The sequence below is a fragment of the Bifidobacterium sp. LH_426 genome (genome assembly GCF_056356875.1).
Genome location: NZ_JBKEVB010000004.1, coordinates 115344 through 173014, shown reverse-complemented (window position 1 = coordinate 173014; position 57671 = coordinate 115344). Strand labels below are relative to the sequence as shown.

Sequence of the window (57671 nt, the reverse complement as noted above, 5' to 3'; positions counted from 1 at the left end):
GCGTGGACGCTCATCGAAGGCGAGAACGAATGGCTGGGCGAAGGGCGCTGGCACGCCACCGCCACCCGCGACCTGTTCCCGCGCCTCAACCAGCAGATGACCGGTCATAATCCGCGCGGCGAGCACGCCGTCGTCAGCACCGGCACTTGGTCCACCGGCAAGCACACGCCGCTCGCCCTGCTTGACTCGCGTGAGCTGGGTCTCACCTGGCTGTTCCAGATCGAACACGACGCGGCATGGCGCTGGGAAGTCGCGCGCGACACCGAGGACGGCACCATCGCCCTCTCCGGACCGACGGACGTCGACCACGACTGGGTGAAACGCCTCGAACCCGGTGAATCGTTCACCACCGTGCCCGCATCCGTCACGCTCGCCCCCGACTTCGACGGCGCGACCGCCAACGTGACCGCCTACCGCCGCGCGATGCGCATCGAAAAGGCGGACAACGCCCGCCCGCGCGTCATCTTCAACGACTACATGAACACGATCAACGGCGACCCGACGACCGCCAAACTGCTGCCGCTCGTCAAAGGCGCGGCCGAGGTCGGCGCCGAGATCTTTTGCATCGACGCCGGCTGGTACGACGACACCGGCGACTGGTGGCCGTCCGTCGGCGAATGGTTGCCGTCGAGGAAGCGCTTCCCGAACGGCATCACCGAAGTCGTCGACGCGATCCGCGACGCGGGCATGATCGCCGGACTCTGGCTTGAGCCCGAGGTGATCGGCGTCAAATCGCCGATGGCCGTGACGCTGCCCGAATCCGCATTCTTCCACCGCCACGGCCGCCGCGTGGTCGAACAGGAACGCTATCTGCTCGACTTGCGCGATCCGGACGCGCGTCGGCACCTCGACGACACGGTCGACCGTCTCGTGAATGACTATGGCGTCGGCTACTTCAAGTTCGACTACAACGTCTCGCCCGATGCGGGCACCGATTACGACGCCGACAGCGCCGGCGACGGCCTGCTGGGGCACAATCGCGCGTACTGCGCGTGGGTGGAGGGCCTGCACGCGCGCCACCCTGAGCTCATCATCGAGAACTGCTCGTCCGGCGGCATGCGCATGGACTTCGCGCAGACCTCCCGCTTCCAGGTGCAGTCCACCTCCGACCAGCAGGATTTCCGCCTCTACCCGACGATCGCCGCCGCCGCGCCGATGCTCATGACCCCCGAACAGGCCGGCAACTGGGCGTACCCGAACGCGAAGGACGATCCGGAGACGTTCGCGTTCAACCTCAACACGACGTTCCTCGGCCGCTTCTTCCTCTCCGGCTACGTCAACCGGATGAGCGACGGCCAGCGCACGCTGATCGCGCGGGCCGTGGACGCGTACAAGCGCGAGATCCAGCCGGTCATCGGCACGTCGGTGCCGTTCTGGCCGCTCGGCCTGCCGAAGTGGGACGACACGGTCGTCGCGCTGGGGCTGAAGACGCCGGAACGCACGTTCGTGACCGTCTGGTCGCGCGACGGCGAGGGCGGCGACGTGGCGCTCGCCCTGCCGCACCTGACCGGACGCGCCGACGTGGGCGTGCGCGCGTTGCTGCCGGTCGGCGACGGGTTCGCCGAGTGGCCGGTCGCGTGGGACGGCGCACGCGGCGAGGCCGTCGTGACCGTGCCGGCGGGCGGCGGGTACATCTCGCGCACGTTCGCGTTCGACGCGGCGTGAGTCTCGGTTTTCGCTGAAAACGGGCGGGGCCCGCATTCCATGTGAACCGGAATGCGGGCCCTGTTGCGTGTGATGGGTGGTCTACCCTTCAGCGGCGGATGAGCTCGATGAGGAGGGCGTGTTCGGGGGCGAGCTGCGGCAGGCGGATGCCCCACTGGGCGAGCGTCGCGCCGTCGACGACGATGCCGTCGTCGCTCCACCAGTCGAGCGTGGTGCGGCAGTTCGGGCTCGTCTCGCTTTCGTACAATGCGACGCCACCGAGCGGGCGCACCTGGTAGACGGCCGACTCGTCCAATCCGGGGAAGCGCGTGAGCCCATACGGGTATTCGCGCGACGTGGCGATGGCGGTGAACCGGTAGACCGCGTGCGAACGGTCGGGGGCGACGAGGCCGTCGACGCGCACGGCCGGGTCGGTCGTGTCCGCGTGCACGAGCACGCCCTGCGGGATCGCCGCGCGACGCGCCTTGTACAGGTCGATCCAGCGCCTGAGGCTCGCGAGACCCGCGTCGTCCAGCTTCATGATGTTCCATTCGATGCCGAGATGACCGAAGAACGCCATCGCCGCACGCATAGTGAGCGACGTGGCGCGACGGGTCGCATGGTTCGGGGATTCGGAGATGTGCTCGCCGATCATCTCCGGCGGCACGATGAGCGACGTGCCTCGCTGTATGTCCGCGCGTTCCACCGGGTCCGTGCAGTCGGACGCCCACACGCGCGAGCAGCGTTCCAGCACGCCCGCGTCGATGCGTCCGCCGCCCGACGAGCAGGATTCGATCTCGAGGCCGGGGTGACGGGCGCGCAGATGGTCGACGATCGCATAGAACGCCTCGGTCTGCTCATGCACGGCCGGACGGCCGGATGCAGGGGAGAGGGGTTCGGTGAGGAAGCGGTTGTGGTCCCACTTGATGTAGTCGATGTGATAGGCGGAGACGAGCGTGTCGATCGCCGATTCCACATACCGCGCGGCCTCGGGATTCGTCAGGTCGATGACCTGCTGGCTGCGCGCCTCGACCGGCAACCGTTCGGCGTTCGGTGCGAGCATCCAATCGGGGTGTTCGCGCGCGACGTTGGAATCGGGGCTGATCATCTCCGGTTCGAACCACAATCCGAACTCCATGCCGAGCGCGTGCACGCGGTCCGCGACGGCGGTGAGGCCCCGCGGCCACAGATCCTTATCCACCTGCCAGTCTCCGAGTCCCTTCGTATCGTCGCGACGGCCGGTGAACCAGCCGTCGTCGATGACGAACCGTTCGATGCCCACCTGCGCCGCACGTTCGGCGAGGGCGATGACCTTCTCCTCGCTTTGTGCGAAATACATCGCCTCCCACGTGTTGAGCGTGACCGGGCGCGGCCGGGCGGGGTCGGCGAGTTCCGGGTGGAAGCCGCGCAGGTAGGCGTGGAAGCGCGAGGTGACCTCGTTGAGGCCATCGCCTGCGCCGACGAGCAGCCGGGGCGCGCGGTAGGTCCCACCCGGCGCGAGCGTGATCTCGCCGGCGTAGGGGAGTTCGCCACCGCCGATCACGCCGTGCGTGTACGGCGTGCGTTCGGCGAAGACGGTGCTGTTCCCGCTGAACGCGACATGCGCCGAGAAGACGAGTCCGTGCTCGAAGCCGAAGCCGGGCACACCGGCGCTCAGCAGGGTGGCCGCGTTGAAGTCGGGGCGGCCCATGCGCGCGTTCTTCGCGAACAGTCCCTCGGTGAACGGCTGACGTTGGAACGCGCGTTCGCGCAGATGATGGCCGGTGCAGGTCTCGACCTCGCCGACCTGCGGCGGCAGGGGAATCACGGGCGTGAGCCGCGAGACGACGAGCGGCGTGCGCCCGGTGTTCGTGAGCGACGCGTCGACGCGGATGAGGCCTTCGTCGCCGATCGCGACGGTCGCGGCGAGGGCGAGGCCCGCCGCGCCGTCCGTCGCGGTGAAGCCGATCGAATGGTCGTCATGGTGCGTTTCGTCGACGGTCAGGCGCGGGAAGACCTCCACGCCGTCGCGGGATACCTGGATGGCGGGCGTTCCGGTCCATCCTTCCGCCTGCGTGGGCAGCAGGGTGGGGGACTCGCCGATGGACAGGCCAGCGTCGAGTGTCTGTGGGAACTGCGGATCGACATCCGGGAACGCGGGTTCCGCGGTGTGGCGGTCGTCCGCGGTGTGGGCCGCGTGGGTGCCGTGGTGTGCGTGCGTGGCGTGCGATGCATCCGTGCGGGTGATGGCGACGACGTGGGGGAGCCTGCCGTCGGCGAACCCCATGGTGAGACGGACGATGCGGCCGTCCGCTGCGGAAGGCGTTCCGGAAGGCCGTTCGGAAAGCTGTCCGGAAGGTTCCGGTTGGGTGATGGTCACGGCGTTCATGTGCATGGCATACCTCGATGTATCTGAGTGAAGCAGTGGTTCGACTGTGGCTCGACCGTGTGCGCGAGGGGCGGGCCGGATGCGGTCCGGACGCGCCGCGCCTGCGTGGGAATCGATACCAACGAGGATACAACGTGGAATCGGTACCACAAAATCGAAGTTGCGGAGTTCGCTGGATTTTGTAGGTGTGACGTATGGTGTGAAGCGTTGATAAATCAATATGTGCAACGTTTTACGTTATCGGTTTCAGGCAAACGTTATCATTCTGCGACACTCCATGAGTGGTTGACATGGAATCGATTCCACCTACAATTGCAGCTATCGGAACTTCCGAGGTCGCGGCATCGCAGTGATGGGTGCCGGATCCCGCCAACCAACCGATGGATTCGTCCCGTTGGAGGGCGGGTCGAGGATTCACATCAGGCATAAGGAAAGGCTCAATGATGAGGAACTGGAAGAAAGCGACCGCCATCATCGCGGGCGTCGCTGCCATGGGCATGATGTTCGCGGGCTGCGGCAACCCCGCCGCCGCAGGTGGCGACGACAACGTCGACACCTCCTCCGCCGACTACTGGCCGGCCGAAGACACCAAGCTCGACGGCGTCAAGCTCACGTTCTGGGCCGCCCAGAACTCGAACAAGATCCCGGTCAAGGTCATCAAGGACTTCGAATCCAAGACCGGCGCCACCATCGATCTGCAGACCATCCCGGACAACTACGAGTCCAACGTGCAGACCAAGATCACCACCGGCGACTCCCCGGATCTCATGTTCTGGCAGGCCGTGCCGTCCACGCTGGCCGGCTTCGTCGCCCAGGACAAGCTGCAGAAGCTCGACAACGCCCCGTGGCTGAAGAACTACGCGGACGGCATCGCCGACGCCGGCGGCAAGTACCAAGGCACCTACTACGGCGCCCTCGTCTCCGCCCCGGACACCGAAGGCGTGTGGTACAACAAGCAGGTCTTCGAGAAGGCCGGCATCACCGAGACCCCGAAGAATTGGGACGAGTTCATCGCCGCCGCCAACAAGATCAAGAGCTCCGGCGCCGCCGACTCCGCGCTCTTCGAGATGGCCGGCTCCCAGTGGGGCACCCAGTGGGCCGTGCAGGTCCAGCTCGCCGAAGCCGCCAAGGACGGCCTGTGGGACAAGGTCAACTCCAACAAGGACAGCTTCCAGGGCAAGGACATCCTCGGCGCCATCAAGGAGTACAAGCAGATGCTCGACGACGGCCTGTACAACAAGGACGCCGGCTCCGCGAAGGACACCGACCAGGCCCAGGCCCTGCTCGACGGCAAGACCGGCATGATCATTCAGACCAACTCGATGTTCAACGCCATCTCCGCCCTCGCCGACAACGACAAGACCAAGCTGGACGACACCATCGGCTTCTTCCCGATCTCCAAGGAAGGCAACATCGGCACGTCCATCCCGCAGCAGGGCAACTCGGTCGTCGCGTTCAAGACCGGCGACTCCCAGCGTGAGGCCGCGACCCGCCAGTTCATCCGCTTCTGGCTCGGCTCCGAGTACGAGACCTTCATCAAGGACCAGAACCTCGTCTCCATCCTCAAGGACGTCAAGACCCCGGACACCGTGCCGCAGGCCCAGCTCGACGCCTTCGCCGCCCTCAAGGATTCCGTCGGCTCCATGCAGTCCCAGGCCGTCGCCAACCCGGATCTCTACCTGAACCTCGCCAACATGGTCAACGGCACCCAGACCCCGGAGCAGGTCGCGAAGACCACCCAGGACCAGTTCGCCCAGATCGCCAAGGCCCAGGGCGTCAAGGGATTCTGATTCTGACCGGAACCCGATAGGTTCCATCTTCCACAGGCATCCGGCCGGGGCCTTCCGGAGCGCGGCCCACGCCGCCTCCGGGCTCCGGCCCCGGCCGGAATGCCGCAACACACATATATAAGGAAACGAATCTGATGACGACGACACACGTCTCGAAGTCCGCCCCGGTCAAGGGCACGCGGACTCTGGAGCGCAAGAACTACCCGTTGCGCTACATCGTTCCCGCGGGCGTCATGCTGCTGGTGTTCTTCTTCCTGCCCACGGTAATGAACTTCATCTACGCGTTCACCGACTGGTCCGCGTTCAAGAAGACCATCGACTTCAACGGTCTCGACAACCTCAAGCAGCTCTTCGAGAGCGGCACCCTGATGGCCGACATCAAGGTCACCCTCATCTACGCGGTCCTCGTGGCCTTCTTCCAGAACGTCTTCGGCCTGGCGCTCGCCGTGCTCCTCGAAAAGGACACGCGCCTCAACCGCTTCGCCCGTACCATGTTCTTCATCCCCGTGATCATGTCCGCCCTCGGCGCCGGCTACATCTGGCAGGCCGTGCTCAAGACCGACGGCGTCGTCAACCAGATCCTGAGCTTCTTCGCCGGCCACACCGTCGCCATCCAATGGCTCGGCTCGACCACGTGGACCATCGTGATCGTCACCATCATCCACGCATGGAAGTGGATGGGCTTCGCGATGCTCACCTACCTCGCCGGTCTCAAGACCATCGACTCCGAAGTGCTCGAAGCGGCCTCCATCGACGGCGCCAACGCGTGGCAGACCTTCTGGCAGGTCAAGTTCCCGCTGGTCGCCCCGGCCGTCACCTTCAACGTCGCGACCGCGTTGCTCGGCTCCATGAACTCCTTCGACATCGTCCAGGCCACCACCAACGGCGGCCCCGGCGGCTCCACCGAGATCCTGAACCTGTTCATCTGGCGTACGTTCGGCAAGGGCCTGTACTCCCAGTCGACCACGATGAGCCTCGTGCTCTTCATCATGGTGATGGTCATCGCCATCCCGCTCGTCATCTACCTGCGTAAGCGTGAGGAGAAGATCCTATGAGTAGCGCATCCTACAGCGAATCCGGTGTCAAGACCAACAGCCTCACCGTCGTGCGCAAGAAGTCGAAGGCCGGCGGCATCATCCACGCCGCCATCGTCATCCTGCTCATGCTCGTGTTCCTCGCCGTGCCGTTCTGGATCCTCATCGTCACCGCCGGCAAGACCCAGGCCGAGGCCGTCGTGCCCAGCATGGCATTGCCGAGCAAGTGGCACCTCATCGAGAACATCCAGACCGTCATCGTGCAGGGCAAGGTGTTCCCCGCGCTCATCGGCTCCCTGCTCGTCACCGTGCCCAGCGTGTGCATCTGCCTCCTCTTCGGCTCGATGGCCGCATGGATCTTCGGCCGCCGTACCTCCAAGGGCGTGGCCATGCTCTACGCGCTGTTCATCTCCGGCGTCATCCTGCCGCCGTCCGTCGTGACCATCATGATGCTGCTCAAGATGATCGGCCTGTCCGGCACCGCCATCGGCATGAACTGCGTGTACATCGGCATCTACCTGTCCGTCGTGATCTTCTTCATCACCGGCTTCATCCGCACGATCCCGCCGTCCCTCGAAGAGGCGGCTCGTATCGACGGTGCCAGCCCGATGAGGATCTTCTTCACGATCATCTTCCCGCTGCTCGCCCCGACGCTCGCTTCCTCGACGATCCTCGTGGTGCTGTACATCTGGAACGACATCTTCTACTCGCTGTTCATCCTGTCCGGCAAGATGAGCACCCTGCCGCTCAACCTCTACAACGTGGCGAGCGCGGGCCTGTACCTCAACAACTGGCACCTCATCTTCGCCTACATCATCCTGATGACCCTCCCGCTCCTGATCGTCTTCATCATCGGCCAGCGCAAGATCATCTCGGGTATCACTGGCGGCGCCGTGAAGTAAACAGCGCGGTGCGCTGTCTACAGGCGCCGCCGAGCGGCGACAGCCGCGAGGCAACGATGAGCCTCGCCTCAGGCGAGTCCGTAATTGCTGACCGGCGCCGTGAAGTGAACAGCCTCACCCCTTGGCTCCCCTTGCCAGGGGAGCTGGCGCCGAAGGCGACTGAGGGGTAGTTTCCGCCAGCCACCCACGATTCTCTCCTCCTCCATTCCCGAACGCCCCGACCCCGCATGGTCCTCCTCCTTCGCCTGCCGGGGGCGGGGCGTTCATTCTCTTTCCAACGACCTCCATCCCGCCCGATTCGCGTGATTCATGCGCGCCGTCGCGCATCGCCTATACTGGGCGCGATGGAAGATAGACAGGTTCACATGCCAAGACCCAAGGAAAAGCGCGCGCCGGTGATCAAGGACGTCGCCGCGCTCGCCAATGTGTCGGTGTCCACGGTGTCCCGGTATCTCAACGATTCTCCCCGCATCAGCGCCGAAAGCCGGGAGCGTATCGCACACGCCATCAAACTGCTCGATTACCATCCGAGCCGCGTCGCCCGCGGACTCGTCAACTCGGCGATGAAGTCGATCGTCGTGCTCACCAGCGATACCACGCTGTACGGTTCGGCGATGACGATTCAGGGCATCGAGGACGAAGCCCGCACGCACAACTATCCGGTGAGCATTTCGAAGCTCGCCGACGAATCGACCGAGGCGCTGCGCACCGCGGTCACGATGGTCACGGACCAGAATCCGAGCGGCGTGATCGTGCTCAAATACGACGCGCTCGCCGCACAGGCGCTGCAACTGCTGCCGGACACGGTGACGAAGGTGGTCATCGCCGGTGACCGCGAACCCGACCTCGACCAGATCGACCTGTGCGAGAACCGGTCCGGACGCGAGATCACGCGATACCTGCTGTCGCTCGGCCATCGCAACGTCTTCCACGTGACGATTCCGGGCGGTGGCGGCGGCTACAGCCGCACCGCCGGCTGGGAGGCCGAACTGCGCGCCAACGACAAGCCGATTCCGGACATGATGCACTGCTCGTGGAATCCGGCCGACGCGCGCGAGCTCGGCCACCGCGTGGCGCATATCGACGGGCTCACCGCCGTGTTCGCCGGCAATGACGAGATTGCGATGGGCCTGATCCGCGGGCTCGAGGACGAAGGCAAGTCGGTGCCCGGCGACATCAGCGTCGTCGGCTTCGACGACCATCCGCTCTCCTGCGTGTGGACGCCTCCGGTGACCACATACCGCCAGGATTTCCCCGCGGCCGGCCGTAAGGCCGTGCAGCTGCTGCTCTCGCGCATCGAAGCGCGCGAGAACGGCGAGGAGCTCCCCGCCCGATTCGTCGAACTCCAAGGCGAACTCGTCATCCGCGACTCCGCCGCCGCCCCGCGCGCGTAGGCGCGAAGCGGAAGCGGGTACTTGCATCCTTGGTTTTACGGCATGTTGAGCTGTCGAAAAACTCATAGGACTGCTTGAGCCTGTTCGTTGACAATGCTCATAAGGGTTTGCGGCATTTGATTGTTGTGTTGCGGTGTGAATGACACCGCAACACAACAATCAAATGCCGCTCAATTAAGCGAATTGCGATATTCATCAATTATCGGATCGACGGATTGTTGATCCTGTTGTTGCTTATAATCTGTTGTAGAATCAGACCAGGTTTCATCATAATCATCAAGGTATTCGTCTAAATAGTCAGTGGGAATTGGAGGTTCCAGCTCAGATATGTATTTATCTACTATATCATGTGCGCTTGAGCTATTAGGGCATTCATCCGCAAAGGAATAGATAGAATTAATATAGTCATTATATGCATCGCCAGCAATCTTCTCTTCATCTAAGAAACCATCATATTCATAGTAGCTGTCGACATTCATATCGGAAAAAACAGAATCCCAGTCAGGATCTTGGAGCAGATCGCGGATTCGGCTCTCTGAATACTCTTCAAGTGTAGATTGCATGTCTAAATCTTTATAGCTAATCAGTGAATTCATAATTTTCGCACATGGTTCAATGGTAAAATAATCAAGAAAAGCTTTCATGATATTTTCATCTTTAATCCACTTTGATATATGGTAATAGTTGAATAAGTCTTGGTTGCATATAAAGTCAACAACATTGCTCTCTAGAAGATAAGAATGAGGGTCTCTTAAATGAGGTGTTGTAATATATTCAAACGATTTGTCGACAGCCGCTTGACGATTGCTATCTAGTACGTGATATTTATATATATACCGGAGGTTGATATAAAGGTTTCTTTTATCATTAATCGAAATGATAACAGGATTGCGATCGATGAAAGATTTCAACCCTTTAGGGTCTAATCTTTCGACTTGCTCTATATAAACTGCATGTTTTGCTATTAAGATACGGGTTTCATTGGAGTTGTTGATGAAGTTGCGCAAGTAATCGACCACTGACTGGTTTATCGCTGCAATGAAGTACCCATCAGGTCTGCTTTGACGTATGAGCATTGAGTCGGTCAGTCGCTTTATGCTGTCCTGGTAGTTGTTTTTTGTGTGATCGGCGTTGGTATTTGATATAACTTCATCGTAGGCAGCTCGTAGTTGCTCTTCGTGAATGGCGTCGTCGCTAAGAGAGTATAGGCATAACATGAGAGTCCTATCTTCTTCTTGAAGATTGTTATTGAATTCATTGCTCCATACTAAATCTTGATTCATAAGAGAGTTGAAAACGAATCGTCCGTATTCGTCGACTGTTTGGTAATTGCGGTAACGACTTGGGTTGGTGATGAATTCAAGTAGACGAGGATTGAAACCGCTGCTGAAGAGAATCTTTCGATAGTTTTCCGGTGTGATCAACCAACTGCGAATGTTTTCGTCTTTAACTTGTTTTTTGATTGACGAAATGTAAAGTCTCGCTTTATCTCTTGCGGACATATTGTCCATATTAATTGTATAGAGCTGAATGTTTGCTTCCGAGTTAAGATAATCCGAGAAAGAGATATTTTTTTCGGATATGTCGCGGAAAATGGTAATGCGAGAGTTCATGATTATTTTCTTGTTTCTATTGTATTTGCAATAACGAAGCAAAGATTCAATTTCATTTGCTCTTGAATCGCTTATTTTGTAATAAGCATGACCAAAGCAGTCGTCTAGTATTATTGCTTCCTTCTTGTTTTTGTCTTGCGACATTGCTTTTTTTATTTCTGATATATCATCTTGAGATGAAACTCGAACTGTGTATCCTGATTTAAGCAGATGCCAGCACAACATGTGCGTTGTCGTCGTTTTCCCGACGCCTGGGCCGCCGACGATAAACACAGGTTTGTTGTTTTCAAGTATTTTTATGCAATCTAGATATTCTTTTGTCTCTACAAAGTATTCCTTATTGTCCTCGATTTCTGATATAAGTGCGGTTTCATCTATAAGACTGTTGTTCTGAAGGATTGATTTGATTACAGATTCAGATGTGATCCACAATTTTACATGCCTGCTTACGATGTCTGAGTATTCCGGTTGTTGAAGTAGATGTTCTATCTCATTTAAATCAATCACGTCTTCTATAGATTGTAGGTGGTATGGTTTAAGCATTGCTGCAATTTCTAAGATATTTTTCCTGGTTAAATCTAAGGAGGTGCATACAATATACCTATCGATAGGAGACGTGGAATCTATTTCTTGAATCTTCTTTATTTCATCATTGAGCTTATTTTTTAAGATAGAGAAAGATGACTTATAGTAGTGTTTGCACTGAACCACTATCTTTGTGGAGGCTTCGTTGTCGGTAATATCTATGCCGCCGTCTCGTCCTGTAGCATATGTTCTTAATTTTATATTTAATTTGCGCTCCAGTAGATCACGGCAGAGGGTCTCGAACTCTGTACTGTCGATGTTGCTGTACTCGTACATTAGGCTCCTTTCGCCTCATTCGGCTTCGTTGGCGTTCCATCTCTGCAGTGAGATGGTTCACGTCGTTTGCCGTCGATGATACCTTTGTTTCTTTGTTTTGGTGGCCTGCGCCCGTAAGGTGGCGTGGTTTCTATGACGGTGCTGTTGATTCTGCTAACTTTTTCTACTTGAGGCAGCTCGTCATCAGACGAGCCGCAGATAGAGGGCGGTGGAGCCGGGGATGGGGCGGAAGCCGAAGTGTGTGTAGAACGTGCGGGCGTCGTCATCGTAGGGCTCCACGATGAGCGCGCGTGAGCCGAGCTGTGCGCTGATGGAGCGCGCCCGGTTGATGGCGTCCTGCAGCAGCCTCCAGCCGAGTCCTTCGCCTTGGAACCGCTGATCCACCCCCAGCATGCCGAGCAGAATGGCCGGAATGCGCTCGGGAACATTGCGTCTCAGCCAGCCGCCTTGTACCGAGGATCGTTCCACGGTGTAGGCGCTGAGCGTGTAGAAGCCGGCGGTTTCACCTTCGGTCGTCGATGAGACGTAGACCACGGCGGTGCCATGTTCCGCGGCGGTCGGTGCTCGTCGCTCGGCCCACTCGTCGATGAGCGGGACGCCGCAGGAGAATCCGGTGCGGTCCGTTCCCGGAGGGAGTCTGAGCGGTCGTTGGAATCGATGCGTCACGCCCATTGCGGATCCCTCGCCATCAGGTCGTAGGCGGCCTGCGGGGCCGGCTCGTCCAACGCTTCGAGGAACGCGTCGAATGCTTGGGATTCCAAACGCAACGTGGTGGCATCCTCGATGTCGCGCCGGGCGGATTCCAGCAGGTGACGGGCCGTCCACTGCGTCAGCGTGCTGCCCGTCACCGCGGCGGCGCGCTCGATGAGACGGCGTTGCTCGTCCGTCAGGCGGATGTCCAATCGTGAGGTCTTCTGTTTCGTAATCGTAGCCATGACAGTATTGTACGGAGAAAATGCGTACAAGGCCAATGTGGGCGGGTTGCTGTCATCGGCTCTGGCGCCGGTAGCTTGTCGGTGGGGTTGTCCCTCGACGTGGGAACGGTGTTGTTTTGCGTCGAGGGGCAGGCGGGTGTGTTGGGTGATTTGGGGGTCTGGTTGGGGAATGGCGGAATTTCAATGGTTTTGGGATTCGGCTTTGTGTCCCTCGATGGGTGTCAATCGTTGTAACCGGGTTGAGGGGCAAGGGGGCTTGCCCCTCGATGGAGAAATGCGGGGATAAGACGTCGAGGGGCAAGGAATTGCGAGGATTGTTGTCCCTCGACGATGGAGGACGGTGTTTTGATGTTGAGGGGCAAGTGGTGTGCTCGGTTGCTCTCTGTGCATAGGTCTCTCCCCCAGTCCGCTTCGCGGACAGCCCCCTCGTCAGAGGGGGCCAAGAGGTAGATGCAGACTTGTGTCGCCTAGCCCCTAAGGGGCAGCGGGGTCGGAATATGATGAGGTCCCTCGCGCCAACCCGGTGCGAGGGACCTCTACTGTGTGGTGGCCTCAGTCGCTCAGATGCTCAGTCGCGGGTCTTGCGGCGGAGGATGAGGGTGATGCCGGCGGCGGCCAGCATCACGGCGGCCGCGGCGGCGACCGTGGTCACCGCGGAGCCGGTGGAGCTCAGCTTGCCGGCGTTCGAGGTGCCGGGCTTCTGCGCATTCGCGCCGTTGCCCGCGGAGCCGTTGCCGGCACCAGCACCAGCACCGGAACCACCGTTGTCGCCCGAGCCGTTATCACCCGAGCCGTCGCCGTCGCCCGTGCCGGGCTTATCCGGCTCACCCGGCTTGGCGACGAGTCCGGCGATCGCCTCGTTGAGGGCGCGGGTCGCGTTGGCCACGTCCGCCTGGGTGGCGTTCGGATTCTTCGCGACGTCCTCGGCGGCGTCGATCGCGGCGAGCAGCAGATCCCACGATTCCTTCGTGTAGTCGCCCTGCTTGCGGCCGTCCGTCGCCTTGGCGGCGGCGTCGGCGAGCTCGTCGCGCTGCTCCTTGGTGGCGGGCGTGTTCTCCGGCGTGGCCTTGACGAGTGTGCCGTCGGTCAGCGCCTTGTCCAGCGCGGCAGCCGCCGCGGAGACCTCGTCCTGCGTGGCCTTGTCGTTGTCGTACACGGCCTTCGCGGAGGCGACGACCTTCTGGAACGCCTTCCAGGAGTCGGTGGTGTAGTCCTTCTCCTTGAGCGCGGCGGCCTTGTCGAGCGCGGTCTTCAGCGCCGTCTTGTCCGCAGCCGGAGGCTCCGGGGTGACGGACTCGGGCGCGTGGACCTGCCATTCGACGGCGGCGGGGGAGGCGGAGCCGGAGGTGATGACCATGCGCAGCTTGGTCGTCTTCACCGGAGTCTTCCACGTCGCGTCGCTCCAGCCCTTGGCGTCGCCGGTGGCCCAGCCCTTGGACGGCGAGTTGGCGGTCACCGTGTACGTGGCGTCCGGGATGTCCGTGAAGGCGTTCTTCGCGGAATCCCAGTACTGGAGCTTCCACGAGGCGGGGATGCCGAGGCCGCCGTCATCGGAGGTGAACTGCACGCGGCTCGAATCGATGATGACCTCGCGGTCCCACTCGTAGTCGAGGCGCATCTCGCCGGTGTTCGGCCAGGTGCCCCAGATGTCCTCGTTCGCGTTGGTCGCGTCCGGGATGATCTTGCCGTCGTTGAGCGCGGCCACGCCCTTCGTCCAGCTCGACGCCTTCTTGTCCACGTCGGTGCCGACCGCGTCCTTCTCGATGTAGCCGGTCAGCGGCACGGACGTGTCGGACGGGATGTCGGCGGAACCGGCGGCGGACACGTTGCCGGCCTTGTCGGTCGCACGGTAGTACACGGTCGTGCGCGAGCTGCTCGGCGCGGCGATCGCCTCGCCGTCCTTGTACGCGGTCCACTCGCCGTCCTTGCCGATACGGTATTCAATCGAGGCGACGCCGGAACCGGTGCCGTCGTCGGCCTTGAGCGTGACCGTGCGCTTCGCCTTGTCCACCGTGGCGGTGACCTTCGGCGCGGCGGAATCGACCTTGCCGGAGGCCTTCGCGACGTCGGACACGTTGCCGGCGGCGTCGGTCGCGCGCGCCCACACCTCGACGTCACCCTGCGTGGTGATCGTCTGGACCGCGGCGTCCGCGTTCGAGGCGACCGTCTTCCAGTTCGCGCCCTTGTCGGTGGAGATCTCCAGCTTGGCGGCCGGCAGACCCGAATCGTCCGAGGCCTGGACGGCGGCGAACGGCGCGGTGGTGAGCCACGCGCCGTTGCCGGCGTTGGCGGCGAGCGAGACCTTCACGGTCGGCTTGGTCATGTCGGCGGCGGGCTTGTAGCCGTCCTTGACGGTCACGTCCACCGCGACGTTGCCGTTCACGCTCGCCTCGCCGGGAACGCCGGAGACGACGCCGTAGGCCTTGAACGTGCCGGCCTTCGCGTAGGAGGCGGCGTCGACCGGACGCCAGATTACGGGGGAGGCGACGGTCTTGCCGCCGTACGTCACGTCGACGGTGGCGGGCAGCTGCGGCGCGACGCCGGTGCCGGTGGTCACGCCGGCGGGCGCGGCGATGATGGGCGACTCATCGGCGGAGTCGACCTCCCACTCGGGCACGGCCACGGACGCGTAGCCGCCGTCCACGGCCTGACCGGTCAGATCGAGCTTCAGCGCGGTGGTGGTCACGGCGTCGAACGTGACGGTGTTCGGATGGTCCTTGCCGGTGGTCGTCGTGTAGGCACTCGGATTGGCGACGTCCTTCCACGTGCCGTCGGCGTCGAGGTATTGGAGACGCCAGGAGCCGGGCGCGCGCAGGGCGTTGGAGTCCACGTCGAACCAGACCTTGGAGGAGGAGACGCGCACGGAGCCGTCCCACTGGTAGATCAGCGAGTCGCCGGACTGCGACTGCGGGATCGAACGGTAGTTGGTCCAATGGTCCGGCGGCACGACGGCGGCGACGAGCACGCGGCCGTCATTGACGGAGCCCTTGTAGGCGGGCGTCTCGGTGAACGTGGCGCTCACCTTCGCGTAGGGGGCGACGTTGCGACTCGGCTGGGTCTTCTCGGCCTTGGTCGGGTGCGCGGTGGAGGTCATCTTGCCGTCCTTCCACGTGACCTCGTCGATGCTCACCGCGCGGCGGAAGTCGGTGCCGCCGGCCTTGTCGCCGGTGTGGTAGGTGACGTACCACTTGTCGCCGAACTGGAGCACGGACGGGTGCATCGTGGTGGCGGAGCCGGACGGCACGAGCACGCCCTGGTACGTCCACGGGCCGAGCGGGCTGCTGGAGGTGGAGTACTGGACGCACGCCTGGTAGTTGGATTCCACGCAGGTGGCCGCGCCGGAGCCGGGCTTGCCGCCGTCGTACACGTTGTAGTAGGTGTCGCCCTTATGGAACACCCATGCGGCCTCGAAGAAGCCCTTCGGACCGTTCGCGCCGGTCTCGGCGTCCTTCATCGTGTGCAGGTTCGGGGTGCCGTCGTCCTTGGTTTCGACCTCGGTGTAGGAGGTGCGGCCGGTTGCGGCGTCCTTCTTCATCTTGATGGCGAGCTGGGTGCCGAACGTGCCGAAGTGCAGGTAGCCGGTGCCGTCGTTGTCGACGAAGAACGCCGGGTCGATGGTTTCGATCTTCGTCTGGGAGGTGGTGAGCAGCGGCTTGCCGATGGCGTCCTTCCACGGGCCGAGCGGGCTCTTCGACTTGGCGACGCCGATGGCGAACGGGTCGAGTCCGGCCGCCTCGGAGGCCTTGTCCTTCACTGGGATGAAGTAGTAGAACCAGTCGTCGGACTTGTCGTTCGGGGTGCCGTTGTCGTCGGCGACGACCTGGCCGGCGTAGGCGCCGTCGCCGGTCGCCCAGCTGAACAGGTCGGCCTTCGCGACGGTCTTGTAGTGCGTCCACTTGCCGGCGTCGAGACCGTTCTGGTCGGTGACGTAGACGCCCCAGTCCTTCATGTTGAAGCTGCCGTAGTCGGGGGCGGCCTCGTCGTGTCCGGTGAACACGAACAGCTTGCCGTCGTAGGAGAGGGCTGCGGCGTCGGCCGAGTAGTAGTTCTGCGAGAGGTCGTTCGGGGTGTCGACGCCCTCGTTCTGGCCGATCGGGTTGCGCATGTAGCTCGGCAGCGCGCTGTTGTCGATCTGCGTGACGGTCACGTCCGGGTTGTTGTATGGCAGGTCGTTGTACGCGTGTCCGGCCACGCTGGGTGCGTTGTCGGCGCTGGGCGCGTCCGCGGCGAGCGCCGTGGGCGCGGCGATCAGGCCGCCGGCGAGCAGGGTGGCCGCGGCCACGATGCCTCCCGCGATCGACCGCCATGGGCGATTGCTGTGTGCGTTCATGTGTTTCGCTCTTCTCTGAGTGTGATGGACAGTTGCGATGATATCCGATTGCCGCGTTCGTCGCGGTTCGCTGTGGATTATCGCGGATTGTCGCGGATAGGGGACGACCCCGCCGGGGCGGAGTCACCGGTTTCCCGGTGCCTCACGTCCCAGCGGGGTCTGTCCGTCGCGTCACGTGCGTTGCCGCCTGCCGGCGTCACGCGGGTGACGCGACGGAGGTCAGCGGCCGGTGTCGCGGCGCTTGAGGGCGATGACGATGCCGGCGGCGGCCAGCATCATCACGGCGGCGACGGCAATGGCCGACACGGCCGCGCCGGTGGCGGCGGTGACGCCGCCGTTGGCCTTATCGGTCACACCGGGCTGGGAGGAGCCGGGCTTCTCCTCGGCCTTGGTGTTCCAGTAGGCCTTGTCCAGGGCGTCCTGCGCGGCGTCGATCTCGGCCTGGGTGGCCTTGTCGTTCGCGAGGACCTTCTTGGCGCTGGCGAGCTGCTGCTGCAGGGCGTTCCACGCCTCGTCGGTGTACTTCGCCTTGTCGGCCTTCTCGGCCTGGGCGATGGACGCCTCGAGGTTCTTGCGGTTCACCGTCGTCTCGCCGGGCTTGCCGGGCTGGTCGGGCTTGGTCGCCGGGTGGGAGGCGAGGACCTTCTGGGCGTCCTCGAGCTGGGCCTTCGCGGCGTCGACCTCGTCCTGCGTGGCGTTCGCGTCGTCGTACACCTTCTGGGCGGCGGCGACGACCTTCTGGAAGTCGTCCCACGCCTCGGCCGTGTACTTGGACTCGTCGAGCGAGGCGGCGGCCTTGAGGGCGGCCTCCAGCTCGGACTTGTCCACCTGCGGCTGGACGGGCTCGTCCTTGGCGGCGTGCACGCCCCACTCGGCGACGGCGGTGCCGAAGGTGCCGGTGCCGGTGTGCGGGGTGAGCACGAGGCGCAGGGCGGTGGTCTTCACCGGGGCGAAGGTCACGGTGCTCCAGCCGTCGTTCTCGGTGGCCAGGGCGGCCGGCGAGTTGCGCACGGTCGTGTAGTCGCCGTCCTTCGTCGGGGCGACGTCCTTCCAGGAGCCGTCCTCGGCGAGGTACTGGATCTTCCAGGCGTCCGGAACCTCGAGGCCGCCCTTCGCGTCGTCGGTCTTCGCGAAGTTGGCCCAGTACTGGACGCGGCTGGAGTCGACGGTGACGGACTTGCCGAAGTCGTACTCGGCGTACATGCCGTCCTTCGCCTGGCCCCAGGTGCCCCAGACCTTGGCGTTCACGTCCTGGTCGTCGGTGGTGGGCCAGGTCTTGTCCACCACGACGCCGTCGTTGAGCTTGCCTTCGGCCTTGGACCAGCTGGCCTCGGCGGAGACGGAGGTCTTCGAGGCGGTCTTCTCGATCCAGCCGTCGGCCGGTTCGGGCTCCGGCTCCGGGGTGGAGGAACCGTTCGGGTCGGCGACCACGTGGACGGTGAGCTTCGCGTCGGCGGAGGACTTGTCGGCGGTGCCGGAGACCGTGTAGTCGCCGATCTTCGTCAGATCGATCGCCTTCACGTCGGCGGCGTTCCACTCGACCTTCTCGTCGTTCAGCATGCCGTTCGGGAAGCGGACCGGCACGGTGGTCGGCAGGTCGACGGACTTGGCGCCCTGGTAGACGGTCTGCTCGACCGGCTGGGCGGCGCCCACCGTCTGGTTGGCGGTGTCGGAACGGGCGGCGACGTGGGCGGTGGTGCCGCTCAGCGCGCCGGCGACGGTGCCCTTGACGTCGAACTCGTTGTCGGCGGCGAGCTGGTCGTCGGTCACCTTGCCCCAGGCGACGGCGAGGTCACGACGGGTGCCGTCGGAGTAGGCGGCGCTCACGGTGGAGGGCAGCTTGAGATCGGCGGCCTTGGTGCCGGTCTGGACCAGACGGTTGACCGTGTCGACGCTCAGCGGGTCGACGGCGTAGGCCTCGAACTCGGAGGCGCCCACGATCGCGCCCTTCGGGAAGACGACGCGCAGCTTGTCCGTCTCGACGGTGTCGGCGAACTTCACCTCGTTGCCTTCGTTCTGGTTGACCGTGTACTTCTGGCCGTCGGCCAGCTTCACGTCCTGCCAATTGCCGTCGGCATCGGCGTACTGGAGCTTCCAGCTGGCCGGCATCGGCACGCCGCCGCCGTCGGTCCAGAAGAAGATCTTGGCCTTCTTCAGCGGGACCTTGCCGGCCCACTGAAGCTGCAGCCACGGCTCGGCGCCGGTGTTGTCGCCCCAGTTGTTCCAGGTCTCGTTCGGCGTGTTCGTGTACACGACCTTGCCGTCGATGACCTTCTTCGCGTTGTCCTTCGGCTGGTAGCCGTTGGTGTAGCTCGCCGAGGCGGTGGACTGCGGCGCGACGTTCGAGGTGCCGTCGGACGGGATGCCGTGGACGGTGATCTGCTTCTCGCCGGTCAGCTCGCCGTCGGAGGCGGTGAGCTTGAGGACGTAGTCGCCCTCCTTGTTGAAGGTGACGGTGGTGCTGGCCGCGGAATCATCCACGAACTTCGCCACGCCGCCCTCGGGGCCGGAGACCTGCTCCCACTTGGTGGTGATGTCGCCGTCCGCCGGCAGGCCGTCGTCCTTCACGGAGCCGACGATGGTCGCGCCGGAGGAGGTGCTGGTGGAGACGTAGGCGTCGACCTGCGGTGCCTGGTTGGCGGTGGTGCCGGTCGCCTTGATGCCCGTGTTGTAGGCCTCGAGCTCCTTGACGCCCACGGCCTGGCCGGCCTGCGGGGTGAAGGTGACGCGGATGGCCTTGGCGTTCACCGCGTCGAACTGGATGCGGTTGTAGTTCGCGCCGGCGTAGGCGGGCGTGCGCACCTGGTTCGTCAGCGGCTTGAAGTCGGTGCCGTTCTCGCTGTACTCCAGCTTGTAGTTGGCGGGCTCGGCGTAGCCGGAGATCGTCTGGCTGGAAGAGCTCTGGTAGAAGTACAGGCGGATGTCGTCGATCGTCTGCTGCTGCTTGAACGTGACGGTGATGTCGTCCTTCTTGTTCGGGGAGCCCTTGGTGCCCCAGAAGGATTCCATCACGTTCTTGCCGTCCACCGCGTTGGTGGCCGGGTAGCCGTTGGTCTCGTAGGAGGCCTTCACGTCCGCGCCCTTGGCGAGGTCGGTCTGGCTCTTGGAGGCGGAGTCGACGTTCGCGCCGGACTTGGCGAACAGGTCGGTCACGCGCTGGTCGGCGGTGAAGGTGATCTGGTCGGCGGACTTGAGGTCGGAGCCGGTCGCGCCGGTGATCTTCGCGCCGGACTTGTCCTTGACCTCGACGGAGCCGGTGGACGGATCGTAGACGAGGTGCGCGAGCTTGTCGGACGTGAACGCGAGCTTGCCGCCCACGTACAGGCTGTAGCCGGCGGGGCCGCCGTAGTGGCTGCCGTCCTTGTCCCACACGATGGAGACGTCCTTGCCGTGGTAGCTCAGGTTGTTCACCGTGAAGTAGTTCCAGCCGGGGATCTCGATCGGGTCGAGCTCGATCTTGTCGTCCTCGCGCGGGACCATGCCGGCCACGTCCTCGACCATCGTCCAGTTCGTGGTGCCGAGCTGGGTGTGGTGGATCCAGGAGCGGTAGGTGATCTTGCCGCCGTTCTGCGCGGCGTCGAGGTTCTTGTCCTGGTTGTTGACCTTGCCGTCGCCGTTCAGGTCGCCGACGTTGTTGTTGTCCTCGTTCCAGAACTCGTTCTGGTCCGGGTACTCGTTGTTGCCGCCCTGGTAGTGGGAGAAGGCCACCCAGTACAGCAGCTTCTTGAACTGCTCGTTGGTGATGTAGCCGTTCTTGGCCGCGTCATAGTTGCGGATGCCGGCCGAGTAGACCTGCAGCAGCGGCTGGGCGTTGATGATCGAGAAGTTGTTGGAGCCCGGGAAGTTCAGGGCCGCCTTGTCCGCCTGGTTGGCGGTGAAGAACGGGAAGATCGGGAACTCGTCGGAGTCGGCGAACAGGCGCAGCGCCTTGTTGTAGTCGCTGTTGCCGGTCGGCATCAGGCCCTCGGAGTACGGGTAGTAGTTGTTGATCTCCTTGTACTTGGCGAAGGCGCCGTCCTTGAGCCACTTGTGCTTGATCAGATCGTCGGAGGAGTCCCACAGGTCGTTGAGCACGTCGGACTTGATGCCGTCGGCGATCTTCTGCATCTTCTCGGCGTTGGCGGTGTCGCCGGCGGCTTTGTAGGCCTGGGCGGCCGCGTTCGCGTTGGCCCACAGGTTGGCGGAGCCGTCGGCGCGGTCCATGCGCTGGCCGGAGCGGCCGGGCTCGGAGAAGGAGACCGCGTCCGCGTCGTTGCCGGTCATCGACCACCAGGACCAGTCGATCAGGCTGTTCTTGTTGGCGTTCTGGTTGTCGTTGTTGTCCGGCTCGGTCTGCGAGTTGAGCAGGCCCTGCACGTCCTCGGCGCCTTGGTCGGCGAGCTTCTCGGCCACGGTGGCGCCGCCGCCGTGCACCTTGTAGGCGTCCCAGCCGGCGCGCGTGATGTACTGCGTGTAGGAGTGGTTCCAGTTGGCCGGATCGCCCGGGTTGTCGTGGTAGTAGTAGTACCCCGACTTGCCCTTCTTGGCGGTGTCGCCGGCGGAGAGCCACGTGCCGTAGGAGTACTCCGGGTTGCGGAACCACTTGGTGTCCATCATGAACATGCCGGAGGTGAGCACGATCTGGTTGTTGTAGCCGAGCGCGCCCTCGACGGAGGTCGGGTACTGGAAGGTGTTGCCGGGCATGTTCGCGTCGAGCATGTTGAAGCGGCTCAGCCACCAGCGGTAGACGACCGTCTTGTCGATGTTGTCCTCAGGGGTGTCGACGTACGGGGAGTTGTCGACCCACCACTTGTTGTAGGTGGTGACGGAATCCTTGTAGGAGGCCGCCGGGTCCTTGAGGTCGCCGTTGTAGCGGGCCTCGTACTCGGTGGTGGAGTCCGGCAGCTCGTTGGCGATCAGGCCGAGCTGGAGCTTGGTGGTCGTCGGCTGGTTGGCCGCGAGCTTGACGGTGCTGACCAGCTTGCCGCCCTTGACGGTGAAGTCGTTGCCGGAGAAGCGCGGGTAGATGGTGGTCAGGTTGTTCTTGACGTTGACGCGGCCGGTGAGTTCGGTGTCGCCGTCGTTGCCGGTGGTCACGAACGGGGAGGAGGCGGTGAGCGTGAAGTCGCCGCCCTTGGTGCTGTTCAGGGTGAGGTTGGCGACCATCACGTTGTTGTTGGTGATGTACTTGACCTCGGTGACGACGAGCGACTTGTCGGCGTTGGTGAACACCGTCTTGAAGTAGCTCGGGGTCTGCTTGCGCTGGGAGGCGTCCTCGGTGAGGTTCTGGCCGTCGATGGAGACGGTGAAGCCGTTCTTGCCGGTCTGGTCCCAGTACGCGGCGTCGCCCACGAAGCCGAGCTGGCCCGGCGTGTGGGTGTACATGTAGGCGGCGCGGCCGCGGGTGAACAGGATGCTGTTGTTGTCGGCGCCCTCGAACTTGTAGGTGCCGGCGTCGTTCTTGCCGTCCGAGCCGTTCGGCTTGTTGCCGGTGCGGGTGAGGATGCGGTCGATCCAGAAGTCGTGGTCGGTGTCGGTGCCGGCGCCGTTCGCCTGGTCCTTGGCGAACGTCTCGGCCAGGTAGCTCTGCGTCGGGTTGTAGGCGACGGTGTTGGCCTTCGTCTGCATCGGGTCGTCGGAGCCGTAGAACTTCGGGTACTGCACGTCCGCGTTGGGGTGGGCGATCTCGGCGGCCGAGGCGGTGACCGCCCCTCCGCTGAGCAGCGTCGCCGCCGCCACCACGGCACCTATCGACGCGATCCACTTCTTCCGAGTGGACTTACGCGATGAGTCCATGTGTTGTTTCCTCTCTGTGTGCACAGTCCGCCGTTGCACTGATCCGCGCCGGACCACGCTGGTGTGTTGGGTGTCGCATCGGGCTGGCGTTGTGCCGGGCCGTCCTGCACTGACCTGGACCGGCACGCGCCCGTGTGACTTGTGTTCCATGCTATGGACGCGGAGTGCGAAAACGGGTGCGAAACATGTGGTTGCGAAATTTTTCGCGCGAAAAATTTCGCAATGGCGCGAACCGGGAAAATCGTTTTTCCGATGCTCGTACACTCGCTCAACGAAGCCGTTCGGAGGAACACGAAATCGATTGCGCAGCGGCCATGTTCCCCCGGCCAAGCAGTGCGGCAAGGAAACACTTCGACGGATGCGGGAACACCGCATCCGCACCATGCGGAAAGGACGAGACATGAGCCAGAAAGTCACGGTGACGTCGCCATTCTGGAAGCGATACCGCGAGAACGTCGCCAAGGAGGTGATCCCCTACCAGTGGGCGGTCATCAACGACGAGCAGAAGATCGACATCCCGCGCGACCCGTCGGGCGCCCAGCAGGACATCGACTACCACTACAGCCGCGCCGTGCGCAACCTGCGCATCGCCGCCGGCGAGGAGGAAGGCGAGTTCAAGGGATTCGTCTTCCAGGACTCCGACGTCTACAAGTGGCTTGAGGAGGCCGCCTACTCCCTCGCCTACGAGCCGGACGAGCAGCTCAAGGAGCTGTGCGACAAGCTCGTCGACCTCATCGCCCGCGCCCAGCGCGAGGACGGCTACCTCGACACCCCGTACATCATCAAGTCCGGTGCCTTCGCGAACCGCGAGCGCTTCACCCAGATCCAGCAGTCCCACGAGATGTACGTGATGGGCCACTACATCGAGGCCGCCGTCGCGTACTACGAGGTCACCGGCAACCAGCAGGCGCTGGAAGTCGCCGAGAAGATGGCCGCCTGCCTCGATGCCAACTTCGGCGAAGAGGACGGCAAGATCCCCGGCGCCGACGGCCACCCGGAGATCGAGCTCGCGCTCGCCCGCCTCTACGAGGTCACCAAGGAGGAGAAGTACCTCAAGCTCGCGCAGTTCTTCATCGACGTGCGCGGCAAGGACCCGAGCTTCTACGACAAGCAGAACGAGAAGATCGGCGACGGCTCCACCGACATCTTCCCGCAGATGCGCGGCTGGACGCACGAGTACACGCAGACCGCCCGCCCGATCCGCCAGCAGAAGACCGCCGAGGGCCACGCCGTGCGCGTCGGCTACATGCTCACCGGCGTCGCCCATGTGGCGCGCCTGATCGGCGACAAGGAGCTGGAGGAGACCGCCAAGCGCCTGTGGAAGAACATCGTCACCCGCCGCATGTACATCACCGGCGGCGTCGGCTCCACCCACGTCGGCGAGGCCTACACCTACGACTACGACCTGCCGAACGACACCATGTACGGCGAGACCTGCGCCTCCGTGGCCATGAGCTTCCTCGCCAAGCAGATGCTCGAGATCGAGACCAAGGGCGAATACGCCGACGTGCTCGAGAAGGAGCTGTTCAACGGCTCCATCGCCGGCATCGCGCTCGACGGCAAGCACTTCTACTACGTGAACGCGCTCGAGGCCGACCCGACCGCCACCGACCACAACCCGGACCGCTACCACGTGCTCATGCACCGCGCCGAATGGTTCGGCTGCGCCTGCTGCCCGGCCAACATCGCCCGCCTCATCGCCTCCGTGGACCGCTACCTGTACACGGTGCACGAGGACAAGCGCGAGATCATCGCCCACCAGTTCATCGCGAACGACGCCGAGTTCTTCGACGGCGTGAAGGTCTCCCAGAAGTCCAACTTCCCGTGGGAGGGCCACATCGAGTTCACCGTGGACGTGCCGGAAGGCGCCGACCCGGTCAAGTTCCTGGTGCGTATCCCGTCCTGGTCCGCGTACAAGCACGAGCTGACCGTCAACGGCGAGGACGCCCGTCGCCTGCCCGTCGAGGACGGCTTCGTGACCATCGAGGTGACCTCCGGCACCACGAAGATCACGCTCGACCTCGACATGGCCGTGAAGTTCATGCGCTCCAAGACCGTCGTGCGCCACGACGTCGGCAAGATCGCCGTCATGCGCGGCCCGATCGTCTTCTGCGCGGAGGAGGCCGACAACTCGGCCCCGTTGTGGAACTACCACATCGGCAGCCACGACGCCTCCAAGGCGAAGGCCGAATACCACTTCGGCGAGCTGGACGGCGTGGAGGTCATCACGATCCCCGCGACCAAGCGCACGCACGACGACGTGGAGTTCCCGCTCTACGCGGACGTCGAGGAGCACCCGGTCGGGGAGAAGTCCTACGACCTGAAGCTCATCCCGTACTACGCGTGGGCGAACCGCCAGGTCGGCCAGATGCAGGTCTGGTTCGATTCGGACTTCTGATCCGTGCGCGTGGCCCCTCTGACGAGGGGGCACCCCCTCAGTCGGCCGCAGGCCGACAGCTCCCCCTGAAAAGGGGGAGCAGAGGAAACTGAAAGATTTTTTCCAAACCAATCAAAGAAGAAGGAAAAAGCAATGAGTGCTGCAACTCAGGACGCTTCCGCTGTGAAGCTGTCGGTCAAGGAGAAGGTCGCCTACTCCTTCACCGATATGGCAGGCAACCTGCTGTACGTGACCATCTCCTCGTACATCATGTACTTCTACACCAACGTGTTCCACATCCCGGCCGCCGGTGCGCTGGGCGCGGGCACGATCCTCCTGGTCGCCCGCTTCGCCGACGCCATCTCCGCCGTCGTGTGGGGCTCCATCGTCGACCACACCAACACCAAGTGGGGCCAGTCCCGTCCGTGGTTCCTCTGGCTGTGCGTGCCGTTCGCGATTACCGTCTGGATCGCGTTCACCGCTCCGAGCCTGCCTGACGGCGCCCCGAAGTTCTGGTACGCGCTGATCACCTACATCCTGGCCGCCGGCGCCGTCTACACCGGCATCCAGACCCCGATCACCGCCATCCTGCCGAACCTCACCTCCGACCCGGTCGAGCGCAACAACGCCAACTCCTTCCGTATGGCCGGCGGCCAGATCGGCTCCTTCATCACCTCGTCCTTCACCATCCCGCTGGTCGGCTGGTTCGGCGTCCACTTCGGCGGCGGCGACAAGACCGGCTTCATGATTGTCACCGCGATCTGGGGCATCGTCGCCATCATCCTGCTCCTGTTCTCCTTCAAGAACCTCAACGAGCGCAACTACCACCCGGAACTCAACAAGCCGATTCCGCTGTCCGACTCCCTGAAGGCCGCCAAGGGCAACTGGCCGTGGATCATCCTGGTCGTCGCCTTCGTGATCTACTGGGTCGCCCAGTCCACCCGTAACGGCGTGTCCACCTACTACGCCCAGTACGTGCTCAACAACCGCGACCTCGTCTCCCTGTTCAACGGCGTCCAGGTCCTCGGCCTGCTCGGCACCATCGCGATGCCGTTCATCGCCAACAAGACCAAGAACAAGACCCTGACCATGATCATCGGCCTCGTCATCGGCGGTCTCGGCCAGGCCCTGATGCCGCTCGCCGGCCACAACGTGCCGCTGCTGGTCACCTTCTGGACCATCGGCGTGTTCGGCGCCGCCATCGCCATCGGCATGCCGTTCGGCATGCTCGCCGACACCGTCGACTACGGTGAGTGGAAGACCGGCATCCACGCGGCCGGCTTCCTGACCGCCGTCGGCTCCGCCTTCTGCATCCAGGTCGGCTCCGGCTTCGGCGCCTTCCTCCCGCTCGAGATCATGGGCGCCGCCGGCTACGACGCGACCAAGGACGTCCAGTCCCAGGCCGCCCAGGACGCCATCACCTTCTGCTTCATCTGGCTGCCGGTGATCGTCTACGTGATCGTCGCCGTGATCATGTGCTTCTACCGCAAGTTCGAGAAGATGGAGCCGCAGATCAAGGCCGAGCTGGCCGAGCGTCACGAGGCCCAGCTGAAGGCCGAGCAGGCCAACGCCTGATCCGGTCCCGGCCGGCCGCCAAGCCCCCCTTCCCGGCTTCCGGGGCCAACGGCAAGCCTGATCCCAACTCCTTATCTCCTTCCTTCCACACTGTGCCCCGGCGGGCGAACCCCATGCATCCCATGCGAGTCGCCCGCCGGGGCACAGCTCTTTCGGATACGATTGATGGTCATCCATCGGTCCGTCACCATCGCTTCACCGTCCGCCGTCGCGGACGCACGCAGAAAGGACGTCAACATGGGCAAGGGCGCATACGCGGTGGCCCGTCTGGAGGACGTCGCGGCCGCCGCCGGCGTATCGATCTCCACCGCCTCGAAGGCGTTGCACAACAAGCCGCGCATCAGCGAGGCCACGCGCGCCCGCGTGTTCGAGGCGGCGCGACGTCTCGACTATTCGCCGAACAAGCAGGCCCAGTCCCTCGCCGGAGGCCGCACGAGCAGCATCGGCGTGCTCACCTACGAGCTCACCGCGCACTGCACGAGCCCGGTGCTCGTCGGCATCGAACAGGAGATGAGCTCGCGCGGCATCAGCGTGCTGCTCGCCAACGCGCAGTCCGACGCCTCTCTGGAGCCGGGGCACATCGAACAGCTCATCTCGATGAACGTGGACGGCCTCATCGTCATCCACGACGAGACGAACCCGCATCCCTCGCTCGGCGACGGCTGGGGCATCCCGATCGTCTACGCCTATGGGCCGTCCACCAACGTGATGGACTGCTCGGTCACCTGCGACAATCTCGAGGCGGGCCGTCTCGCCGTCAACCATCTCATCGACTGCGGCCGCCACCATATCGCCGTGATCGCGGGTGACGACCGGTTCATCGCCGCCGGCGACCGTCTCAAGGGCACATTGGAGGCGCTTTCCGAATTCGGCATGGAGCCGGCCGGACAGGTGCGGTTCGGCGCGTGGACCGAGGATTGGGGCCGCGAGTCCGTGCGTCGTCTGCTCGACGACGAGCATGCGGAGTTCGACGCGCTCATCTGCCAGAATGATCCGCTCGCCCGCGGCGCGCTCGAGGAGCTGCAGCGCCGTGGCGTCACGGTGCCGGACGACGTCGCGGTCATCGGCCACGACAACCGCGAGGTGTTCGTCAACGCCACCCATCCGACGATCACCAGCATCGACAACAACGGCGAGGCGGTCGGTCGTCTCGCCGCGCGCTACCTGCTCGACGCGCTCAACGGCACGCGACGTCACGGCACCGACTACGTGTCCTGCCGTCTCGTGCCGCGCGAGTCGACGCGTCTGCTTGACGACGCGGACGACGCCTGAGCCGTTCCGGCCTGAACCGTCCCGTCGTAACGGGAGCGAAGGGGGTTAGCGCTCACGGTCGTAAGGGGTTACCATGGTGCCCATGGCGACAGGGACATCCGGAACGGCGGGGCGCAAGGTGACGCTCGCCGATGTGGCGAGGGAGGCGAACGTGTCGGTGTCGGCCGCGTCGAAGGCGCTGCGGCACGCCGACCGCATCTCCCCGCAGACCCAGCGCGCCGTCGCGGCGGCCGCGCAACGGCTCGGCTACATGAGTCCCGCCGAACGCGTCAAATCCACGCGCCGGCGCAAACGTTCGGGACTCGTCGGGCTCATCACCTCCGACTACAACGGGCGCTTCTCGCTGCCGCTGCTCACCGGCGCGGAGACCACGCTCGGCGCCTCCAACCATGCGGCGCTGCTGATGAGCTCGCACGGCCGGCCTGCGCTGGAACGCAGCCACATCGACCGTCTCGCCGCCTACGGCGTGGACGGGCTGATCGTCGTGGGCGACACGTCGAACCCCCGTCCGCCGTTGGACGAGCGCACGACGATGGGCCTGCCGGTCGTCTACACCTACGATCCGTCGCGCGATCCGGACGATTGCAGCATCGTATGCGACAACGTGGGCGCCGGCGCGCAGGCCATCGAATACCTGCTGAGCCTCGGCCGCCGCTACATCGCGATCATCGCCGGTTCCGAGGATTTCCAGGCCGCGCACGACCGCATCGTCGGCGCGCAACGCACGTTCACCCTCTATGACTTCCAGCCGATTGACATGCTGTTCGACACGTGGGGCGAGGATTGGGGCGAACGCGCGGCGAAGATGCTTCTCGAACGCCACCCGCATCTCGACGCGATCTACTGTCTGAGCGACGAGATCGCGCGCGGCGCGGTGAGGGGACTTCTGGCCGAGGGCAAGGACGTGCCGCGCGACGTCGCGGTGATCGGGCACGACAACTGGTTCGTGTTCAGCGCGAACGTGCATCCGACGCTCACCACGTTCGACAACAACATCGCGATGATCGGCAAGATGGCGGCGAGGTATCTGCTCGACGCGATCAACGGCCATCCGCATCACGGCGTGTTCAGCGTGGAGTGCCCGATGGTCGTGCGCGAGTCCACCGAAGTGGGCCGCCGCACCGCGGTCGAGGGCAGCGGAAGAATCTACGAGCGGCGCAACGGCTAGGGGAGCGGCCTGCCGTTCCTTGGTCATCACACCCCGTGAACGTTCACCACGCCCGTGCGCGCATGGCTACAATGAGTGCTGTTACGAGGAAGCAAGGCAGGCGGCGTCGCCTGCGTGTGATGGGAGTGCGTATGTCACATGCGATCGGTGCCATGGGCGCCACGGGCGGTTTCGCGCCGGAAGACGAGGAATCCCGCGACCGCGTCGGCACGGAATCACCTGGGCGTGCGCCGGTGCGTTTGCGTGATGTCGCCCGGGCAGCGAACGTCGCGTTGTCCACGGCGTCGCGGGCGTTGCGCGGTCAGCCGCGCATCAACGAGGAGACGCGTCGTCGCGTGTTCGAGGCCGCCGAACGGCTCGGCTACGAGCCCGAGCAGATGCGTTCGTTGAAGCGCACGATGGGCGCGGGCGTCGCAGGCGGCATCGGGACCGGCATGGCGGCCGGCGTCCAGCCCGGCATGCGCATCGGCGTCATCTGCATCGACCTAGCCGGCACGTTCACGCCGACGATCCTCATCGGCGCGGAGAACGCGCTGCAGGCGCGCTCGATCACCCCGATGCTCGTCAACGCCGGTGGCAACGAGGCGCTGCTGTACCGGTGCGTCGAACAACTGCTCGCGCAGGACGTCGCCGGACTGCTCATCATCTCGCGGCGCACCGATCCGGTGCCCTACCGGTTGGACGTGCCGGTGCCCGTCGTGTACGCGTACGGCCCCTCCACCGATCCGGCCGACTGCTCCGTCGTGCAGGACAACGTCGAATCGGGGCGCATGGCGGTGCGGCATCTGCTCTCCTGCGGGCGCACGCGCATCGCCGTCATCGCCGGCGACCGCACGTACAGCGTCTCTCACGAACGGTTGCGGGGAGCGGAGGATGCGTTGCACGAGGCCGGTCTGGAACTCGCGTGCAAGGCGCGGTTCGGCCCGTGGGACGTCGAATGGGGTCGCGCCGCCGTCCGTCTGCTGCTGGACGACGACCCCACGTTCGACGCGGTGGTCTGCCAGAGCGACGTGATCGCGCGCGGATGCGTCGAGGAACTGGAACGCAACGGGCGCAACGTCCCGCAGGACGTCGCGGTCATCGGCCATGACGACCGCGAGGACTACGTCGTGTACGCGCACCCGTGGCTCACCTCCATCGACGACGGCAACGAGTCGCTGGGCCGCATGGCCGCGTTGCGCCTGATGGACGCGATCGAAGGCAGGCCGCATCATGGCGTCGACCATGTGGCCGCCCGCCTCATCCAACGCGAATCCACGCTGCCCACCGACTGATCCCGCCATCACGCGCCCGTCGTCCGTCACGTCCGTCACGTCCGCCGCGTCCGCCGCGCGCCCGTCAGCGGATCGGCGGCAGCAGCCGGTCGACGTCCTGTTTCGCACCGTCGATCGTCCGCCGGATGTCGTTGATGCCGGAATCCTCGACGATGCCGTGCACGTCGATGTCGCTCTGCTTGCGCAATGCGGCACCGCGCGCACGCAGGTCGTGGATGAAACGGCCCGCCTTGCGCGCGTATCCGGGCAGACGGTCTGGACCGACCAGAATCACGGCGATGACGAGGATCACCACCAGTTCCGTGCCGGAAATGCCGAACAGCATGCTCTCACTCTCCTTCCGATGGCGCGGCAGGCGACGTCACGGCGTCGGACGTCGCGGCCACGGCCCGTGCCTTGCGCGCGCGGCCGGGCGCGATCCGCGCGACCGTCTCGCGCACCTTGCGCCACGCCGCGAACAGTCGCGGCTCCTCGCCGGCCTCGCGCATGATCCTCCACAACTGGATACGCTCGTACAGCCAGCACACGCCGATCGCCGCGAAGTAGATCGCGCAGATCGGCAGGGCGAGCGCGCACAGCGTGCCCGGGTCGCCGGTCGGCGTCGCCACGGCGGCGAAGACGAACGCAATCAGCACGGCCACACGCCACTGCCTGAGCCACGTGCGTGTCTCGACGGCCCCCATCATCGTCAACGCGACCATCACGACCGGCAGCAGGAACGACAGGCCGAAGGCGAGCGTCATGCGCAGGATGAAGTCGAAGTACACGTCGGCGCTGAGCAGCGTCGCCGTGTCCGCAGGCGCGAATCCGGTGAGGATCGCGACCGCCTGCGGCAGGAAATACCAGGCGAGGCCCGCGCCCGTGAGGAACAGCGGCACGGACGCGCCGATGAACGCGACGGCCGTCCAGCGCTCCCTGCGCTTGAGCCCCGGATTGATGAACGCCCACAGCTGGTACGACCACCATGGGCAGGAGGCGACCATCCCGAGGAAGAACGCGATCTCCAGCTTCACGTTGAACGCGGAGACCACGCCGTTGAACGTGATGCTCATCAGCCCCTGCTGCTGGGCGGCCGCCGTGAGGAACGGCTGCTGCAGGATGCGGAACACCTGGTCGCTGACCATCCATCCCGCCACGGTCATGACGGCGATGCCCGCCGCGGCGCGGATGAAGCGCGTGCGGAACTCGATGAGATGGTCGGCCAGCGGCATGACCGCCTGCGGGTTGCGGGGTCTGCGGGATTTGCGCGGTTTGCCCGCGTTGCGTGCGTTATGTGGTGACGTCGCCGGCGCCGCGGCGCTGCCTGCGGCGGCGACGTCGGTCTCCGGTTCGACGAGAAGACTGTCGAGATCGAGATGCGTGTCGCGTTCGCCGGGATGCAACGTCGGTGCCGGAGGCGTGAAGCTTCCGGAAGCCGTGCTCATCGCGTCGCGGCTCCGGTCACGGGGGCGGGAGCCGGCGCGGCGGTGGCGTTCACCGTGGCCGCGGGTGCGGCGACGGGCGCGGGCGCGGGCGCGGCGGTGACGGCCGGGACGGGGGCGGGTTGCGCGGTGGCGTTCACGGTATCGGCGTCGTCGGTCTTGGTCTCGGAACGGAAGATCTTCAGCGACTGTCCGACGGACTTGGCGAGCTCCGGCAGCTTCTTCGCGCCGAACAGCAGCACGACGATGAGCAGGATGATGATGAGCTCGGTGGGACGAAGATTGGCCATGATGAACTGTCCTTCCAACTACTGCGTTGTGACAGGGAAGGTTCTTCTTATTGACGCACCAATTCGCGAGTATAGCCCGTCGCGGAGGACACGGCCAAATCGGGTGTCGTTGCGCAACGTGCAACGAAGCGGAAAACATGCGCAACAAGTTGCGCAACTCGTTGGGAAAAAGGTTTTCGCATGTGCAACCGGGGTGTGCGCGGGGATTTCCTGTGCTTGGAGGTCCGCGGGAAACGTGCTTATTGTGAACGTGCACAGCAAGGGTGCCGCGGCAAAGGAGGCCGCGGAGCCGATACGGAGGAAGGAGCCGGCGCAGGAGCCAGTCAGGGAAGACGACGATCGTTTCCGCCCCGAACAAGACAACAGACAGGGGACGCACCACCAACGGGAACGGCCGCCGTCGCCTCGGACGGACGCTTCTTCGCGTCTTCTTCCCGCCATGTCGACGCCCTCGCATGACACCAACGCCGGCGTATGGACGCGCCGGCATCCAATGAAGGAGCAAGATGAGTTCGACAGAAGAAGCAACGGCGACGACCGGCATCTCACGTCGCGCCGTGCTCGCCGGCGCGGCCGCCATCGGCGGCACCATCGCCGTGGCGAGCGCACTGGGAGTAGGCACCACGCAGGCACAGGCGGCCCCGTCCGCCACGGGCGCGGCCGGTGCGGCGACGAACGCCGGCGGCAATGGCGGCGTGACCGTGCCCGCCGCGCAGCGCACCACCAAGGCCGTGGCCAACATCACCGATTCGCCGGCGCTTCCCGGCTGGGACGTGCAGCCGTTCCCGCTGAGAAGCGTCGCCGTGACCGGCGGCGTGTTCGAGCGCGCCAAGGACGACCTGCTCAACTTCGCCCGCTACTACCCGATCGACCGCATGCTCACATGCTTCCGCGCGCAGGCCGGCCTCGATACAAAGGGCGCCGAACCCGCCGGCGGCTGGGAGAACTTCCCCAACGGCTCCGTCGACAAGGCCAAGGAGCAGCAGTGGGGCGCGGACGAGTACACGCGCGGCCAGAACAAGAACGGCGCCGACGGCCTGCTGCGCGGCCACTACGCCGGCCATGCGATGACGATGCTCGCCCAGGCGTACGCGGAAAGCGGCGAAGAGGCGATCCTCAACAAGATCAACGCGCTCATCGCCGGACTCGTGGAATGTCGCGACGCGCTGCGCAAGATGACCTACAACGGCAAGGCCCGCTACTCGCACCCGGGCTTCCTCGCCGCCTACGGCGAATGGCAGTTCAAGGCGCTGGAGGAGTACGCCCCCTACGGCGAGATCTGGGCGCCTTGGTACACCGAGCACAAGATCCTCGCCGGCCTGATCGCCTGCTACGAGTACGCGGGCAACGAGGACGCGCTCGACCTGGCCGAAGGCATCGGCCACTGGACCTATTCGCGTCTGAGCAAGTGCACGAAGAGCCAGCTGCAGAAGATGTGGGACATCTACATCGGCGGCGAATACGGCGGCATGAACGACTCGCTCGTCGACCTGTACAACGTGTCCAAGGACAAGAACCGCGACGAGTTCCTCAAGGCCTCGAAGTTCTTCGACACCGACAAGCTGATCGACAACTGCGGCGCAGGCGTCGACATCCTCAACAACCTGCACGCCAACCAGCACATCCCGCAGTTCGTCGGCTACGCGAAGGACGCGGCCATGGCCGACGCGGACATCAAGGAGGCGGACCGCAAGCGCTACCTCAAGGCCGTCGAAGGCTTCTGGGGCATGATCGTGCCCGGCCGCATGTACGCGCACGGCGGCACCGGCGAAGGCGAGATGTGGGGTCCGGCGCACACCGTGGCCGGCGACATCGGCAAGCGCAACGCCGAATCCTGCGCCGCGTACAACATGCTCAAGATCGCCCGTTGCCTGTTCTTCATCGACCACAAGCCCGCCTACATGGACTACTACGAGCGCACGATCCTCAACCACATCCTCGGCGGCAAGTCGCGCGACCTGCACAACCCCACGCAGGATGCGACGACCGGATTCACCCCGGGCAACTGCTACATGTACCCGGTGAACCCCGCCACCCAGAAGGAATACGGCGACGGCAACGTCGGCACCTGCTGCGGCGGCACCGCGTTGGAGAGCCACACGAAGTACCAGGACTCCATCTACTTCCACTCGGCCGACAACAAGGAGCTGTACGTCAACCTGTTCACGCCATCCACGCTCGACTGGGCGGACACGGGGCTGAAGCTCTCCCAGGAGACCAACTACCCGGAAGAGGAGACCTCGACGCTCGCCGTCACCGCGACGCCGACGAGCAAGGTCACCTTCCGCATCCGCATCCCCGCCTGGAGCAAGGGCGCGACGATCGCGGTGAACGGCAAGGCCGTCGACGGCGTCAAGGCCGGCGAATACGCCACCGTGGAAGGTGACTGGAAGGCCGGCGACAAGATCGTCGTCACCATCCCGCTGCAGCTGCGCACCGAGTCGACCGACGACCGCAAGGACATCCAGGCGCTGTTCTACGGCCCGACGCTGCTCAACGCGCTCAACCCGTCCACCAAGTTCATCCAGCGCGGCTTCTACGAGCGCAACGGACTGGACGGCACGATCAAGCTCGGCGTGCAGAAGAAGGAAGGCGCCGCCAACTACTTCATCATCGACGGCGACGAGTTCGAGCCCGCCTACAACGGCGACAACACCCCGTACCACATGTACTTCCAGCGCAAGGACGACTACGTGGGGTTCGCGGGGCGTCTCACCGACGTGAGGAACCCGAAGCGCCCGGCCGCGAAGGACCGCAGCGAAAGCACCTTGATGGACGACATCTGGGCCGCCGCGCCGTTCGCGAACCGCACCGCCTTCGTCAAGAAGGTCCAGGAGGTCACCAAGACCTACCAGGACGAGGGACTCCTCTCCAGCCGTGACCGCCAGGCGATCCTCCTCGCCGCCGGCCGTGCCAAGATGAGCTGACCCCGCCGCAATCCACGCAATCATCACAGACATCACTTCAAGAGAAAGCATCATCCATGACCATCGCAAGCACTGCAACGGCCGCGAAGGCGGGACTGGCGAAACGCTTCGCCGCGTTCGCCGTCGCCGCCGCGACGCTGCTGGCCGGCGGCGCATTCGCCGCACCGGCCAGCGCGGCCGACGATCCGGCTCCCGCGGAGACGAACGTCGCCCTCAACACGGAAAAAGGCAACGACAACGCACCTGACGTGTCCGTCAGCTACGTGACCGGCTGGAACTCGACCGCCGCCATCAACGACGGCAGCATCGACGGCAACGCCAGCTACGGCGGCTGGGGCACGTGGGGCAACACCTCCGACCACGAGACCGCCACGTACACGTGGAACCGCGACGTGACCACCTCCAAGTCCGTCGGCTACTACTGGACGAACGTGAAGACCGGTGACGGCGGCGTGCCGCTGCCGAAGAGCGTCTCCATCGAATACCTGAACGCCGACTCCGGCAAGTACGAGACCGTGCCGAACCTCAAGGTCGACAAGACGTTCCCGACCGACGACCAGCTCGACGCGTCCAACCCGGTCTACGGCCCGTACACGTACACCTTCGATCAGGTGACCACCAAGTCGCTGCGCCTCGTCGTCAACAAGCAAGCCAACGACAACAAGGGCATCACCGTCACCGAGTGGCAGGTGCTCGGCACCAGCGCCGCCCTGCCCGTCGACCCGGGCGATCCGGACGCCTTCGAATACACGCAGCAGGTCGCCGTGCGCACCACGCCCGGCGTCGACCCGACCTCCAAGCTGCCCGCCGAAGTGTGGGTGACCCCGGAGGACGGCCCGAGCCTCAAGGTGCCCGTCACGTGGGAGGCCGTTCCGGCCGATGCCTACGCGACCGCCGGCACCACCGCGGAAGTCAAGGGCGCGACCAAGGCCGGCACCTATGACGGCATCAAGGTCGAGGCCGGTCAGGTGACCGCCACGATCGGCGTCTACGACCAGCTGAACACCGAGGTGACCGACGCCGAATACGTCTCCACCGTCACCACACCGAAGGTCAAGCCGGTCCTGCAGGACACGGTCGCCCTCACCTACGCCGACGGCTCCGTCGAATCCGGCCACAAGGTGACCTGGGACGAGATCCCGGCCGCCGACTACGCCGAGGCCGAGCAGATGGGCGAGGTCTCCGGCGCGATCGAAGGCGTTGATGGCGTCAAGGCGTCCGGCATGTTCTTCGTCGTCGCCCCGTCCGACCCGAACGCCAAGCCGATCGTCTCCATCGACTTCGACTCCGCGGCCCCCGGCTCCGGCTGGTACACCACCACGCCGAAGTTCACGATCACCGCGCTGCGCGGTGTCTCCACCGTGCCGATCAAGACCGTCGAATACAAGATCGGCGACGGTGAGTGGACCGCCGGCATCGGCCCGGTCTCCGTGACCGAGCAGGGCGAAGTGACCGTCTCCGCCCGCGCCACCGACGAGAACGGCAACGTCCGCGAAGCCTCTCAGACCATCAAGGTCGACACCAACGCGCCGAAGGTCACCGCCAAGCAGGACAGCAAGAACGGCAACGACGTGGTCGTCTCCCTCACCGCCGACGACGGCGCCAAGGGCTCCGGCGTGACCCGTGTGCTCTACTCCACCGGTCCGTCCAGCAACCCGAAGTCCAACGAGAACACCATGTGGGGCACCTACGTGGACGCCGACAAGATCAAGGTGCAGCTCTCCGCCGACCACGACACCTACGTGCACTTCTACGCGCAGGACGCCGCCGGCAACGAGTCCAACTACGCCAACATCAACCTCGGCAAGGGCGAGGCCGTCGCACCGGAACCGTCCGTCGACTCCGTCGCGATCGCCGGTGACGGCGTGAAGGACGGCAAGCTCGCGCTCACCGAGGGCGATGCCGCTAAGCTCACCGCCGACGTGAAGGTGACCGGCGACGCCGCGACCACCGTCACGTGGAAGTCCTCCGACGAGAAGGTCGCCACCGTCGACAAGGACGGCAACGTGACCGCCGTGGCCGCCGGCAAGGCGACCATCACCGCCACATCCACCGCCGACACGACCAAGTCCGCCAGCGTCGAAGTGACCGTCGCCGCCAAGCCGGTCCCGGTCGACAAGGCCGGACTCAAGGCCGCCGTCGAACTCGCCGGCAAGCTGAACCAGTCCGCGTACACGTCCGACACGTGGAAGACGTTCGCCGCCGCCCTCACCTCCGCGCAGAAGGTCCTCGCCGACGACTCCGCCACGCAGGCCCAGGTCGACGCCGCGCAGTCCGCGCTCGCCGATGCCGTCGCCGGACTGAAGCCGGTCGAGCAGAAGCCCACCGTCGACAAGTCCGGACTCAAGGTCTCCGTCGAAGTCGCGAACAAGCTCGACAAGTCCGCGTACACGGCCGAAAGCTGGAAGGCGCTTGCCGATGCGCTCGCCGCCGCCCAGAAGGTCCTCGACAACGTCGACGCCACCCAGGCGCAGGTGACCGACGCCCAGCAGAAGCTGGTCGAAGCGGTCGCCGGCCTCGAGAAGGTCGTCGAGCCGACCCCGACCCCGGTGGTCAAGGACGGCCTCAAGGCCACGGTCGACGCGGTCAACGCGAAGAACCTCAAGGAATCCGACTACACGCCGGAGACCTGGAAGGCGCTCGCCGACGCGCTCGCTTCCGCGCAGGCCGTGCTTGACAACGACGCCGCCACGCAGGATCAGGTGACCGACGCGCAGACCGCGCTGGTCAAGGCCATCCTGGGTCTTGAGGCCGCTACCGAGCCTGAGCAGAAGCCGGTGGACAAGTCCGCGCTCCAGGCCGAGGTCGCCAAGGCCGCCGCGATCGACCGCAGCCAGTACACCGACAAGTCGCTCAAGCTCCTCGACGCGGCCGTCGCCGCCGCCAATGACGTGCTCGGCGACGAGTCCGCCACCGCGAAGCAGGTGTCCGACGCCAAGGACGCGCTCACCAAGGCGCTCGCCGGTCTGGAGAAGAAGGCCCCCACGCCTTCCAACCCGGGCAACAACAACGGCAACGGCAACGCTGGCAACAACGGCAACGCCGGCTCCGGTAACGGCGCTGGCAACTCCGGCAGCAACGCCGGCAAGGGCAACACCGGCAACAAGGGCACCGCGCTCTCCAAGACCGGCAGCGCCGTCGCCACCCTCGCCGCTCTGACCCTCCTGCTGGCCGCCGCCGGCACCACCACCGCCCTCTACCGCAAGCGCCAGTAAGCGCCCGGATCCCGGGGAAACGGAATGCGCCTACGGCGCATGCAATCCTCTTGCGCTCCCCCTTCCAGGGGGAGCTGTCCGCCGCAGCCGGACTGAGGGGGTACCGAACCGCGGGAGACCCACCATACGGAATCCTCCCGTCCAACCCCCTCAGTCGGCCTCCGGCCGCCAGCTCCCCCTAAAGGGGGCGCAGAGAAACGGAATGCGCCTCACGGCGCATGCAATTCCCTTGCTCCCCCTTTCAGGGGGAGCTGTCCGCGAAGCGGACTGAGGGGGTATCGGCCCAACCCAAAGGCCGCCGCATCTTGGTGGATGCGGCGGCCTTTCTCGTATTCTCGGCTCCCCTTGTCAAGGAACCTGCGCAGCCCGGCATTGAGGCGGTGCCTGAAAGTGCTTCGGCTCCCCTTGTCAGGGGAGCTGTCGGCGAAGCCGACTGAGGGGTAGTCCACCCGCAAACCGCAACATCGCACGCCAAGCCACATCGTCGCGTAATCATCCATATCCTCACGCATCCCTCCATTCTCATATCCCCGCCCATCCGCGCATACTCCCGCGAAATTGTGGATAACTCCCTCTCCATCCACACGTTATCCACAACACGCTCGGACTCCGGGGCTCTATCCACATCGTCCCGTCGCACTGGCGACGCACCCGCGCGATGACGCACGCTGGAACCACCGGGGAATCGGCGTCGTCGCCCGATTCCCCGGTCCAGAACCGCAAAACCGCAACGATGCAGCGCCGGCCGACCAGCCGGCCGGAAAGGACCTCACATGGGCATCCAACAAGCGCTGGTGACCGTCACCGGCAATCTCGGGGCGAATCCCGTCTCCTTCAATACGAACGCGAACGTCCCCGCATGCTCGTTCCGTCTGGGCGTGACCCCGCGTTTCTTCGACCAGGGCGCGGGGCAGTGGCGCGACCGTGACACCACGTGGGTGAGCGTGTGCGCCTACCGCGGACTCGCGAAGAACATTCTCGGATCGCTGGGCAAAGGCGACCCCGTGATCGTGACCGGTACGATGCGCACCGAACGCTGGCAGAAGGAAGGCGTCGACCGCATGACGCCCGTCATCGACGCCGCCGCCGTCGGGCCGGACCTGAGTCAGGGTGTCGCCACGTTCGCCCGCCTCTCGCGCCGGCAGCCCGGCGTGAACGCCGGTGCCGGCGCGGACGGCGGAACGGCTGGTGCCGGTGTGGCCGGGGCTGGCGGCGTGGCTGTCGGCGCGCCGGGCACCGCGGGCGGTATGGTTCCGCCCGCGAACGGCGCTCCGGCGAACCCGCTGAACCCCGCGATTCCACCGAACCCGGCTTCCGTGACCGGCGTCGTCATCGACACGGATGGCGTGGGGGAGGGTGGTGCCGGCATCGCAGCCGCGGCGACTGACACCGACGCCGCGGCAAGCGGTGCTGACGGCGCTGCCGTGGCAGGCGGCATGGCCGCCGACGCCGCAACCGCCGCCGTCGACCCCGCCACCGGCGAAATGGGCGAACCGGACGAGCCCGACGACTTCGGCGACCCCGCAATGTAACGCCATCGTGTGGGGCGGCGCACACCCCGCCGCCCCACACTACTAACGTTTGACGATACTAACGGATGACGATAGTATTAGATGGATCGTGCCGTGCAGAGGAGGGTTGAAGATGTCTACTTCGACGACTACCAGCAGGAGGGACTTGTTCGCCACCCCTGGCGAGATTCTCAAGGAGGAGTTCCTGGAGCCGCTGGGCATCAGCAACTATCGGCTTGCCAAGGCGATCGGTGTCTCCGAGACCGCGGTGGGGGAGATCATCAAAGGCAAGCGCGGCATCAGCGTGGCGATGGCCCACCGGCTCGGCAAGGCGCTCAACACCTCCGCTGAATTCTGGATGAACCTCCAGCGCGACTACGAGATCTTCACCTTCGACCCCTCCACGGTGGAGAACATCCAGCCGCTGGTTCCCGAACAGCCGCTCGTCTCCGAACAGCAGTAGTGCGGTGCTTCTCATTCTGCTCCCCCTTAAGGCTGAGCCGTGAAGCAAGCGCCAGAGGCGTTTGTAGGCGAAGGCGAACGACAGTGAGCAAACATAAGGCCGGCCGAAGGCCGTCCGGAATTGCGCAGGAGCTGTCCGGCAAAGCCGGACTGAGGGGGGTCAAGTGACTGGGCGTTCGTCGCGGCATACACTGTCACTCCGCGACCTACCTGATGGGACAGCACTACCGGCCGTCCCGTTACCCATAGCCGTTCTCAGTGGGTGATTTACGCATGTCTCGGGGCATAGTTGACGTTCCGCCGCTCTGTTTCCCGCGTCCCAGTGCCACGCAAGCCGTCCTGGACCGTTGCGTGGTACGGTCGTGTGCCGCGCAACGGCCATTGCGCGTGATTCGCGCTTGCGTGGCGCGATATCGGTCGAAAACCGTGCCACACAAGCGCGAATAGCTCCGTTTCTCTGTAGCGTGGCATCGCGCCGTGCCGCATAATCCTCGAATCCGCCGAATCCGCGTTGCGTGGCATGAAAAACGCGAGAATGCGCGGTGTGGCAAGCCACGCAACGCCCGTACAGCGTTTTCGGCGCAAGTGTGGCGCACTTCTCGTGCCACACTTCCCGCGCCGACCCGTAGTGTGGCACGGTTCCCGGTGTGGAGGGCGAAAAGCGGAAGGCGGAAGGCAGAAGGAGAAAAACGAGGCGAGACGGGGCGTGAAATGACATGGCGCCCTGGTCGGAATCCCGCCCGGCAGCCGAACGGCGCGTATGATGGAGCACATGTTTCGCGGACGCGCAGGGGCGTGTGGGCGAAGAAGGGCATGTCAATGGGAGGACAGGAAAAGGGCAAGAGCCGCGTCGGCAGAACGGGCGTGCCATTACGACGGTTGATGCCACGTTTCGAGGAACAGCGTCACGGCACCTACGCCCGCACGTTATACGACGCATGCAATCCCGATCTGGTGAAGCACGACAAAAAGAGCAGCCCTGCCGAAGGCTCGGCTGCAGCGGACGATGCGATAGACGACGCCTACGCCGGCCTGCCGCGCAACGTCGCCCTATTGGGCGGCTACGGCACCGGCAAAAGCAGCATCGTTCAAGGCTTCGAACGCTACGTCCGCTACGAATTCCGCTGGTTGACCAAGCTGGGGATTCCCAGTTTGTATGTATCGGATTGGTTCGAGAATTGGGTAAATAAACGATTGCCAATCTGGTCGGGTCGTATCCCATTTTGGAGTAAGCTGGAACAATTTCTTAGTGACGTAGTTGTCTGTATAGGTGTTGTAGTCGGTTTGGGTGTTATTGCAACAATTCCAATCCTGATTATGCCAATTAGAGATTACTGGGTATTTAAAACTGTTGCATATTCTGGTCATGAATCTGAATACTGGTTTATAACCATTCCGCTGCTGATTCTAGGATTAGTTGTTATAGCTATAGGAATCGGTAGTATGACTTTTGTCATACGGCGTATGAAAGCTGCAACCATACCAGGCTACATTAAAGTATCTTCACTGCTGCTTTGCCGACAAGAGAATTCGAGTGCTGAGCAGTTCAAGGGCGATGGGGCTGATTCGTCACGCAGTACAGCTTCCAAAGAAGCAGAGAATACAAAGCCGGCGGATAGTCCAGCGCCTGCAGCGAACGATAAAACGATGCGATATCAAGCCGATCACGTGGTGGTGGAAGTCCATCCACTTGAAAAGGACGGCGGTTCTGCGCAAGAGCACAGTGCCAAGACCCTTGATATCCAACGGGAAGTCGTCAAGCAGCTGATTTACAGCATCGCTCCGCGTATCGTCGACCTGTCGCATTTCCATCGTCTGCGCTCGCGGCGCTCTCTACGTGAGAATCTGTCTTTGGCCACTGTTCCGGCATTGGGTTGTGCTTTATTGGTGTTCTTCGTATGGATATCGCAAAGCAAACCAACACTTGAAGGTGTGCTTGGCTTTACCAAAGAGCCTGATCGTTGGTGGAAGAGCCCGTGGCTATTCAATGCAGTGGTGATTGTGGTCATCGTCTGTTGCCTGTCTTTTGCGTTGAAAGACCGGCTGCGTCTCTCGAAGGTCCAGGCCGCCGCGGAAGGCGTCTCACTATCGTATGAGGACAACAAGGCCAACCTCGACTACTTTGACAAGTATCTTGACGAGATCATCTTCCTGCTGGAGAAGGCGAACATCCGCTATGTGGTGTTCGAAGATCTCGACCGCGCCGACGACATGAACATCTTCTATGAGCTACGAGAGCTCAACATGCTCATCAACTCATCAACCCAAATGCACAACCAAACCGTCACCTTCATCTACGTCATGGGTGACGACAACTTCGCCTCGGCCTTTGGTTCCCCATACGAAACAGCTGAAAGCAAAGCCAAATTCTTTGATGCCAATATATATATTCGTCCATTCATATCAACCTATACGGGTAGGGCAGTGCTGAAAGATTTGTTGCAAAATAGAAAGTAATAGGATTGCGTAATAATGAAAGGGGTAAATAGTGTGCGTTGAATTTGCTGATTGGATTAAGAAATTTGATAAAGAATTACTCAGATTGACGGCCCAGTATTTTCCCGATTATCGTATATGGGTTGATATATGTAATTGTTATGCATTGGTTGAGCGACGAATCTATGAATCATTCAATATGGAAAGTGGTGAAAACGTCAAAAAAAGAATCGGGATGGCCGAAGACTGGTTTGATGCGAATGAATGTCTTGCGGCATGTGTTATTCGTGTTGTGTATCCAAGACTTGTGGAGGATATTATAAGTAATAAGGAGCCCTTTGAAAAGGGTGTTTCCTTCAGAGAATTAATTGCGACATATGTTTATAGTGATGAAAGTGACCTAGTAGCTCTCAGCGATGAAAATATAGACCAATTAGCACTGTGGCCAAATTATATATGCGACTGCGTCTTGAGGAAATATTTTAGTGCACGGTATCCATTATATTTAATTGATTGGGAGGGTGATTTAACTCCATGTGCATGGCTTGTGATGGAACCAACGTCAAAATATGTTGACCCGGTATATGCAGGAGAGATGGTTGAGTCGTCGGATGAATGTAAGGAAGATGTATGGGATATTCCACTTTCCGAAACGGATATTCAATCAATTAAATTCTATTACGGCTTCGCTCTGGAACTTGGGCATCAGGTTGCAGCTAATGCTGATTTGATAAAATCACTTTCACATGATGATGTGTATAAAAGCGTAGTGATTAGAGTGCTTAATCATTTCTTAGTAAAAGAGATTGATGATTTTAAAGAACAACTTAAACCACTGGCAGATGATTTGCATGCGCTAAAAGATATTGATGACCGACTGGTTGGAATGGCAAGACAGGGAAAATGGTTTAAGCGTCTTAAATCTATTTTTCCCGAACTGGATGATGATGTTCAGGAAAGTGTCGTAACTCAATTCCATGAACAAATTCCGGGATGGAGTATAGAAAAAATTGAGTCATCGTTAATTGATTTTAACGTAATGAGAGATCATTCCTCATTTATTTATGGACAAGGTGATGGTGAGATGGAATATTCGGAGGTCGGTCGTAAGAAATCGATTATTCGGGTGCTGTTGAAGGCATTGTCGCCGCTGCACTCCTCTATAAAGGAAAAGTATGTAAGGCAATTATGTGGTGATGCGGTCAATCTTAGGAATGCTGGTCTATTTTCAAAATCTGAGGATTTATTTACGAAATGTCTTGATTGCTTATCGATTAATTTTGAAGAAAAGAAGAGAATATGGAATGTAATGGTCAATAAGGGTGACTTCCCCGTGGCTGCTTGGGTGCTTAATAATTATGGTGTTTTGTTGCGTCGTAAGGGGGAATTTAAAAAAGCAGAGTCGGTGCTAAAAAAGGCAAAAGCAATCAGAAATGAATTAAAAGTGGATCATGGTGAGCAGGGGCAGTTGGATTATGCTTGGTCGTGTAATGATTTAGGGGTGTTATACAGGGATATTGGGAATTATGAATTGGCTAAGGAAGAGTTTGTTGAAGCTGAGGGGATATATAGAAAACTTTGTTCCAAGGGTAACAAACAGTATATGCTTAAGCTTGCATGGACTCTAAATGATTTGGGTGTAACGTATTGCTTATCGGGTGAAAATAATGATGCGAAAGAAGCGTTAGATGAAGCTTTAAAACTCCGTGAGAATGGTGGTGATAGTCATTCGAATATTGTTTGGACTAAATATAATTTAGGTATGGTTTATTTGCGATATGCCGACTCGCTGGAAACTGTTTCACGTGTTGGATTCGAGTTGAGTGAGCTGAAGAATAGAAATACAGGAAAAATAATAGATAAGATGAGGGATGCGCGGGATTCGCAGTTCAAATATCTTAGGGATGCGGAGTCTGTTTTGCGTGAAGCTCTTGAGGAGAGGGAGGCGATTGATTTGAGGAGCAGCAATATATATGCAGGTTCATTTGTGCAACCTTTCATTTTAAATGCTTTGGGGGCTGTGTATGCAACTTCTCTCATCTCCGGCTCTTGCTACAGAATTGATTCAGCGCGTGACTATTTCGAGAAGGCTCACCGCCTTCGTTCCTTGATTGTTGAGAGTGATATTCGTGCATATGGGCCCTTGGATGCTCAAATTTTGCATAACCTCGGGCTTATTTATGCTAACGACAGACCTTACCTTGCCGTTAAAAGATTTCAGGAATCTCTAGCGTTATATAATCAATTTGAAGATACAGACCAATATCGCAAGGAGAGGGACTCGGTTAGGGCCGATGTAAAGCGTTGTATAAAGTAGCTTTATTATTTGCTGCTTAGTGTGACTAGATGTCCCTTAGTTGGTCTGTGGTTGATGGCTCTTGAGGAAGAGCCATCAACCACAGAGAAGGCAGATGCTCGTAGGATGTTGTTTCACCTTACCAGATGCGCACGCGTGACTCCGGCGCGAGGTACATCTTGTCGCCCGGCTTTACGTCGAAGGCCTTGTAGAAGAGGTCCACGTTGCGCACGATGCCGTTGGTGCGGCATTCGGCGGGGGAGTGGGGGTCGATCTGGAGGTATTGTTCGGCGAGCTCGTCGCGGTTCTTGGTGCGCCAGATCGAGGCGTAACTCAGGAAGAAGCGCTGCAGGCCGGTGAAGCCGTCGAGCTCCGGCGCGGTGTCGAGCGATGCCGAAATCGCCGCGGCGGAACCATCCTCCGGGCGTCCCGCGGCCTTGTCCAGCGCGAACGCATACGCCTTCAACGCGATGTTCACGCCGCCCAGATCGCCGATGTTCTCGCCGATCGTCAGCGCGCCGTTCACATGCGGGGCCTTATCCGGCTCGTCCGCGTACTTCTCGGCCAGCTGGCGGGGTACGAACGCGTTGTACTGCTCGATCAGCGCCTTCGTGCGCTGCTCGAAGTTCGCCTTGTCCTCCGCGGTCCACCAGTCGTTGAGCTTGCCGTCGCCGTCGTACTGCGCGCCCTGATCGTCGAAGCCGTGACCGATCTCGTGGCCGATTACCGCGCCGATGCCGCCGTAGTTGGCCGCATCCTCCGCCTCCGGGTCGAAGAACGGGGGCTGCAGGATCGCCGCCGGGAACACGATCACGTTCATCGTCGGCTCGTAGTAGGCGTTCACCGTCTGCGGGTTCATCAGCCACTCGTCCTTGTCGACCGGCTTGCCGGCCTTGCCCAGCTCGTAGCCCATCACGTACAGGGCCACGGCCTTCATGTTGTCGGCGAACACCGCATCTTCGTGCACGTCCAGCGCCGCATAGTCGCGCCAGTGGTTCGTGTAGCCGATCTTCGGCGTGAACTTGGAGAGCTTCTCCAACGCCTTTGCCTTCGTGTCCTCGCCCAGCCAATCCGAGTTCGTGATGGACACGCGGTACGCGTCGATCAGGTTCGCGACCAGCTGCTCCATGCGGCGCTTCGAGCTTTCCGGGAAGTGGCGCTTCACATACTCGCGTCCCACGTCCTCGCCGCAGACGCCGTTGACCATGCTCACGCCGCGCTTCCAACGCGCGCGCTGCTGCTTCTGGCCGGACAACACCTTGCCGAAGAAGTCGAAGTTCGTCCTGTCGAACTCATGCGACAGGTAGGAGGCCGCGCCGACGATCATGTGGACGCGCGCCCACAGCTTGAGGTCCTCCAGGTCGGCGGCCTCCCAGAACGCGTCGAGTCCCGTCAGGAAGCTCGGCTCGTGCACGATCACGCGGCCGAAGATCGCGCGGAAGTCGAGCGGCTGCACGCTCGCCGCGGGCTTGGCGTCGTAACCGGCCTGGCAGGCGTCGATCCACGCACCGATGTCGAAGTGCTTGAGCATCGCGGCCAGATCGGCGAAATCGGTGGGATTGTAGGTCTTCACCGAGTCGCGCGTCGCCACGTTGTCCCAATGGTTCGCGGCAATCCGCGTCTCTACGTCGAGGAAGCGGCGGGCCATGTCGAGGGCGGTCTCGCTCGGCGTCGGAATCGGCGTCTCGTCGGTGTCGACGGCATCCTCGTCGGAGACGTCGCCGTGCGTCGGAATCTCGTCGTCGACGTTCGGATTGTCCTCGGCGGCCGGCGCGTAGCCGGCGTTCACAAGCTGGGTGGCGACCATGCGCACATACGCCTCGCGCACCGGCGCGTAATGGTCCTCACGGTAGTACGCCTCATCCGGCAGCAGCAGACCGGCCTGCTCGATGTGCAGGATGTTGTGGTCCGGGTCGCCCGGATCGCCGTAGACGGCGACGCCGAGGATGTCCGAGCCGCCCTCGGCATTGAGCTCGCCGAGCGCGCGCGTCATCCCGGCCTTGCTCGTCACGGCGTCGATGATGTCGAGCGCCGGGCGGATCGGCGCGATGCCGGCCGCCTCGATCGCATCCGTATCGAGGAACGAACGGTACAGGGCGCGCGACTTCGCGGCCGGCGCGGCGATGGCCGCCACGTCGCCGGCCGCGTTCGCATCCTCGTCCTCGAGGATGTCGCGGATCTGGTTCTCCGCATCCTCGGCGAGCTTGTCGAACGAGCCGTAGCGGGAACGGTCGTCGGGCAGACGGTACGTGTCGATCCACGGACCGTTCACGTAACGGAACAAATCGTCGGAAGGCTTGACGACGCCGGAGAACGACGCCGGGTCGATGCCGGACTTGCCGGCCACAGATGTTTCACTCATGCTCACCACAGTAGTCGTTCCTCCCGCCGGGGCTTGGGCGGGGTCCCTTGCCGGGAATTCGAGGCGGGGTCTCTCCCTCCGGAGCTGCGCGCCACCTCCCTCGTCAGAGGGAGGCAAGAGCGCGCGGTACAAGGGATTGGCGGATGTCAGGCCTTGCCGAGCGGCTTGACGACGTCGGCCTGGCCGAGACGCGCGGCAGCGGCCTCGACGATCTCGTTCACGTTCTTCTTGTTCCTTCCGTGGTCGGCGAAACCGAAATCGAGCTTCGACGTGACCGTGACCCACGTGCGGCCGTCCTGGCCCTGCGTCACCTGCGCGACCGCCTTCTCACCCCACGAGGCGAGGCTGATGCCCTTGACGAAGGTGACCGTCCACGAACCCGGATCGACCGTGCCCGGCTTGAAGCCCTTCAACGACTGGCTCAACTGGGCGAACGCGTCGAACACCTCCTTCGGCTGCTGCGTGAACGCCACCGTAATCGACTTACCTGCTCCCCATCCCATGAGACACGCTCCTTCGTCTTTGTCGTTGCCGCACCGACTTCGTGCGTACTTTCACTATCCCATGGGACTACGTACCGGCGGAGATGCAGGCCGGTACGGAAGGTGAACAGCAGATGAAGCCTTGGGACGCCTGTTACAGGAGGACGATCTGGCGGTTGAGGATCGCGTCGTTGTTCTTCGTCGGCACCGTCTTCCAATCGATGTCACCGAAATCGCCATGGCCCGCGTGACGGTCCACGTACTTGCGCATCCACTCGAAGCACTGCTGCGTCTGAATCGCATCGCTCAACGCGCGATGCTCCTCGTTCTCGGCGATGTCGAAGCGCTGGATCAGATCAAGCAGACGGTGATGACGCTCGCGCGCGAACAGCGCGCGGCTGATCTGCATCGTATCGAAATCCACGCAGGAGAACGGGCCGTCCAGCACCTTGCGGGCGTTCCAGTCGAGGAAGCTCAGATCGAAGCGGATGTTGTGGCCGATCAGCGGCTCCGCCACGGCGACACCGGACGCGTTGCCGGATGCGGTGTTCTCCGAGCTGTCATCCGCGCCCTGCGCGAGCCAGGCGACGAACTCGGGCAGTACATGGTCGATCGGGTCGAGGCCGGCGACCATGTCGTCGGTGATGCCGGTGAGCTTCACCACCGCCGCCGGAATCGGGCGCAACGGGTTCACCAGACGCTGGAAACGGTCCACGATGCGACGGTCGCGCACGCGCACCGCGCCGATCTCCGTGATCGCGCAGCTGTTCGGGTAGAAACCGGTCGTCTCCAAGTCGAGCGCCACGTAATCGGACGGGAAGCCCGCCACACGGGAGGAGGCGACGGTCTCGAGATCGGACTGCTGGTCGGAAACGGTGGTGCCGGAAACGGTCACGGCTGCTCCTTACTCACAAGGTCGTATTCATCAAGTCGTATGCACTGGGCAGGCCGTTCACGTCATCACGCACGCCTGCACAGTCGTGGGCCATCCATCAACTAACGGCCCGTCATGCGCACTCCATGGTAGACGAGCCACCGGGACACGGAACATCCGCACCGGTTCGCGTCGGTGCCGCGTGTCGCGGAGGTCGTCGCCGCCGGCTTATGCGGCTTATGCGTCGAATGTGCACGGTTCAAGACATAACCTGTATGGTTCTGGCCGCAACGTGCATGATTTCGGGGGCTTTGTGCAGGTCGTCGGGACGAATGTGTGGGGTGCGGCGCTGAAGAACGCCGTATTGGTGGGGAATTCGTCCATGCAAAAGCCCGGAATTCCGCCAGTCTGGATTTCGTCTGCCGATGCGCGGGCACCGCTCTTCAGCACCACACCATGCAGGTTGCCTCCATCGGTCTACACGTTCGCCACGGAATCATGCACGTTCGTGCCGAAACCACGCAGGTTGGCCCCTCGGCCATGCACATTCGCCTCTGAACCATACACATTATCCAGCGCTATCCGGGCCGTATGGCCTCGACGGCAGGCACCGTGATGCGGTGGCTCCTATAGTTGGAATGTCGCACCGCCGTCACCGGCGGCATGCGACGCGCAAACGGAGACGGCCAAGGCGAAAGGCGGGCAATGAAACGGATCGTGGCGGGAATCGTGGCGCATGTGGACGCCGGCAAGACCACACTCTCCGAAGCGCTGCTCTACCGCACCGGCGAGATCCGCAAACTCGGCCGCGTCGACCACGGCGACGCCTTCCTCGACACCGACAGTCTCGAAAAAGCGCGCGGCATCACCATCTCCGCGCATCAGGCGCTCGTCGACTACGGCGACCTGAAACTCACCCTGCTCGACACCCCCGGCCACGTCGACTTCGCCGCCGAAACCGAACGCGTGCTGCGCGCCCTCGACTACGCGATCCTCGTCGTCTCCGGCACCGACGGCGTACAAGGTCACACCGAAACCCTCTGGCGACTCCTCGCCCGATACCACGTGCCCACGTTCATCTTCGTCAACAAATGCGACGCCGCCGGATTCGACCGCGATACGGCGCTCGCCGACCTGCGTCGCCGGCTCGGCGACGGCGTGTACCCGCTGCCGCTGCCCGGTGCGGACGGCGGCGACTCTGTCGGCGACGGCGTTCCGGACGGTGTCCCCGCCGGCGTTCCCGACACCACCCCCATCGACCTCGGTGACGCCGCCGAGGACATCGCCACGCTCGACGAATCCGCGATGGATGAATACCTCGAGACCGGCACGCTGACCGTCGGCACGTTGCGTGGCATGATCGCGCGGCGCGAGCTGTTCCCCGTGAGCTTCGGCTCCGCGTTGAAGCTCGACGGTGTGAAGGAGTTCCTCGACTCGCTCGACGCGTACACGCGCGAGACCGCGTGGCCGGACGCGTTCGGCGCGCGCGTGTTCAAGATCTCGCATGATGACAAGCACAACCGGCTCACCTGGCTGCGCGTGACCGGCGGCACGCTCAAGGCCAAGTCGATGGTCGCGCTCGGCGATGGCGACGGTGATAGTGACCATGGCGGCGCGGCCGAATCCACTCCCGAGAAGATCGACCAGGTGCGCGTCTACAACGGCGCGCGCTTCGAAATCGCCACCGAACTGCCGGCCGGCGCGGTGTGCGCGGTCACCGGTCTCGAACGCACGTTTCCCGGTGCCGGGCTCGGCGCGGAACCGGCGGCGGGCAGCCCCGAGATGCAGCCGGTCCTCACCTACACGGTCCTGCCGCCGGACGCCGCCGGCGACGGCAAAACGACCGGTGCCGTCGGCACCGTCGGCGCGGCGGCCACGGACGAGGAAAGGGACGCTGCCAATTCTGCCGCCCCGACCCCGCGCTTCGACGACCTCACCCTGCACAAGGTGATCGCCGCGCTGCGCGAACTCGAGGACGAGGATCCGCTGCTCCACGTCGTGTGGGTGGAACGGCTGCAGGAGCTCCACGTGCAGCTGATGGGCGCCGTGCAGCTCGAGATCATCCAGCAGACCCTGCACGACCGGTTCGGTCTCGACGTGGCGTTCGGCCCCGGCTCGATCCTCTACCGTGAGACCATCACCAAGCCCATCGAAGGCGTCGGCCATTTCGAACCGCTGCGCCATTACGCGGAGGCGCACATCCTGCTCGAACCGGGCGAGCCGGGCAGCGGCATCACGGTGGCGTCCGCGTTGAGCGTCAACGAGCTCGACCGCAACTGGCAGCGGCTCATCCTCACGCATCTGACCGAACGCGAGCACTTGGGCGTGCTCACCGGCTCGCCGCTTGCGGACGTGAAGATGACGCTCGTCGCCGCCCGTGCGCACCTGAAGCACACGGAGGGCGGCGACTTCCGGCAGGCCACCTACCGTGCGATCCGGCAGGGGCTGATGGAGGCGCGCGCCGGCGTGACCGGCCGCCCGGTCATCGGCGAGGATACGGCGCGGCCCGCATACGAGCTGCCGGAGGAGGACGAAACGAACGGCGGCGAGAACGGCAAGACCCGCGGCGATTCCGGTACGAAGACGAACGAGGCGACGGCCGGCGACCGCGACGTCGCCGCCATGGTGAAAACCGTCGCCGCCGACCCGGGCAACTGCGTGCTGCTGGAACCGTGGTACCGGTTCCGTCTCGAAGTGCCGTCCGATATGATTGGGCGTGCGATGGCCGACATCCAGCGCATGTCCGGCACGTTCGAGGCGCCCGCGGATGACGGCGACTATGCGGTCGTCGAAGGCGAGGCGCCGGTGAGCGAGATGCGCGACTACGCGATGGACGTGAACGCGTACACGCATGGCCGCGGTCGGTTCTCCGCGACGTTCGGCGGCTACAAGCCGTGCCATGACGCGGCGCGCGTGATCGAGGAGGCCGCGTACGATCCGGAATCCGACTTGGAGAACACGCCCGATTCGGTGTTCTGCGCGCACGGCGCCGGCTACCCGGTCAAGTGGTACAAGGTGCCGGAGTTTGCCCACGTCGACTATGCGACTTCCCTGTAGACCCCTTTAGACCCCTTTCAGGATTCCTTGTCAGGCTCCCGCACTACCAGATCTGCGGCCGCACGAACCCGTGCCGCTCGAGGAACCGCTGCACGTCGCGCAGCTCGTCCATGTTGATGGAATGTGCCATGCCCGGGTACACGTGCTCGTCGAGCGTGCCGTGCGTGCGCCAGAACGCGCTCATCGCCGCCACATCCGACTTGGGGAAGATGTCGTCGATCGCGCCATGGCCGTAGAAGACCGGCGGCTTCGCATCCGCACCCGCGCCTGCGAGCGTCGCGTCGCCGGGCAGGTCGCCGGGGGCGAGCCAGCCGGAGAAGCTGACGGCCGCCGCATAGCGCGTCGGGTCGAAGCGGAGCATGTGCGCGGCGAGCAGGCCGCCCTGCGAGAAGCCCATCGTGACGACCGTGCGGTCGGCGGGGATGTTCTCGTGCACCCAATCGTCGATCGCCTGCGCCGCCTCCTTCGCCTGACGGGTCAGGGATTCGCCCTCCGGCACGCCCTCATGCGCCCAGTCGCCGAACCAGGTGCCGCCCATGCCGTAGGGAATCGGGGCCCTGAGGCTTGCGTAGTCGGCGGAACCCGCGCCGCAGTAGCGCAGCAGGTCGGGCAGATCGTATTCGTTGGACCCCCATCCGTGCAGCAGCACGAACACGGGGGAGCCGGAGGAACCGTTCAGACGCGTCAAAGCCTTCGTGATCTTCATGCCTCCCAGTGTAGGCCGGGATGTCAGTGCGATAACACCTCATAAGGAAGGCGTATAGCAACGCCGTATGTTTTCCGGACGACGTTGGTTATGCTCGGTACCAGCCGCATGGGGAACGGCCTCATGCCGATGCCAAAGCAACGCGTAAGCGCAACACGCAACACGATAGGGGGTGCGCAATGACCAGGTTCAACACTCAGCTCGTCCACGGACTGCCGCTCGGAGACAACTCCACCGGAGCCGTGAACCCGCCGATCTACAACTCCACGACATATGCCTTTGAGAAGGTCGAGTCCATGCCCCGCTATGATTACGCGCGCAGCGGCAACCCGACCCGTGAGTTCCTGGAGAACCAGATCGCGCAGCTCGAGCACGGCGCGCGCGGTTTCGCGTTCGCGTCCGGCCTGGCCGCCATCCACGCCGTGCTGAGCGTGTTCAAGCCGGGCGACCGCATCGTCGTCGGCAAGAACATCTACGGCGGCACCTATTCGATGTTCCACGAGTACTTCGCCGACCGCGGCCTCGAGTTCGTCACGGCTGACACGCATGACTACAAGGCGCTGGAGAAGGCGATCGCCGGCGACGTCGCGGAGGGCCGCGAGGCCGCGAAGGCCGTCTACTTCGAGGTGCTCACCAACCCGCTGCTCGACGTGAACGACGTGCGCGGCATCGCGAACATCGCGCACCGCTACGGCACGAAGGTGATCGTCGACAACACGTTCGTCACCCCGTACCTGCAGCGTCCGCTCGATCTGGGTGCCGACGTGGTCCTCCACTCCGCCACCAAGTATCTCGCCGGCCATTCCGATGTGAACGCGGGTCTCGTGGTCACGCTCGGCGAGAAGATCGGCCAGCAGATCTACTTCGCGCAGAACCGTTTCGGCGGCGTGCTCGCGCCGGCCGAATGCGACGCGGTGCGCCGCGGCATCCAGACGCTCGCCCTGCGCATGGACCGTCAGCAGGCGAACGCGAAGGCCATCGCCCAGTACCTGCTCGCGCATCCGCTCGTGAAGACCGTCCACTACCCGGGTCTTCCCGGCAACGAGGCGGAGCTCGCCGCCAAGGGCCTCAAGGGTGCGGGCGGCGTCCTGAGCTTCGAGGTCGTGCCGGGCGTCGATCCGGCCGACGTGCTCGACAACCTGCACATCTTCCGTCTGGCCGTCTCGCTCGGCGCGGTCGAAAGTCTCGCGGAGCTTCCGTGTCGCATGACGCATTTCGAACTGCCGCGTGAGGAGCGTCTCAAGGTCGGCATCACCGACGAGCTGGTGCGCCTGTCCGTCGGCATCGAGGATGCGGCCGACCTGATCGAGGATCTCGGCCAGGCGTTCGACATCGCCTACGACCGCTACATCAAGCGCCACGCCGGTGCCGACGTCTTCAGCGAACTCACCGCCGGCGTCCTCGCGTAAGGCCTGCGTAGGGCCCGTGTAGGGCCCCGCGTAAGGCCTGCGTAAGGCACAGCCGATCCCTTCAGATCAGCCCATCCTCCTCAAGCGCGGCCGCCATGCGGTCGAACGCCTCGACGAGCAGCGGGCGCGGCATCGCGACGTTGAACCGCACGCAGCCGCGCCCGGCCTTGCCGCATTCTCGTCCGTCGGTGAGCGCCACGTGCGCGCGCTCCAGGAAATACCCCGCCGGGTCGTCGAGCCCGAGCGGCGAGAAGTCGAGCCACGCGATGTACGTGCCCTGCGGCCGTGCATACCGCACCGCCGAGAGACGCCCGCGCATCGCGGCATCGACCACGTCGAAATTGCCTTTCAGATAATCGAGCACGCCGTCCAGCCACTCCGAGCCGCCGTCGTAGGCGGCGACCGCCGCGAACGCGCCGATCGTGGCCGTCTGATGCTCGGACATCTCCGCGTCGCGGAGCCACATCGCCATATCCGCCGGATTCGTGAGGATCACCTGCGCGCATTTCGTGCCGGCGATGTTGAACGCCTTCGAAGCGCTCGTCGCCGTGAACGCCTGCATCGCCGTGCGCCCGTCGATCGACGCGAACGGCACGTGCCGCGCGCCATCGTAGACGAACGGCGCATGGATCTCGTCGGAGAAGATACGCACGTCGTACCGCTCGGCGAGCGCGGACAGCCGCAGCATCTCGTCGCGCGTCAGCACCTTGCCGATCGGATTGTGCGGGTTGCACAGCACGAACGCGTGGCAGCCGTCCTCGAACGCGCGTTCGATCGCGTCGAAATCGAACAGCCATCCCGCGCCGCTGCCGTCGTCGTCGCCGTCGCGCAGCATCGGAATCTCTATCACGTCGACGCCGCACAGTCCCGGCACGCTCAGGAACGGCATGTACGCGGGCGTCGGCACGACGATCGAATGTCCCTCGCCGACGATCTCGTTCAGGAAGACCTCATACGCCTCCATCACGTCCGGCACGGTGCGGATGACCGCCGGGTCGACGTTCCAGTCGTAACGCAGCTGCCATGCGGCGCACGCGCGCGCCACCTCGCGCTTCAACGGGTCCGACAGGTAGCCGGTCGCGCCGCGCGTCGCCGCGTCGGCGATCGCGCGTGCGACGCACGGCGCGAGACCGAAGTCCATTTCCGCGATGAACGCGCCGATCGCGCCCGGGAATCGCGTCCACTTGTCCGAGCCGATGCGCACGAGGTCGTCCGCCGTGAGCGCGTCGATCGCCGCCGCGTCGAACGCCGGCGTGGCGGCGGCGCAGCCGGCGGTTTCGGTGATGATGGTTTCGTCGATGATGGTGCCAGTCATGCTCATGGCGTCCATTGTCCGCGCGACGGCATCGCCGCTCAACGCCGCGGCACCACGAAATCGTAATGACGCCCGTCCATTTGCTTATCGCGAGTCACTGCGCGGTCAGATACGTGACCGCCGTACGCTGCATCTCGCGCACCAACGCGTCCACCGCCGGACGATGGTCGCCGGCGCGCGTCACCACACCCACTTCGCGCGTCGCGTAATCGTCGGCGATCGGGCAGGCGACCAGGTCCTCGCCCAGATTGATGTGCGTGTCCAGTTCGGGTACGAGCGAGACTCCCATGCCCACTTCGACCAGATTCTGCGTCGCCCAGTAGTCGTCCGTCGTATGGACGACGTCCGGCGTGAAGCCGGCGCGCGAGGCGAGTTTGACGAGATTCGCGCGGCAGGTCGGGCAACCGGCGATCCACGACTCGTCCTTCGCGGCCGCCAGCGAGACCGGCTTGCGGTCCTCCTCGTAGCGGCGCGCCACGTCGCTCGACCGGCGCACGAGCAGACGCAGCGGATCCGAGCCGAGCGAATGGAACGTGAGATCGTCGCCCAACGGGAGGAACGACGGGATGGAACTGTAGCGGAACACGGCCGCCGCGTCCGCCTTGCCGCGCGACACCTGCACGATCGCCTCCGGCGGCTCCATCTGCGTGAGGCTCAGCTTCACGTCGGTGAACATGCCCAGCTTGACCACCGTGCGCGCCGCGATTGTCGAACAGATCGACGGCGGGGCGATCAGCGACAGGTGCGAGTAGCGGCGCTCGCGGTAGTCCTCGAGTTCGCGCGAGGCGTGTTCGAGCCGTTCCGCGATCGACTCGCCGTGACGGGCGAGCATTGCGCCCGTAGCCGTCAATCGCACGCCGTGCGACGTGCGTTCCACCAGCGTCGTGCCGCACTGCGTCTCGAGCTTCTTGACCTGCTGGCTGATCGCCGGCTGCGACCAGCCGAGCGCCTTCGCCGTGGCCGAGAACGAACCGTAGCGTTCGATCTGCCACAGGGTGACCAGCGACTGCGGGTTCAGTTCCGTCATAAGCGACTCGATTCGTTGAGGGTGGGTGGATGATGCGGTGCGTGGAATGGGTGATGCCGTCGGCTAGTTTTCGTTCGTCAGATAGGTGCGTGCGGAAATGAACGAGGCGTGCTTCCCTCGGAAATCCACATCTCCACGATAGACCACGGAACGCTGTTCCGGCGGGATGCCGAGTCCGTCTCCCACGGGCGTGAGGTTCTTGCAGAAATCGTCGCGAGCCGTCTGTCCGGATTTGATTTCGATGAGCCGCGGATGCAGGGCGTCGGTCATGTCCATGAGGTCGATCTCCACGCCGTTGGCGTCGCGGTAGAAGAACAGGTGAGGCTCCTTGTCCGCGTTGAAGTACCGTTTGATGGTCTCCCCGATGATGAGGTTCTCGAACACTTCGCCGCGTTGTGGATGATGGATGAGCGTCTCCGCGCTGTCGATGCCGAGCAGGTAATTCAGCAGTCCGGTGTCGTGGAAGTAGAGTTTCGGTGTCTTGATCAGACGTTTGCGCGCGTTCGACGCGTATGGTGCTAGCAGGAAAACGATGTAGCTGGATGTGAGAATGGATAGCCACGCCTTCGCGGTTTTACTGCTGACACCGGCTTCCGCCCCCAGTTTGCTGAAATTGACGAGCTGACCGGCGCTCTGCGCGCACAGGCGCAGAAACGTGCGGAACGATTGCAGGTTGCGTACGTCGAGGATATCCGCCACGTCGCGCTGTATGTAGGTGGTGATGTAGCTGCGGTAATACACGGATTCGGGGATGTCCACCTCGTACAGGTGAGGGTATCCGCCGCGGAACATGAACGCGTCGACGGTAAGCGAGGGGTTGGCCTGAGTGGCTTCGGCATAGCTCAACGGCAGCAGCTGCATGATGCCGACCCTGCCGGCCAGTGATTCGTCCACATGCTTGAGCATGAGAAAATTCTGGGAACCGGACAGGAGATATTGGCCCATGTCATGTCGTTCATCGGATGCGGCCTGGATCTCCGGGAACAGGTCGGGAGCGTATTGTGCTTTGTCGATGAGCAGATGCGAGGGGCGGGATCGGATGAATCCGACCGGATCCTCCTGTGCGCCTGTCCGGATGTTCCTGGTCTCCAGATTGAGATAGTCGTAATCGGGGAACGCATGGCGGAGCAGCGTGGATTTGCCGCTTTGCCTTGGGCCCATGACCGATACCACGGGGAACCATGTCGCCATCTGGCGGGCGCGTGCCGTAAGCGTGCGTGGAATCATCGCTGATGCCTTTCCTGCAGGTTCGTCGATTGCCGAGAATGGATATGTAGATTCGGAAGTAGGACTTATGATAATCGGGAAGTGGGATTTATGATAATCGGGAAGTGGGAGTGCCGATGATTCATCAGTGGAAAGCATGCGGATTCATCAGTGGGCCGATGAAGGCGAAGATCTCGTCCAGCACGGCACGGCTCCAGAAGTCGTTCTCGTGCTCGGCACCGTCGACAAGGATGAGCCGTGCGTCGTAGCCGCGGGCGACGAGGCGGTCGCGCATCTTCACTGACTGACGGTAGGGGACGACGGTGTCGCTGGTGCCGTGCAGCAGCAGCGTCGGCGGGTAGT

Annotated in this window: 35 protein-coding genes (2 of these 35 cut by a window edge); 18 read left to right on the top strand and 17 right to left on the bottom strand. The window is 63.2% G+C overall.

Annotation, left to right across the window (positions count from 1 at the left end):
- Nucleotides 1–1665, top strand: partial view of a glycoside hydrolase family 36 protein gene (locus AC1AYD_RS05775; RefSeq protein WP_476532696.1) — the 3' portion only. 480 nt of this gene lie to the left of the window's left edge; only the last 1665 of its 2145 coding nucleotides appear in the window; the start codon falls outside the window, past its left edge; its stop codon occupies nt 1663–1665.
- Nucleotides 1666–1753: 88 nt separating this feature from the next.
- On the opposite strand, the gene AC1AYD_RS05770 is transcribed toward AC1AYD_RS05775, so the two are convergent.
- A complete protein-coding gene (locus tag AC1AYD_RS05770) occupies nt 1754–4018 on the bottom strand; it encodes an alpha-galactosidase (RefSeq protein WP_476532695.1) in 2265 nt (754 codons plus the stop codon).
- Between the two features lie 434 nt (nt 4019–4452).
- Between AC1AYD_RS05770 and AC1AYD_RS05765 the strand changes: the two genes are divergently transcribed.
- From AC1AYD_RS05765 to AC1AYD_RS05750, 4 genes are all read left to right on the top strand, one after another.
- The gene (locus AC1AYD_RS05765; protein WP_476532694.1) at nt 4453–5802 is read left to right on the top strand and encodes an ABC transporter substrate-binding protein; all 1350 of its coding nucleotides are present in this window, start codon (nt 4453–4455) and stop codon (nt 5800–5802) included.
- A gap of 134 nt (nt 5803–5936) precedes the next feature.
- On the top strand, nt 5937–6857 hold the full coding sequence (locus tag AC1AYD_RS05760; protein WP_476502649.1) for a carbohydrate ABC transporter permease: 921 nt from the start codon (nt 5937–5939) through the stop codon (nt 6855–6857).
- Entirely contained in the window at nt 6854–7738 is an 885-nt protein-coding gene (locus AC1AYD_RS05755; protein WP_476502648.1) for a carbohydrate ABC transporter permease, read from the top strand. The genes AC1AYD_RS05760 and AC1AYD_RS05755 overlap by 4 nt, the downstream gene beginning before the upstream one ends.
- A gap of 365 nt (nt 7739–8103) precedes the next feature.
- Nucleotides 8104–9132 (top strand): LacI family DNA-binding transcriptional regulator, encoded by a 1029-nt coding sequence (locus tag AC1AYD_RS05750; protein WP_476532692.1) that lies wholly within the window; start codon nt 8104–8106, stop codon nt 9130–9132.
- A 170-nt stretch (nt 9133–9302) separates the two neighbouring features.
- On the opposite strand, the gene AC1AYD_RS05745 is transcribed toward AC1AYD_RS05750, so the two are convergent.
- The 5 genes from AC1AYD_RS05745 to hypBA2 all read right to left on the bottom strand — a co-directional run bounded on the left by AC1AYD_RS05745 (nt 9303) and on the right by hypBA2 (nt 22646).
- Nucleotides 9303–11606, bottom strand: coding sequence for an ATP-binding protein (locus AC1AYD_RS05745; protein WP_476532691.1), 2304 nt, complete (start codon nt 11604–11606; stop codon nt 9303–9305).
- Between the two features lie 183 nt (nt 11607–11789).
- Nucleotides 11790–12278: a GNAT family N-acetyltransferase gene (locus AC1AYD_RS05740; protein WP_476544813.1), complete on the bottom strand. Its 489-nt coding sequence runs from the start codon at nt 12276–12278 to the stop codon at nt 11790–11792.
- Entirely contained in the window at nt 12269–12541 is a 273-nt protein-coding gene (locus AC1AYD_RS05735) for a type II toxin-antitoxin system TacA family antitoxin (RefSeq protein ID WP_476532689.1), read from the bottom strand. Before AC1AYD_RS05735 ends, AC1AYD_RS05740 begins: the two co-directional genes overlap by 10 nt.
- 568 nt (nt 12542–13109) lie before the next feature.
- Complete coding sequence (locus tag AC1AYD_RS05730; protein ID WP_476532688.1) at nt 13110–16871, bottom strand: OmpL47-type beta-barrel domain-containing protein; 3762 nt, start codon at nt 16869–16871, stop codon at nt 13110–13112.
- Between the two features lie 219 nt (nt 16872–17090).
- Complete coding sequence (gene hypBA2, locus AC1AYD_RS05725) at nt 17091–22646, bottom strand: beta-L-arabinobiosidase HypBA2 (protein ID WP_476532687.1); 5556 nt, start codon at nt 22644–22646, stop codon at nt 17091–17093.
- 400 nt (nt 22647–23046) lie between these two features.
- On the opposite strand from hypBA2, the gene AC1AYD_RS05720 reads away from it, so the two are divergent.
- The 5 genes from AC1AYD_RS05720 to AC1AYD_RS05700 all read left to right on the top strand — a co-directional run bounded on the left by AC1AYD_RS05720 (nt 23047) and on the right by AC1AYD_RS05700 (nt 30312).
- Nucleotides 23047–25044: a glycoside hydrolase family 127 protein gene (locus AC1AYD_RS05720; protein ID WP_476532686.1), complete on the top strand. Its 1998-nt coding sequence runs from the start codon at nt 23047–23049 to the stop codon at nt 25042–25044.
- Between the two features lie 132 nt (nt 25045–25176).
- Nucleotides 25177–26598, top strand: coding sequence for an MFS transporter (locus AC1AYD_RS05715; protein ID WP_476532685.1), 1422 nt, complete (start codon nt 25177–25179; stop codon nt 26596–26598).
- 237 nt (nt 26599–26835) lie between these two features.
- Nucleotides 26836–27870: a LacI family DNA-binding transcriptional regulator gene (locus tag AC1AYD_RS05710; RefSeq protein WP_476502642.1), complete on the top strand. Its 1035-nt coding sequence runs from the start codon at nt 26836–26838 to the stop codon at nt 27868–27870.
- An 82-nt stretch (nt 27871–27952) separates the two neighbouring features.
- Nucleotides 27953–29038, top strand: a complete 1086-nt coding sequence (locus tag AC1AYD_RS05705; RefSeq protein ID WP_476532684.1) for a LacI family DNA-binding transcriptional regulator — start codon at nt 27953–27955, stop codon at nt 29036–29038.
- Nucleotides 29039–29190: 152 nt separating this feature from the next.
- Nucleotides 29191–30312: a LacI family DNA-binding transcriptional regulator gene (locus AC1AYD_RS05700; RefSeq protein WP_476532739.1), complete on the top strand. Its 1122-nt coding sequence runs from the start codon at nt 29191–29193 to the stop codon at nt 30310–30312.
- Nucleotides 30313–30376: 64 nt separating this feature from the next.
- Here the strand turns inward: AC1AYD_RS05700 and AC1AYD_RS05695 are convergent, their stop codons facing one another.
- Genes AC1AYD_RS05695 through tatA form a run of 3 tightly spaced genes read right to left on the bottom strand, consistent with a single transcriptional unit; the run spans nt 30377 to nt 32023 of the window.
- Complete coding sequence (locus AC1AYD_RS05695; RefSeq protein WP_476502639.1) at nt 30377–30637, bottom strand: twin-arginine translocase TatA/TatE family subunit; 261 nt, start codon at nt 30635–30637, stop codon at nt 30377–30379.
- A gap of 4 nt (nt 30638–30641) precedes the next feature.
- A complete protein-coding gene (tatC, locus tag AC1AYD_RS05690; RefSeq protein WP_476532683.1) occupies nt 30642–31736 on the bottom strand; it encodes a twin-arginine translocase subunit TatC in 1095 nt (364 codons plus the stop codon).
- Nucleotides 31733–32023, bottom strand: a complete 291-nt coding sequence (tatA, locus tag AC1AYD_RS05685) for a twin-arginine translocase TatA/TatE family subunit (protein ID WP_476532682.1) — start codon at nt 32021–32023, stop codon at nt 31733–31735. Before tatA ends, tatC begins: the two co-directional genes overlap by 4 nt.
- Nucleotides 32024–32529: 506 nt before the next feature.
- On the opposite strand from tatA, the gene AC1AYD_RS05680 reads away from it, so the two are divergent.
- The 6 genes from AC1AYD_RS05680 to AC1AYD_RS05655 all read left to right on the top strand — a co-directional run bounded on the left by AC1AYD_RS05680 (nt 32530) and on the right by AC1AYD_RS05655 (nt 44891).
- Nucleotides 32530–34950 (top strand): beta-L-arabinofuranosidase, encoded by a 2421-nt coding sequence (locus AC1AYD_RS05680; protein ID WP_476532681.1) that lies wholly within the window; start codon nt 32530–32532, stop codon nt 34948–34950.
- A 56-nt stretch (nt 34951–35006) separates the two neighbouring features.
- A complete protein-coding gene (locus AC1AYD_RS05675) occupies nt 35007–38165 on the top strand; it encodes an OmpL47-type beta-barrel domain-containing protein (RefSeq protein ID WP_476532680.1) in 3159 nt (1052 codons plus the stop codon).
- 773 nt (nt 38166–38938) lie between these two features.
- A complete protein-coding gene (locus tag AC1AYD_RS05670; RefSeq protein ID WP_476532679.1) occupies nt 38939–39697 on the top strand; it encodes a single-stranded DNA-binding protein in 759 nt (252 codons plus the stop codon).
- Between the two features lie 112 nt (nt 39698–39809).
- The gene (locus tag AC1AYD_RS05665; protein ID WP_476532678.1) at nt 39810–40139 is read left to right on the top strand and encodes a HigA family addiction module antitoxin; all 330 of its coding nucleotides are present in this window, start codon (nt 39810–39812) and stop codon (nt 40137–40139) included.
- Between the two features lie 818 nt (nt 40140–40957).
- Entirely contained in the window at nt 40958–42595 is a 1638-nt protein-coding gene (locus tag AC1AYD_RS05660) for a YobI family P-loop NTPase (RefSeq protein ID WP_476532677.1), read from the top strand.
- A gap of 31 nt (nt 42596–42626) precedes the next feature.
- On the top strand, nt 42627–44891 hold the full coding sequence (locus AC1AYD_RS05655) for a tetratricopeptide repeat protein (protein WP_476544812.1): 2265 nt from the start codon (nt 42627–42629) through the stop codon (nt 44889–44891).
- Between the two features lie 118 nt (nt 44892–45009).
- On the opposite strand, the gene AC1AYD_RS05650 is transcribed toward AC1AYD_RS05655, so the two are convergent.
- From AC1AYD_RS05650 to AC1AYD_RS05640, 3 genes are all read right to left on the bottom strand, one after another.
- Nucleotides 45010–47232 (bottom strand): M13 family metallopeptidase, encoded by a 2223-nt coding sequence (locus AC1AYD_RS05650; protein WP_476532675.1) that lies wholly within the window; start codon nt 47230–47232, stop codon nt 45010–45012.
- 146 nt (nt 47233–47378) lie between these two features.
- Complete coding sequence (locus tag AC1AYD_RS05645; RefSeq protein WP_476532674.1) at nt 47379–47735, bottom strand: hypothetical protein; 357 nt, start codon at nt 47733–47735, stop codon at nt 47379–47381.
- A 133-nt stretch (nt 47736–47868) separates the two neighbouring features.
- Nucleotides 47869–48609, bottom strand: a complete 741-nt coding sequence (locus AC1AYD_RS05640) for a 3'-5' exonuclease (RefSeq protein ID WP_476532673.1) — start codon at nt 48607–48609, stop codon at nt 47869–47871.
- A gap of 684 nt (nt 48610–49293) precedes the next feature.
- Between AC1AYD_RS05640 and AC1AYD_RS05635 the strand changes: the two genes are divergently transcribed.
- Nucleotides 49294–51645, top strand: coding sequence for a GTP-binding protein (locus tag AC1AYD_RS05635; protein WP_476532672.1), 2352 nt, complete (start codon nt 49294–49296; stop codon nt 51643–51645).
- A gap of 43 nt (nt 51646–51688) precedes the next feature.
- Here AC1AYD_RS05635 and AC1AYD_RS05630 read toward each other — a convergent pair whose 3' ends face one another.
- Nucleotides 51689–52351, bottom strand: a complete 663-nt coding sequence (locus tag AC1AYD_RS05630; RefSeq protein WP_476532671.1) for an alpha/beta hydrolase — start codon at nt 52349–52351, stop codon at nt 51689–51691.
- Between the two features lie 179 nt (nt 52352–52530).
- Here AC1AYD_RS05630 and AC1AYD_RS05625 point away from each other — a divergent pair, with 179 nt between their 5' ends.
- A complete protein-coding gene (locus AC1AYD_RS05625; protein ID WP_476532670.1) occupies nt 52531–53760 on the top strand; it encodes a trans-sulfuration enzyme family protein in 1230 nt (409 codons plus the stop codon).
- Nucleotides 53761–53821: 61 nt separating this feature from the next.
- Here AC1AYD_RS05625 and AC1AYD_RS05620 read toward each other — a convergent pair whose 3' ends face one another.
- From AC1AYD_RS05620 to AC1AYD_RS05605, 4 genes are all read right to left on the bottom strand, one after another.
- A complete protein-coding gene (locus AC1AYD_RS05620; protein WP_476532669.1) occupies nt 53822–55081 on the bottom strand; it encodes a MalY/PatB family protein in 1260 nt (419 codons plus the stop codon).
- 88 nt (nt 55082–55169) lie between these two features.
- Nucleotides 55170–56102, bottom strand: a complete 933-nt coding sequence (locus AC1AYD_RS05615; RefSeq protein WP_476532668.1) for a LysR family transcriptional regulator — start codon at nt 56100–56102, stop codon at nt 55170–55172.
- A gap of 63 nt (nt 56103–56165) precedes the next feature.
- Entirely contained in the window at nt 56166–57329 is a 1164-nt protein-coding gene (locus tag AC1AYD_RS05610) for an ATP-binding protein (protein ID WP_476544811.1), read from the bottom strand.
- 124 nt (nt 57330–57453) lie between these two features.
- A protein-coding gene (locus AC1AYD_RS05605) for an alpha/beta hydrolase fold domain-containing protein (RefSeq protein ID WP_476532666.1) crosses the window boundary here: on the bottom strand, nt 57454–57671 show its end. It continues 757 nt past the right edge of the window; the window shows 218 of its 975 coding nt (coding positions 758–975); the start codon falls outside the window, past its right edge; it ends in the stop codon at nt 57454–57456.

Excerpts from the sequence above, each read along its gene's own strand:
- AC1AYD_RS05770 (WP_476532695.1), bottom strand. The coding sequence starts at position 4,018 with ATGCACATGAACGCCGTGACCATCACCCAACCGGAACCTTCCGGACAG.
- AC1AYD_RS05765 (WP_476532694.1), top strand. The coding sequence starts at position 4,453 with ATGATGAGGAACTGGAAGAAAGCGACCGCCATCATCGCGGGCGTCGCT.
- AC1AYD_RS05760 (WP_476502649.1), top strand. The coding sequence starts at position 5,937 with ATGACGACGACACACGTCTCGAAGTCCGCCCCGGTCAAGGGCACGCGG.
- AC1AYD_RS05755 (WP_476502648.1), top strand. The coding sequence starts at position 6,854 with ATGAGTAGCGCATCCTACAGCGAATCCGGTGTCAAGACCAACAGCCTC.
- AC1AYD_RS05750 (WP_476532692.1), top strand. The coding sequence starts at position 8,104 with ATGCCAAGACCCAAGGAAAAGCGCGCGCCGGTGATCAAGGACGTCGCC.
- AC1AYD_RS05745 (WP_476532691.1), bottom strand. The coding sequence starts at position 11,606 with ATGTACGAGTACAGCAACATCGACAGTACAGAGTTCGAGACCCTCTGC.
- AC1AYD_RS05740 (WP_476544813.1), bottom strand. The coding sequence starts at position 12,278 with ATGGGCGTGACGCATCGATTCCAACGACCGCTCAGACTCCCTCCGGGA.
- AC1AYD_RS05735 (WP_476532689.1), bottom strand. The coding sequence starts at position 12,541 with ATGGCTACGATTACGAAACAGAAGACCTCACGATTGGACATCCGCCTG.
- AC1AYD_RS05730 (WP_476532688.1), bottom strand. The coding sequence starts at position 16,871 with ATGAACGCACACAGCAATCGCCCATGGCGGTCGATCGCGGGAGGCATC.
- hypBA2 (WP_476532687.1), bottom strand. The coding sequence starts at position 22,646 with ATGGACTCATCGCGTAAGTCCACTCGGAAGAAGTGGATCGCGTCGATA.
- AC1AYD_RS05720 (WP_476532686.1), top strand. The coding sequence starts at position 23,047 with ATGAGCCAGAAAGTCACGGTGACGTCGCCATTCTGGAAGCGATACCGC.
- AC1AYD_RS05715 (WP_476532685.1), top strand. The coding sequence starts at position 25,177 with ATGAGTGCTGCAACTCAGGACGCTTCCGCTGTGAAGCTGTCGGTCAAG.
- AC1AYD_RS05710 (WP_476502642.1), top strand. The coding sequence starts at position 26,836 with ATGGGCAAGGGCGCATACGCGGTGGCCCGTCTGGAGGACGTCGCGGCC.
- AC1AYD_RS05705 (WP_476532684.1), top strand. The coding sequence starts at position 27,953 with ATGGCGACAGGGACATCCGGAACGGCGGGGCGCAAGGTGACGCTCGCC.
- AC1AYD_RS05700 (WP_476532739.1), top strand. The coding sequence starts at position 29,191 with ATGGGCGCCACGGGCGGTTTCGCGCCGGAAGACGAGGAATCCCGCGAC.
- AC1AYD_RS05695 (WP_476502639.1), bottom strand. The coding sequence starts at position 30,637 with ATGCTGTTCGGCATTTCCGGCACGGAACTGGTGGTGATCCTCGTCATC.
- tatC (WP_476532683.1), bottom strand. The coding sequence starts at position 31,736 with ATGAGCACGGCTTCCGGAAGCTTCACGCCTCCGGCACCGACGTTGCAT.
- tatA (WP_476532682.1), bottom strand. The coding sequence starts at position 32,023 with ATGGCCAATCTTCGTCCCACCGAGCTCATCATCATCCTGCTCATCGTC.
- AC1AYD_RS05680 (WP_476532681.1), top strand. The coding sequence starts at position 32,530 with ATGAGTTCGACAGAAGAAGCAACGGCGACGACCGGCATCTCACGTCGC.
- AC1AYD_RS05675 (WP_476532680.1), top strand. The coding sequence starts at position 35,007 with ATGACCATCGCAAGCACTGCAACGGCCGCGAAGGCGGGACTGGCGAAA.
- AC1AYD_RS05670 (WP_476532679.1), top strand. The coding sequence starts at position 38,939 with ATGGGCATCCAACAAGCGCTGGTGACCGTCACCGGCAATCTCGGGGCG.
- AC1AYD_RS05665 (WP_476532678.1), top strand. The coding sequence starts at position 39,810 with ATGTCTACTTCGACGACTACCAGCAGGAGGGACTTGTTCGCCACCCCT.
- AC1AYD_RS05660 (WP_476532677.1), top strand. The coding sequence starts at position 40,958 with ATGGGAGGACAGGAAAAGGGCAAGAGCCGCGTCGGCAGAACGGGCGTG.
- AC1AYD_RS05650 (WP_476532675.1), bottom strand. The coding sequence starts at position 47,232 with ATGAGTGAAACATCTGTGGCCGGCAAGTCCGGCATCGACCCGGCGTCG.
- AC1AYD_RS05645 (WP_476532674.1), bottom strand. The coding sequence starts at position 47,735 with ATGGGATGGGGAGCAGGTAAGTCGATTACGGTGGCGTTCACGCAGCAG.
- AC1AYD_RS05635 (WP_476532672.1), top strand. The coding sequence starts at position 49,294 with ATGAAACGGATCGTGGCGGGAATCGTGGCGCATGTGGACGCCGGCAAG.
- AC1AYD_RS05630 (WP_476532671.1), bottom strand. The coding sequence starts at position 52,351 with ATGAAGATCACGAAGGCTTTGACGCGTCTGAACGGTTCCTCCGGCTCC.
- AC1AYD_RS05625 (WP_476532670.1), top strand. The coding sequence starts at position 52,531 with ATGACCAGGTTCAACACTCAGCTCGTCCACGGACTGCCGCTCGGAGAC.
- AC1AYD_RS05620 (WP_476532669.1), bottom strand. The coding sequence starts at position 55,081 with ATGAGCATGACTGGCACCATCATCGACGAAACCATCATCACCGAAACC.
- AC1AYD_RS05615 (WP_476532668.1), bottom strand. The coding sequence starts at position 56,102 with ATGACGGAACTGAACCCGCAGTCGCTGGTCACCCTGTGGCAGATCGAA.
- AC1AYD_RS05610 (WP_476544811.1), bottom strand. The coding sequence starts at position 57,329 with ATGATTCCACGCACGCTTACGGCACGCGCCCGCCAGATGGCGACATGG.